The organism is Amycolatopsis sp. NPDC005003 (genome assembly GCF_053600695.1).
The window spans coordinates 113,187-170,857 of the sequence record NZ_JBSGAI010000010.1 but is presented as its reverse complement, the minus strand read 5'-3'; the positions used below and the strand labels follow the sequence as shown (position 1 = coordinate 170,857).

Below are 57,671 nucleotides of genomic sequence, written 5' to 3'. Positions count from 1 at the left end.
GCGCGATCCCGATCGACTGGGCGACCAGCGGGTGCGACTTCGCGGCCACCAGGCGCATCCGCAGCGCGGACCCCTTGGCCAGCACGGCGACCGCCAGGCACACCCCGGCGGCGGCCACGGCCAGGGTCTGCGCTTCCGCGCCGCCACTGGGCAGCACGCCGGCGAGGGTGTCCAGCTGCGACACCGGGACGCCCTGGTCGCCGCCGGTGACGTCGGTCCAGCGGTTGATCACCTCCAGGGACACCAGGCTGAACGCCAACGTGAGCAAGGCGATGTAGAGCGTCGAGAACCGGGCGCCGGCGTAGCCGAGGAAGCCGCCGAGCAGCGCGCTCGCCGCGAGTGTGCCGATGACGACGGTCTCCAGGGACCAGCCGTGGCTGCTGCCGTAGGCGGCGAAGTACGCGCCGAGCGCGAAGAAGGCCGGATGCCCGACCGACCAGACGCCGGACCACCCGGCCAGCAGGCCGACCGAGAGCACGACGATCGTGTAGACGGCGGCCAGTGCGACCGAATACGCCTGGTACGGCGGCACCACGCCGGAGTTCAGCACCGCGATCAGCGCGACCGCGGCGAGGGGCCCGAGCAGGGCTCGCGCCGCCCGGGAGCCGAGGAAGGTCATGGCGTACCTCAAACCCGTTGGAAGGTGCGCGTGCCGAACAGGCCCTGGGGCCGGATCAGCAGCACGAGGACGGTGAACGTGAAGACGAAGGTGTCCCGGAAGCTCGCCGAGACGTAGCTCGCGCCGAGGTTCTCCAGCACCCCGACGACCAGCCCGCCGACGACCGCGCCGTACATGCTGTTCAGCCCGCCGAGGAAGATCCCGGCGAAGGCGCGGAACAGCGGGGCGGACAGCACGGTGGGCGCCAGGCCGACCTTCGGCGCGTACAGGCACGCGGCGAGCGCGCCGAGCCCGAGCCCGAGTGCCCACGCCAGCCGCGCGATCCGCTGCGCGCTGATCCCGACGACCTGCGCGGTGTCGGCGGATTCGGCGACCGCGCGCATCGCCGAGCCGGTGGTGGTCCGGCCGAACAGGAAGGCGACCAGTCCCATCGCCGCCCCGGCGACCGCGATGGTCAGCAGGCTCTGGGCGGGGATGGCGAGGCCGCCCGCGCGGACCGTGCCGTCGACGATGCTGGGGAACGACTTGGGCTGGGTGCCCCAGATCGAGCCGATCACGCTCTCGGCGATGAGCGCGACCCCCATCGTCACCACGAGCGCGGCGAACAGCCGGCCCTGGCCGAGCGGCCGGATCACCACCTCGCGGACCAGCAGGCCGGCGACGACGGTCACCACCACCGCGCCGAGCACGCCGACGAGCACCGCGGCGCCGTTGTCGTGGAACGTGATCGCGGCGTACAGACCGAGCGTGGCGAGGCTGGCCAGCGCGAAGTTCACGACGTCCGTCGCCCGGTAGACGATGACCAGGCCGAGGCCCATCAGGCCGTAGATCGCGCCACTGGCGATCCCGCTGACGAGCACGAGCAGGAATTGATCCACGTCTGCCTCTCCCTTGAGGACGAAGTGAACTCAGTTCAGGTGACGGTAGCCGCCCGGTCGGGCGCTGGCAACCCCGTCAGGCGGTGAAGCGGCCCCCGTTGGCCAGCACCACCGCGCCGGCCAGGTTGGCCGCCCCTTCGCCGGCCAGGAACAGCGCCACCTCGGCGATCTGCTCCGGCGTCGCGTACGCACCTGCGCCGGACTCGGCGAACGCCCGGCGGAGCGTGTCCGGCGTCCGCGCGGCCATGCCGGTCTCGGTCGGCCCCGGCGCCACCACGTTGACCCGGACGCCGAACGGGACCACCTCCTTCGCCACCGCCTGCGCCAGGGCGTGCACCCCGGCCTTCGACGCGGAGTAGTGCGGGTAGCCGGCCGGCGCGTCGAAGGCGGACGACGACCCGACGACGACCACCGAGCCGGCCCGCCGCGGCACCATCACCCGGACCGCGGCCCGCAGGACGTGGAACGTCCCGTCGAGGTTCACGCTCATGACGCGCCGCCACGACCGGACGTCCAGGCCGGCCGTGACCTCCGGCGGCCGCCCGGCCTCCCACGCGTCCGCGATCCACTGCTTCACCTGGGGATCGTCGACGCCGGCCGCGTGCACGACGACGTCGAGCCCGCCGAAGTCGCGTTCGATCCCGGCCACCAGCCAGTCGACCCGGTCCGGATCGGCGACGTCCACCTCGGCCGCCCGCGCGTTCGGCAGCGGCGCGGCGACCCGCTCCACGGCCGCGGCGTCGAGGTCGGCGAGGACCAGGTGCCGCGCACCGGCCAGTTTCCGGGCGACCGCGGCCCCGATGCCCGACCCCGCGCCCGTCACCAGTGCCACTTTGCCGGCCCGGCCCTCTTCCTGAACTGAGTTCATTTTTGTATCGTCGGTGGTGTGAGTGCGTCGCGCAAGACCCCCGCCCTCCGGCTCACCGCGTGGGGCCGGCCGCCGTCACCCGCCGACGTCGACGTGCCCGATCCGGTGGGCACCGAGGTGCTCGTGCGCGTCGAGGCGGCCGGGATCTGCCATTCCGACCTGCACGTCCTCGACGCGGCACCCGGTGCGTTCCCCTACCGGCTGCCGTTCACCCTCGGCCACGAGATCGCCGGCCACGTCGTGACCCCGGGGCCCGAAGCCGCCGGCGTCGCCGCCGGGGACCGGGTCGCCGTGCACGGCCCGTGGGGCTGCGGCGAATGCCGCCGGTGCGCGGCCGGCGAGGACAACTACTGCCACCGGCGCGCCGAGCTTGGCTTCTCCGGCGCGGGTCTCGGCCGCGACGGCGGCATGGCCGGCCACGTGCTCGTCCCGCACCCCCGGCACCTGGTCGCGATCGGCGATCTCGCCGCCACGCAGGCGGCTCCGCTCACCGACGCCGGGCTCACGCCGTACCACGCGGTGGCCGGGTTGACGCTGAACGAAGGCGCGGCGGCCGTGGTGATCGGCGTCGGCGGGCTGGGGCACGTCGCGATCCAGCTCCTGCGGGCCCGCACCGCGGCCCGGGTGTTCGCGGTCGACGTTCGCGAAGAGGCACTGGACCTCGCCCACCGGTCCGGCGCGCACCGGACGCTGCTCGTCAAGGCGGACACCGCGGCCGTCCTCCGGCGCGAGACCGGTGGCGCCGACGCGGTGCTCGACTTCGTCGGCAGCGACCCGACGCTGGCCCTCGGGGCGGCCGTCCTGCAGCCGGGCGGCGACCTGGTGATCGTCGGCAGCGGCGGCGGGCGGCTCACGGTCGCCAAGCCGGGCCCGCTGCCGCAGGGCGCGTCGGTGTCGCTCCCGTTCTGGGGCAGCGCCCGGGAGCTGCGGGAGGTGATCGCCCTGGCGAGGGCGGGTCACCTGCACGTGGAGACCGAGCAGTTCCCCCTGACGGCGGCGGCGGAAGCGTTCCGGCGCCTGCGGGACGGGCGGGTCCGGGGCCGGGCGGTGCTCCTGCCCGGCTGACCGGCGCTCAGCCGCCGTCGGGAGCGGCCCGGTACGCGGCGACCCTGATCCGCAGGCCCCGCAGGTGGACCAGATCGATGGCGAACGTCGAGGCGGACCGGTACCCGGAAGCGGGCGCGTCCGTCCGGCAGGGACCGGTGAGGTAGACGAACTCGTCGGCCGGGTCGTACCGCGGCGACGACCAGACGGCCGCCTCCCCCGCCGCACTGTCCCCGCGCCGGGCGCGGGCCAGCCAGTAGACGGGCAGCTTCAGCACCTCGCCCAGCACCTTGTCCAGGGCCGGTAGATCGGCCTCGGCGATCGCGAGGCCCCGGCCGCTCCACACCCGCGGCGCCCAGCGGCCCCCGCCGGCGGCGTGCGCGAAGGTCGCCGTGTCACCGGACGCGGTGATCGTCCAGTCGGCCACGGTGGTGAGGGTCGGCATGACGGCTCCCTACGGTCACGGCCCCCTGGCCCGGCCCACCGTAGTGGATCATGCCGGGGCAACGGCACCGCCGGTGGCCCGCGGGTACTGGACCGACCGGCCGATGAGCGCGGAAGCGCCTGGTCGCGGCCACTCCGTTCGATCTCGGGTCGGCTGTTGTTCATCCGATATTCACCCGTGGCTCACCGGACGCCGGTAGCCGTGCGAAGCTGGCCTGCGTGCATCGCGAACCGGCTGAAGAACTCGTGCCCCGCTCCGTGGCCGACCTCGCCGCGGACCCGGCGTGGACGGTCACCCGCACCGGCACGACCGGTCGGTGGCTCACCGCCGAGCGCGCCGTCGAGCACAACGGGCACCGCCGGCTCGTCGGCCTGACCCCGATCCGCCCCGGGGCGGTCGCCCTCATGCTGTGGGCCGACGGCGAGGTCGTCGAGCACCTCCGCGGCACCGAGGCCGAGGTCTGCGCGACGGCGCACCGCTGGGTCACCGGGTTCCTGGCCGGCGAGCGGCCGGAGAAGCGGGGACTCTGACGACCGGCGGGCTCGAGGTGCCGAGGCGGTTCGCCGGCTGACGCGCCGTGGCCGTCGGGGGCGGACGTAACATCACGGGGTGAGTCTCGGACGGGGCCGGCTGGTGGTCAGCGGCCGCACGTCGGGCGGGAAAACCTCCGCCTGGCCGCCCGGGGCGGTGCGGCACCCGTGACCGGCTCGTTCTGGTGGGACCTGCTCATCGGCTTCGCCGCCGCGCTGCTGCTGGCCTGGCTGGTGCTCGTCGCGGCGCTGGTCGTCGTCCGGCCGCGCGGCGGGCTCCTGCGGGAAGCACTGCGGCTGTTGCCCGACGTCCTGCGGCTCATCCGCCGCCTGGCCGCCGACAAGACCCTCCCCCGCGGCGTGCGGGTCCGGCTCGGGCTGCTGCTGGCCTACCTCGCCCTGCCGATCGACCTCGTGCCGGACTTCATCCCCGTGCTCGGTTACGCCGACGACGCGATCATCGTCACCGCCGTCCTGCGCGGGGTCGTCCGGCGCGCCGGGATCGACGCCGTCCGCGCGCGCTGGCCCGGCACCGAAGACGGCTTCGCCGCACTGGCCCGGCTGACCGGGATCGGGCCCGCCGCGGACGGTTGAGACCGCGGCCCGGTGGGCAGTTCACCCGGCGACGGGGTCTCCGGATGCGGACCCCGTCGCCGGGTGGGCGGCGGCTCGCCGCGGTGACCGGCCCTGCCGTCGGGGCGGCAGGCGACGACGGTCGCCGCGGCCGGCCGCCGCCGTCGTCTGACCGGCAGCCACGCGGGAGATGCCCCTCCGATCACGCGACATGCCCCTGCGATCACGCGAGATACGCCCCCGATCACACGAGATCCGCCCCCCATCACGCGGGATACGTCGCCGATCACGCGGGATACGGGCTCGATCGGGCCACCCGGTGTCGGCACGCCGAACGCGGACCGCTTGAGCTCCCGTCCTCACCCACGAACACCGCCCGCACCCGGACCTGCGTGACAACGCGCAGCCGCTACCCCCAGTCGGCGGGGTCCAGGTTCGCGAGGACCTCGCAGTCGCAGCCGCCGCCGAGGGACCTCAGCCGGTTTTCCAGGGGCGGCCAGTCCAGCCCCGCGGCGAGGGCCCACGTGCGGGTGCGGGTGAGCGTGTGGTCGCAGCCGGGGCCGAGGCCGGCTTCCAGGCGGTCGAGCAGGCCGGCCAGCTGACCGGCGTCGAGACCGAGCCGGCTCCACATCGCTTCCCGCGAGCTCTGCTTGTACGCCTGCTTCGCCGCCCGGCGTTCTTCGTCACTGAGCACCGGAGGCGGCCTTCGCCCGCTCCGCCCGGATCTTGGACGCGAACTCGGCCGGGGTCCAGGTCACCGCGATCCGGTCGTCGACCGGGAACACCGCCAGGCCGTAGCCGTCCTCCTCCAGCCCGGGCAGCCACACCTCGAGAAAGCGGTCGAGGTCGGCGGGGACGGGTTTCTCGTCCGGCGTGACCGGCCCGAATTCCCGGATCGCGAATTCCGGGTGCGGCCACACCGGCACCACGACGCGGCCCTCGGAATCCTCCATCATCGCGGTGTCCTCGTCGTCGCCCCAGGCGCAGATCAGGCCCGAGGCGACGACGCTGCGAACGAGGTAGAGCGCACGGGATGCGCCCGGCTTCGCCGACCAGAGCCCGGCCTCCTCGGCCGTCAACGGCGGAAACTCGTTCACCATTTCTCCCATCAGCGGCGGATCTTCGTCTTCCCGCGCAACCGCCGGCCGTTGTTATCGTACTTGTGCTGCAACCGGTGCAATTCCCTGGTTTGCAGGTGCCCGCACCGGTAGCTGCAGCCCCGCGCGGCTTCGTGGGTGCGGTAGTGCGCCACCTGGTACCCCGGCGGCACCGCGGGCTTGCCGCGCTGCCGGATCGAGTTCTTGATGTAGCCCCGGAGGTGCTTGGCGACCTTGTCGTCGTTCGCCAGCTGGCGCAGCCGGGGCGCCTTGCCGCTGCGCCCGCCGCCGACCGGGCAGGCCCCGCTGGCGTTGTGGGTGACGAACGCCGTGCCGCCGCTGACGACGGTGAACGTGTGCGTGCCGTCGACGGTCAGGTTGTAGACCAGGGTCCCGGTCCGGTGGCCGAGGTCCCGCACCACCCGGATGGACGCCGTGGCGCCGCCCGGCAGCAGCACCCGGTCGCCGATGCCGATCGCGCCCGCCTCGGTCCAGCCCCGGCCGTCCACCCAGATCGGGTGGTTCGCGGTCGCGGTGACCGGCTCGCCGTCGCCGGTCGACAGCTGCACCAGGTGCTTGTCGCCGAGGCCCACGATCACGTTGACCACCGGCTCGGCGTAGGTCTCGCCGGTCTCCGGGTCGGTCGCCGCGACCAGGTCGCCTTCCTCGATCTCCGAGATCGGGCGGGTCGAGCCGTCGGCCAGCAGCACCCGGGTGTCCGGGGCGAACGAGTTGCAGCCGCGCCGGACGGCGCTGGTCACCCGCCCGGCCAGCCCGCGCCCGGCTCTGGCCACCCCGGACGCCGCCTTGCCGCCGACCTTCGCGGCGGCCTTCACGACTCTCGCGGCGACCTTCACCACCGCCCCGGCGCCGACCAGGTTCGCGGCCGCGGTGATGGCCATCTCCCCCGCCTTGGCCCAGTTGCCCGTGGCGGCGTAGGCGACCGCGGACACCCCGGCGGCGATGGTGCCGATCGGGCCGGGGATGTAGGACGCGACCTCGGCGACCTTGGCCACCACGTTGGCCACGGCCTTGAAGAACGACCCGAAGCCCCACCGCCCGTCCAGGTCCGTGCAGTTGACCGGGTCGGCGTTGCAGTAGTCGTACGCCGTCGCGCCGCCCCCGGGCTCCGGGTCCGGCTGGAGGAACCGGCCGGAGCCGGGGTCATAGCCGCGCACGCCCATCAGCACGACCCCGCCGAGGGCTTCGGACGAGCGCTCCTTGCCGCCGAGCCAGCCGTAGCGCGCGGTCTTCGCCGCCGGCGTGTCCGCCGAAGGCAGGCCGAACTCGTCGGAGTCCAGCACGGTGACCGCGCCGGTGACCGTGCCCGCGGCCGGGTCCACCGGCACCTGCGCCATCACGTCGCCGTGCAGGGACAGCAGCTGCAGCGTGACCCCGCCGGTCTGCCCGGTGACCAGCGCGAGGTCCCCGTCCGGACCCTCGACGTTGCGGCTGACGTTGTTCGCCTGCGTGACGTCCTCGGCGATCCAGCGCGGCTCGTCGTTGTCCGCGCCGTAGTGGTTCACCTTGGTGACGGCGCTGGCCCAGCTGCCGTCCACCAGCTTCTCGCTGGTGAACTTCCGGAACCGCAGCGCCGGGTCGAGCGTCCACGACATCCGCGCGTCCGCCGTCTGCTGCCCGGCGAGCAGGTCGTTGGTGTAGTAGGAGTTCTGCACGCCCGTCGGCGTCTGCGTGATCCGGCCGAAGGCGTCGTAGGTGTAGCCGGCGTCGGTGATCCGGTCGGCGGAGTCGAACGCGTGCGACTCGGTCGCCGCCGCCGGATCCGCCTCGCCCGGGCACTCCCCCGCCGCGGAGCCGGTCTTCGTGGTCTTGCCGGTGCGGTTGGACCGGCGGTCGTAGGTGTAGGCGCGGGTGGTGCAGATCCCGGTCGCCGAAGACACCTGCGCCGTCGAGGTCAGCCGGCCCCAGCGGTCGTAGCCGAAGGTCTTCGACGAGCCCGGCCCGTTCTGGCGCACCACCTGGCCCCGCACGTTGTCCACCGACGAGCTCGCCGCCACCAGGACGTTGTCCGAGATCCGGGTGTAGCTGCGCGCCACCGGGTCGCCAGCCGGGTCGAGGGTGACGTTCAGCCGGATCCCGCCGGGCAGCGTCTGCTCGACGAGCTGACCGTCCGGACCGTACTTCGCGGTGATCGTTCCGCCGACGCTGTCGGTCACCGAGGTCAGCAGGCCGCGCGGCTCGGCGGCGCGGTCGTAGGTGAACGTCTGGGTGCTGCCGAGCGAGTCGGTCACCTTCACCGGCTTGCCGAACCGGTCGAACTCCGAGTTCGTCCACGCGCCGTCGGCGTCGGTGTAGGACCGCAGCCTGCCCAGCCGGTCGAACGCGCGCTGGACCTTCGTGCCGTCGGCGAACTGCGTGCTCGTCGCGTCGCCGGTGGCGGGGTCGTAGGTCGTGCTGACCTTCTGCACCGGCGTGCCGACGTCCCCGCTCAGCTCCACCGCGGCGATCCGGTCCGCGCCGTCGTAGGTGGTGACGGTGGTCCGGGTCCTGCCCGCGACGGTTTCGCTGATCCGGTCGGCCTCGCCGAACCGGGTGTAGGACTCGATCCGCTTGACCGGCAGCTCGGCGGTCATCCGGGCCGCGTCGTGCCCGGTGATCGCCCCGCCGGGCCTGGTGACGCACGGCGACCCCGCCCACTCGGGCCGGTTGCCGCACGCGGCGTCGTCCGGGTTGGCGCCGGCGGTGTAGAAGACCGACAGCGTGGTGCCGGCGTCGGTGCCGGTGGCGTCGATCTTGCGGGACTCGCGGCCCCGGCCGCGGTCGTCGTACCGGACCGCGGTGGTCACCGTGCCGACCGCACCGGACGGTCCTTCGGCGTCGAGCGTGATCTTCGTGGCTTCGCGCACGCCCCAGCCGGAGACACCGCCGATCGCCGGGTCGTACCCGTTCTTGCTGACCTTGACGTCCTGCTCGCCGGTCATCCCCACGACCTCCGCGCCGGTGCGCTCGGTGGTCACGAGGTGGTAGGCGGTGCCGTCCGGCTTGCCCTCGTCGTAGGCCTTCGTGGCGTGCGCCCGCGCGTTGACCACCTGGTCGGGGTCGGCGTCCAGCGCCATCCGGGTCAACGGCGAACGGCTCTCGACCTCGTCGAGCCCGTCGGCGCTGTAGCGGGTCTGCGTGTCGAGCCAGACCGCACGGGTCTTCGAGTCGTACTGCGCCAGGCCGAGTGCCGCGAGCTGGTCGTCCCCGCCGGGCAGCTGCCCCAGCGCGAGCGCGCGGTTCGACGCCTCCAACGTCCGGACCGGGTTGCCGAACCGGTCGAACTCCGTGGTGTCGATGTAGCCGCCCGGCGTCGCGGTGTTGACCTCCTTGGCCGCGGCGTCGAGGTAGTGGACGTTCGCCGCGCGGTAACCGTCCGGCCCCGGTGCGCTCGGTGTCGCGGTGTTGACCGCCACCGGGTCCTCGGGCCCGAAGATTGCCGTCGCGTCGGTGGCGATGTCGGTCTGCGACCACGCCGCCGCCGACGGGCCGTCGAGGTCGTACGGCCCGCCCGCGGCGCGGGTGAGCGGCACGTTGTAGACGACGGTGCTCGCCACTTCGCCGTCGATCTCGGTCGCGCTGCCCTGCTTGAGGGTCGCGCGGCGCACCCGCAGGAGCCGTCCGGCGTTCGGGTCGCCGGTCCCGGCGGCGCCGAAGTCGTACATCCACGGCAGTTCGCCGGTCGCGCCGACCTGGGTGACGCGGCCGGCGTCGTCGTAGGCGTAGGTCGTCTTGAGCGGCGGGGACAGCCGCGGGTCCCAGACCTCCCGCAGGCGGCCGAGGTCGTCGTAGGCGTACTGCGCGATGCCCACCTTCCCGACGGCACCGTTCGCCGGGTCGGTGGTCCAGGCCATGACGCCGCGGACCTGCCCGGCGAAGTCCCCGAACGCCGTGGCGGTCGCGGTGGTCGCCGTCGCGTAGTCGTACTCGATCGCCTCGCAGCCACGCGCCGGCGTGGCGGTGGTGCAGTCGCCGATCCCGGCTTCCACGGGCGCGACGGCCCGCTTGATCCGGACCTGGTCGTCGACGTTCTCGTAGACGTAGCGGGTGGTCGCGGCCTGCGCCGGCGGCGTCGTCGAGGAAACCAGGTACGACCCGCCGTCGGCCGCGCGGCTGAACAGCGTCACGGTGCCGTCGGTTTCGGCGAGCTTGTAGTTCGTGCCGTCGAAGCTCAGCGAGAGGTCTTCGGCGCCGGGTTCGGGGAAGAACGCGCCGTTGCCCGCCTTGGTGAACCAGACCTTCGAGCCGTCGACCTGCTCGACCTGGGCGACGTTGTCCGCGTCGAGGGTCAGCCGGGTGTAGTCGATCTCGGTGGCGTCGGCCGACGTGCCGCCGAGCCACTGCGGGCCGAACGGCGCGGTCAGCTCCCGCACCGACAGATCGTCGAAGTAGACCGGCTTGCCGCTGCCGATGGCGAACCCGTTGTACAGCCGGACGAACGCCTGGGAGGCGTCGGCGGGGACCTTGAAGTCGAGGCTCAGCTGTACCCACGCGTCGGTGACGGCGGGCTGGTTCGACAGCTGGGCGTGGTAGTCGTTGTCGGCGTTCTTCGTGTAGCCGACGATCCGCAGGCCGCGGCCGTCACCGGGGTTCAGCCCGGTCGACGCGGGAACGTAGATCCAGCCGGTGATCCGGTACAGCCGCCCCGGTTTCGTGCCGAGGTGGAACCCGGAGTCCATGTCGCCTTCGATGGCGGCGTAGGTGTCGCTGCCCCACTGCCCCGACGGGACCGGCGTGAGCTGCAGCGACTCGCCGCTCTCGTGGCCGCGGTCGGTCACGCGCGTCGGTGCCGCGGTGAGCGACTGGAACCCGGCGGTGTCCGTGGTGATCTTCTGCTGGTTCGCCGTGAGCCGCTCGCGCTGCGGCTGGTAGCCCGCCCGCGGATCCCGCGAAGAAGCCGTGCGGGACACCGAAAGCCCGAACTCCTGGGCGTCCGTCGTGGACTGGGAGAAGTCGCCGGTGAGCAGGTTGAGCGAGCCGCCGCCGAGCTCCTCGTTCTCCGCGCCGTCCGCGCTCGGATCGACGATCACCGTGCGCCACACCATGGCGTACGCCCCGGTGCCGGCCGCGTCGGTCGCCAGGACCGCCTTGACCTGCACGACGCCGGCGGTCGCGCCGAGCGTGTCGGCCGCCGTCCAGGTCGCCGTCCCGCCGAGCGAGGACAGCGGCACGAATCCCGTGCCCAGCGCCGATCCGTCGGCCTTCTTCAGGTGTGCGGGCGGGATGTCCGACTCGACCGCGGCACCCGGGCCGCGGCGCCAGGCGAACTTCACGTGGGTCAACGCGGGTTCGGCCGTCACCTGCAGCGGTACGCGGCTGACCACCCGGGCGCTCTCCGCGGGGCGCACGAACCCGCCCCGCCCGACGTTGAACCGATGGCTGACGATCGCGGACAGGTTGCCCGCCCGGTCCTTCGTGCGCACGCTCAGCACGTGCTGGCCGTCGGTCGCCGGGGTGATCGACGGCGCCGCCTTGCCGTCCGCCCCGGCCGCGACCTCGGTGGCCGGGGTGACGTCGAGGCCGTAGACGTAGGCGGCGACGTCGGTCGAACCGGGCGCCGGGGCGAAGGCGAAGGTCCCGGCCTGGCCCGCGGCCTTGTGCCAGGCGTCGTCGCTCGGGTAGTCCGCCGAGGACACCGTGGGCGCGCCGGGCGCCTGCGTGTCGACGGTGAACGTCAGCCACGGCACCGCGACGCCGTTGGCGGGCGTGGGCACCATGCGCCAGGTCTGGCAGTCGTTGGCGACGCGCTCCCAGATGACCAGGGCGGTGCCGTTGGTCGTCGAGCAGCTCTGGTCCAGGACCTTGTTCGCGTTCTTCACCGCGAACTTGTAGACGCCGTTGCCCTGGCGCTCGAACGCCCACTTCTGGCAGTCGCCGTAGACCTGGTCGTAGGTGATCACCGGGTTGCCGTTGTCCGTGACGCAGTTGCGGTTGTCGAGCACCTGGCCGGAATGGCGGACCCGGAACTGGTAGTAGCCGTCGCCGGTGCCCCAGGGGAAGAACTTCTGGCAGTCGGCGCCGTTGGCCGGGTACTGCTGGACACGGGTGCCGTTGCCCCAGCCGCAGGCGGCGACGTCCACGTACTGTCCACTGCGGACCGATTGGAGCCCGACCCAGGCGTCGTCGCCGAAGTCCTTGCTCCCGTCGAACGAAGTGGCGCGGAAGCGGTACTGACGGCCTTCCTGCAGCAGCCCGGCCGGGATCTTCCACTGCGCGACGCTGCCGGAGGGCACGCCCCACTGCCAGTAGTCGGCGATCATCGTCTCGCCGTCGTAAACGTAGAACACCGCGGTGAGGTCGTCGCCGTCCGGGTCCGACGGCCGGAAGGTCAGCGTCGGCGTCAGCGAGCGCGTGTAGGTGGCGCCGCCGTTGTCGCCGCGGTCGGAGACGCTCAGGCCGGCGGCCGGGTTCGGCCGGGTGTTGTAGGTGACGTCGAGGTGCGGCACCGCGCCGCCTTCGCTGGAGGAGAACTTCTTCCAGCCGTAGGTGTCCGTTTCGGACTCCGCCTTGAGCACCATCGACCCGGTGGTGACGCCGTTGGCCGCCCACGCCCCGATCAGGTTCGGGATGTCGGTGCCGATCCAGTTGTCGGCGCAGGCCGAGTCGTGCCCCAGCGTGGCGCCGGTGGTCGCCCAGCGCGTGTAGGGGTTCGGCTGGTTCGACCACCGGGTCCCGGTGCCGACCAGCGCGGTGTCCCAGATCTCCCAGTTGCGGGCCGAACACGAGTAGGAGTGCGTGGCGTAGAGCCAGAGCTTCGCCGACTGCACCCGCGTGCCGCGGAAGCGCGAGACGTCGAAGTGCAGGTAGGACCGGGCCTTCGTGGTGCCGCCGTCGAAGGTGCCCAGCCGCAGTTCCGGCTGCCCGGACTGGTCGGTGTTGGCGATGCTGGACTGCGTGAAGGTGTCGAAGCTGGTCCAGATCGTCACGCCGGGGTCGACGGTGACGGGGTACGCGCGGGCCGGGTCGCCGAAGTAGGAGCTGTCGGGCGTGACGGTGACGTCGACGCCCGCGGCCTTCGCCTTCGGGGCGGTGGTCTTGCCGACCCGCACCTTCCCGGCGGGATCGCCGCTGCGCGGGTCGACCTTCGCGTCCCACATCTCGGCCGCGGGCAGCGCGCCGACGACTTCGCCGTGCGGGCCGACGAGCTGGGTGTTGCCGTCGGCGTCGGACTTCGTGGTCAGCCCGCTCGCCCGCACCGGCAACGTGAAGTCGAGGGCGGCGGAGGGCCGCCGCTTGACGACGAAGAACTGCTCGAACCCGGTGCGGGTCGCCTTGACCTGGAGGTCGACGCCCGGCTGGATCTCGGGGTAGGTCGCGGTGTCGCCGGCGAGCACCGGAGCGGGCAGCGGGCCGGTGTACTGCAGGGCGACCTGGCCGCCGGCGGCCTGCACGGACGCGAGGTCGCGGGTCTCCCCCTGCTTGCCGCCGGCACCGGCGAGCACGAGCCCGCGCGGGTGGGCCTTGGACCGGACCGCGCCGTCGGCGCCCTGGGTCAGCGTCAGGTCGACGGGCACCCAGGCTTCGCCGCGGCGCACCCGGATCGGGCCGCCGTTGACCTCCGTGGTGCGGCTGCCGTCCGGGTTGACCCAGGTGGTCTCGGTTTCGGTGCGTTCGGAGAGGGCTTCGATCCGGCGGTTCTGCAGGCGGGCGGTGGCGCGCGCGGACGGCAGGTCGGCGGCCTCGGCCGGCCCGGTGTTCGACGCGGGCGGCGCCGGCTGGGCCGCGGCGCGCGGCGGCTCGAAGGTGACGACCCCGGTGAGCGCGACGAGCAGCGTCAGGACGACGCAGAACCAGAGCAGCAGGGGCGAGCGGCGCTCGGCCGCTCTGTGGGCACGACGGAAGAGCGCGGCGTACGACAGCATCGGAGGTCCCCCACCACCAGGCGCGACCCCCGACGAATCACGCGGCCAGTTCGACGCGCAGATCATGACCTGACGGGAGGAAGCTCCGAAATAAGCTGAACAGGTGAGATCGTCTTTTTTCGGACACACTCACCGTGGCTGCGCTTAGTTGCCGTGGAGCTCGATCCGGTTCCCCGAGGGGTCGGCGAGGAAGGCCTGCCGCGCGGCCCCGATCGGGACGGGGTCGGTGACGTCGATCCTCTCCGCGCGCAGCCGCCGCACCTCGGCGTCGAGGTCGTCGACGAACACGGCGAAGTGCTGCCCCCGCGCCGGCGGCGGGGTGCCCTGGATCAGGTGGAGCTGCTGCCCGCCGACGTCGAGCCAGGCACCGGGCCCCAGATGACCCGGGCGGTCGGTGCGGCGCCGGAACCCGAGCGCGCGTTCGTAGAAGCCGGCCGCCTCCTCCAGGTCGCCGACGACGACGGAAACGTGGTGGATCGCGGGCATCCTGCCTCCTCGACGTGGCCGGAAGCGAGCTCGCCACCGCACCGGAAGCTCTCGCTGCTCAGTGCCGTCCAGGGTAGTCGCCGGACGTGACTCCCGCCCCGGCGAGCAACGTGAGCAGCCGGGCCACTTCGTCACGGACCGCGGCCCGGCCGGGCGCCAGGTAGCGGCGGGGATCGGAGAGCGTCTCGTGCTCCCCGAGTGCCGAGCGCACCGACGCCGTGAGCACCTGGTTCAGCCGGGTTCCGATGTTGACCTTGACGATGCCGCTCGCCACCGCCGCGCGCAGGCCTTCGTCGGGTACGCCCGACGAACCGTGCAGTACCAGCGGCACCGGGACGCGGGCGGCGAGCGTGGCGATCAGGTCCTCGTCGAGGACCGCGCTGCGGTCGGCCATCGCGTGGGACGAGCCGACGGCCACGGCCAGTGAGTCGACGCCGGTCGCCGCGACGAACTCGCGGGCCTCGGCCGGGTCCGTGCGGACGCCCGGGGCGTGCGCGCCGTCCTTGCCGCCGATCTCGCCCAGCTCGGCCTCGACGCGGCAGCCCGCCGCGTGACAGCGTTCGACCACCGCCCTCGTCCGGGCCACGTTCTCGGCGTAGGGCACCGCGGCCGCGTCGAACATGACCGACGTGATGCCCAGGTCGAGGCCCTCGCGGATCAGCTCCTCGTCCTCGACGTGGTCGAGGTGGACCAGGACGGGCACCGTCGCGCTTTCGGCCAGCCGCAGGCAGGCGAGCGCGAACGGCGCCAGCGAACCGTGGTAGCGGACGGCGTTCTGCGAGATCTGCAGGACCACCGGGAGCCCGCTGCGCTCCGCGCCGGCCACGACGGCTTCGGCGTGCTCGATCAGGATCGCGTTGAACGCCCCGATCGCGCGCCGCCGGGCCCGCAGGTCGTCCAGCAAAGCGCCCCAGTTCATCGAATCCTCTCCACTTTCACGTCCCCGATCCACCGGTTCCTCGCCGCGATGTCGATCTCGCCGGCGACCGGCCGCAGCACCGCGGCGGCCGACGTGGCGACGACGTCCGCGAGCGCCACCGGCCAGTCCACTTCGGACACCGCACCGGCGGCGGCCAGCCGGACCGCCAGCGCGGCGGCCGCCGCGTCTCCGGCACCGGCCGGATTCCCGGTGACGACTTCGGCCGGCCGGGCGCGCCAGGTGCCCCGCTCGGTGACGGCCATCGCGCCCTCGGCGCCGAAGGTCGCCACCACCGCGGGCGTTCCCGCGGCCACCAGGTCCGGCCCGGCCCCAGGCCCGCCGAGTTCCGCCAGCTCGTCCTCGTTCGGCATGAGCACCGCTCCGCTCCCGGCGGCCTCGTGGAGGGCGGCGCCGGAGACGTCGGCAATGGCGGGCACGCCGTGCCGGGCACACAGCCGGGCCAGCCTCGCGGGAACGTCGGCGCCCAGCCCGCCGGGCACACTCCCGGAGATCACGACGGCGCCGGCCGGCAGCTCGGCGCGGAGTGCGGCGAAGAGGCCCGCTTCCGCCGTCCCGCCGGCCGGGAGGCCGTTCTCCTGCACCATCGTGGTCCCGCCGGCCGGCGTCACCACCGCCACCGTCCGCCGCACCGCGGGCAACGCCGGCACGAGCCGGTGCGCGAGGCCCAGCTCGTCCAGCCCGATCCGGAACTCGTCGGGTGTCCGGGTGGTGGTCAGCGCCAGCACCAGGCTCTCGCCACCCAGCTCGCGGACCACCGCCGCCACGTTGACGCCCTTGCCGCCGGCACGGGACCGGACGTCCGACACCCGCGTGGTCCCGCCCAGGTGCAGGGCGTCGACCCGGTAGGTGACGTCGATGGCGGGGTTGAGGGTCACCGTGACGATCCGCGGCGTCATGACACCCCGCTGCCGGGAACCAGCTCCGTGGACTTTTCCGCGCGGTACACCATCAGCGTGGAGCCGACGAGGGCCAGCACGATGCCGGCGATCTGGAACCCGGTCGGCGCGGCGCCGAAGAACAGCAGCGACAGGACGATGGTCAGCACCGGGGCGAGGGCGTTGGTCACCGGCGCCACGATCGACGCCTTGCCCCGGCTCATCGCCATCACGAGGAACAGCGCGCCGACCGCGTTGAGCAGCTGGGTCCCGGCGGTGAGCGCGGGCGCCTGCCACGGGAACCCCAGCGGCAGCCCGCCCATCATCAGCACGGCCACCGGGATCAGCACCAGCCCGCTGATCGTCATCCAGCCGAACGTCGAAGCGTCGTCGACGCCGGCGAGCGCGGCCTTGCGCATGAAGAACGCCTGCACGCCCCAGGCGACGCAGACGAGAACCGCCAGCACCAGGTAGAGCCACCCGCTGTCCCCACCGTCCCCTGTGGACACCGAGAACAGGACGACGGCGACGAGCGCGAGCACCACGCCGGCCCACGACCACCCGCCGAGCCGTTCCCGCAACGCGGCGAACGCCAGCAGCACCGTGACCGCGGGCGAAAGCGCGACGATCGGGAAGATCACGTAGGCCGGCCCGATCGTCAGCGCCTTGAACAGCACGAGCTGGCCGCCCGCCCCGGTGAGCCCGATCACCAGCCCGTACCCGGCGGCGGCCCGGCCGCGGTCGAACTTCTTCCCCCGCAAGGAGAACCACGCGGGCACGAGCATGGTCAGCGCCCAGACCACGTACACCATCGGGTCGGGATAGGCGTAGAGCTTGGTGGGCAGGCTGGAAAAGGCCCCCCACACGCCCCAGAACAGCACCAGCAATCCCGCATACGGGATCCAGCCGCGGGTGAGCACCCCTGATCCGGTCATCTCGGCTCCTCGGCGAGGCACGGACTCGGTCTGTGGACTTGTTCGGCCCGCAACGGGTGTCCGTGCAGGCGCGCCGCGTAGAGCGCGGCACCGATGTGCGGTTCCAGCAGCGGCGCACGGAGGTCGTACTCGAGGGAGAGCGCGTCGCGGAACGACGCCAGCACGTGCGCCGAACCGAACATGCCACCGGAGTACGACACCGGAACCCGCTGTGCGATGGCGAACCCGAGCGCCGCGCGGCCGACGTCCACGAGCAGCGCGAGCTCGCGCCCGGCCTCCCGGAGCACCCCGGTCGCGACCGCGTCGCCGGCGTCCGCCGCCCGGGTCACGACCTTGCTCAGGTTCGCGATCCGGCCCCGGTCGCCGTGCCACCGGTTCACGACGACGTCGATGGCGTCGAAGTCGACGGCGAGGCCGAGCGCCGCCCGCATCTCCCCGACCAGCGGCCCGGCCGGCAGCCGTCCGTCGACCATGCGGCTGAACGCGTTCAGGCCCTGGATCGCGACCCAGTAGCCGGAGCCTTCGTCGCCGAACAGCTCGCTCCAGCCGCCGCCGCGCCACTGCTTGCCGTCGTGCTCGCCGTAGGCGATCGAGCCGGTGCCGGCGACGACGTTGATGCCGTCGACCGCGCCGAGCGACCCGGCCCAGCCGCAGATCATGTCGTTGCCGCAGCGGTAGTTCCGCCCGCCGAGTATCCCGGCGGGTACCGCGTCGAGCTCCGGCACGTCGGCGCTGATCTCCCCGTAGGCGGGCAGGCCGAAGAAGCCGTAGGCGATGTCCGAGACCGGCACGCCCGCGGCCCGGCAGACTTCGCCGATCCCCTGGCGCAACAACGGTTCCACGATCTGCAGGCCTTCGCTCAGGTAGTACACGCTGGCGGTCCGGGCTTCCGCGACGACCCGGCCGTCGAGATCGACCAGGCAGAACGCCGTCTTCGTCCCCCCGCCGTCGACACCGAGGAACACGTCAGCTCACCTCCGGAGGAACGAAATCGTGGACGACCACGCCCTGCACGACGCGGTTCACTTCGCCGCCGGGGAAGGGGTTGTCCGGCGTGATGCCCAGCGCGAGCGAGCAGGCGAGCGCCGTGGTCTGCGCCGCGATCACGGCGAGCAGCGCGTACCCGGCCACGGGCAGGCGGGGCGGCGCGGGCACGGGCCAGACCCGGGCGCCCCCGAACTCGGCGGTGTCGTCGCCGCCCACCACGACCACCCGCTCCGCGCCGAGTGACTGCACCAGCTCGCGGGCGATGTCCACGTCGTAACGCCGCGCGTACGCGTCGGTGGCGAGGAAGACCACGGCGATGGTGCGCTCGTCGAGCACCGACTTCGGCCCGTGCCGGAAGCCCAGCGCGGAATCGGCGATGCCGACCACCTCGCCCCGGGTCAGCTCGAGGCACTTGAGCGCGGCTTCCCTGGCCAGCCCGCGCAGCGGCCCGGAGCCCAGGAACACCAGCCGGGCCGGCTTGGCGCCGGAGATCGCCGAGGCGTGTTCCGCCGCGCCGCCGAGCACCGCCGACCCGGCCCGCGCCAGCGCCTCGACGTCGACGTCCACCCCGAACGCGAGCAGGGCCGCCAGCGCCATCCCGGTGAACGACGAAGTCATCGCGAACCCGCGGTCGTTGACCTCGTCCGGCAGGGTGACCACGACCGCGTCCCGGGCACCGGACCACCGCCGCGCCAGCTGCCCGCCGGGGTCGCAGGTGATCACCAGGTGCCGCAGCCCGGGCGTCAGCCGCTGCAGCAGGTCCGCCGCCGCGACGGACTCGGGGCTGTTGCCGCTGCGGGCGAAGGACACCAGCAGGATCGGCCGGTCGTCCACGGCCACGGCGAGCGGATCGGCGACGATCTCCGTGGTCGCGATCGCCTCCACCGGCCGGCCGAGGTGCAGCGCGAGATCGCGGGCCACGACTTCGCCGGCGAACGCCGAGGTGCCGGCCCCGGTGAGCACGATCCGCCGTCCGGGCAGGCCGATCAGCTCGTCGATTTCCGGCCGGGCCCGCCGGACCGCGTCCGCCACCCGGACCCAGGTGGCGGGCTGCTGCTCGATCTCCCGCGCGGTCCGGCTGTCGCCGGGCCACCGCCCGCTGCTGTGCATAGGTGCTGCCTCCGATTGCCGGGACGTACCCCCGGAGAGTCATCCGCGCCGGTCCGCGGAGGCAAGGCCCGGTGTCCAAATGCGCATTCGGAGTGAGCGTTTCGCCGGCTGTCGTAGGCTCGGCCCATGTCCACGCGGAAACGGCGCACCACCCGGGCCGAACGGCTTTCGGAGCTGTTGCGGGTGCTCGCGGACACCGGCTCGCTGCACGTGGGTGAGCTCAGCGCCCGGTTCGGCGTTTCCTCCGCCACCCTGCGGCGCGATCTGGCCAAACTGGAGGAACAGCGGCTGCTGACCCGCACCCACGGCGGCGCGCGGCCACGGGGGCGCACGAACGAGGTGCCGCCGCCCTACCGGGAAAACCGGTCCCCGGAAGCCAAACGCGCGATCGTGCGGGCGGCGATCCGCACGCTGCCGTCCGGGCCGCACGTCATCGCCCTCACCGGCGGCTCGACCACGAGCGAACTCGCCAGGGAACTGCCGGGCCGGGCGGATCTGACGGTGGTCACGAACGCGCTGAACATCGCGATGGACCTGGCCCTGCACCCCCGGCTGAAGCTGGTCGTCGTCGGGGGCGTCGCCCGGCCGCAGTCCTACGAGCTGGTCGGGCCCTGGGCCGAGCACGTGCTGGCCTCGATCAGCGTCGGCACGGCGTTCGTCGGCGTGGACGGCATCGACGCCACGGCGGGCATCACCACGCACGACGAAAACGAGGCCAGGACCAACCGCGCCATGCTCGGCCGCGCCCAGCGGGTGGTCGTGCTGGCCGACGGCAGCAAGCTCGGGCGGTCCACCCTCGCCCGCATGGGTGACATCCAGGACGTGCACGAAGTCATCACCGACTCTTCGGCCGCGCCCGCCGCGGTCGCGGCGATCCGCCGGGCCGGGGTCCGGGTCACCGTGGTGGAAGCCGTCGCCGAACGCTGAAACGCGCATCGCGAATGCGCGTTTCGTTGACCGCGGTGGTCGTCCTGCCTACCTTTCGCCGACAACAGCCCCCGACGATGACGGAGTTCCGGATGAAGCGTTCTCTCCCCGTCCACGGCAAGCGATTCGCTTCTTTCACGGCGGCGGGCGCACTGGCCGTCGGCACGCTGGCGGCGGTGGCCGCACCGGCCTCGGCCGCGGTCACCCTGCCGCCGCAGGCCGCCGGGTTCGACTACCAGATCGGCGGTGCCTACACCCCGCCGTCGGGCGTGCAGATCGTCAGCCGCGACGTCTCGGCGGCCCCGGCGAGCGGGAAGTACAACATCTGCTACCTCAACGCTTTCCAGGCGCAGGAGGGCGCGGACGGCGACTGGCCGAGCGACCTGCTGCTGCGCGACTCGAACGGCAACAAGGTCGTCGACCCCGACTGGAAGGAGACGCTGCTCGACCTGCGCACCGCCGACAAGCGCTCCCGGGTCGCGGCCAAGGTCGGCAGCTGGATCGACGAGTGCGCTTCGAAGGGGTACCAGGCGATCGAGCCGGACAACTACGACAGCTATTCGCGGTCCAAGAACCTGCTCACCACCACGCACGCGCAGGAGTACATCAAGCTCCTGTCCGCCCGCGCGCACGGCAAGAACCTCGCCATCGCCCAGAAGAACACCCCGGAACTGGCCGGCAACCGGGTCGCCAACGGCCTCGACTTCGCCGTGACCGAAGAATGCGGGGAATACGAGGAGTGCGCCGACTACGCCGGCCCGTTCAACAACCGGGTGGTCGACGTCGAGTACACCGCTTCGGGCATGAGCAAGGGCTGCCCGGAGTGGAAGAACAAGATCAGCATCGTCCGGCGTGACCTCTACGTGGTGCCCCAGGGCACGAGCGGGTACCTGCGCAAGACCTGCTGACCACCCGTCTTGACACGTTCGATCGCGCTCGCTTTACTGCTGTCCACGTCGGGAGCACCGACGTCAGAGGTACGCCCAGCCGGTATGTCGGTTCCACCGCGAGCCCGGACCGAGTCGCCAGGACGCGAGAGTCCGAGGCGGGGTCGTGCCCACCATCATCCGGAGTACCGATGATGTCTTTTCCGTTCCCCGGCAAGACCCGCTGATGGACCGCCGCGGATTCCTGCGCGGCGCCGGCGGTCTGGCCCTCGGTGCCGCCCTCGCCGGCTGTGGGCCGGCGCGGGCCACCGGGGGCCCGGTCACGGTCGAGGTCTGGCACGGCCAGACCGACACCGGCAAGAAGGTCCTCGACGAGCTCGTCGCGGACTTCCACCGCACGCACCCCGGAATCCGGGTCGACCTCGGCGGCGGGGTCCTCGCCGACGCGATGCTGCAGAAGATCACCGCGGCGCTCGCGTCGGGGTCGTTCCCGGACATCGCCTACGTCTTCGGTTCGGACCTCGCCAGCGTGGCCCGCAGCCCCAGCGTCGTCGACGTCACCGACCTCGTCGACGCGGGTCCCGGTTTCTGGGCCCCGGCCCGGGAAGCGGTCACCGTCAACGGCCGCGTCCGCGCGGTCCCGGCGCTGCTCGACTCGCTGGCCGTGGTGTGCAACAAAGAGCTGTTCGGCACGGCCGGGATCCCGCTGCCCGCCGCGGGCTGGACGTGGGCCGATTTCGTCGAGACGGCGAAGAAGCTCACGGACCCGGGCAACGGCACCTTCGGCACGGCGTGGCCCGCCACCGGCGACGAGGACACCGTGTGGCGGCTGTGGCCGATGGTGTGGGACCTCGGCGGTGACGTCATCGGCGCCGGCGGGCGCGGCATCGGGTTCGCCGAGCAGGGCGTGCGCGCCCTCGAAGTCGTCCGCGACCTCGCCGCGGCGAAAGCCGTCTACCTCGACCCGAAGACCGGCAGCGAGCAGATGTACCAGGCGTTCCAGGCCGGGCACATCGGCATGGTCGCGACCGGCCCGTGGCAGCTGCCGGACATCACCGACGCCGGGATCGACTACGCGGTCGTCCCGCTGCCGAGCTTCAGCGGCCGTCCGGTGACCATCTCCGGCCCGGACACCTGGACGCTGTTCGACAACGGCGAAGAACGCGTGGCGGCGGCCCGCACCTTCCTGTCCTGGCTCGCCGACCCGGCCCAGGACGTCCGCTGGGACGACGGCGCCGGCAGCCTCCCGCTGAGCCGCCGGACGCAGCAACTGCCCGCGTGGCAGGAGAAAACGGACGGCACCCCGGGACTGCCGGTGTTCGTCGACGCGCTGGACAACGCCCGCGTCCGGCCGGTGCACCCGGCCTACCCCCAGGTGTCGGCGGCGCTCGGCACCGCGATCGTCGCCGTGCTGCTCGGCCAGGCCACCCCGGCCGACGCCCTGCGCGACTGCGCCGCGGCCGCGAACGCCGCCCTGATCATCCCGCGTTAGGAGGCCGCCATGCCCGGACTGCCGAAGCCCATCACCGTGCCGAGCCGACGCTCCGCCTCGGGCCGGGGGCTCCGCCACCCGGAACCCCCGAAAGGCTCAGTTACCCCCGTACAACACAGCCGACGCCGCGAAACCGCGGCCGCCTGGGCCTACATCTCCCCCGCCGTGCTCATCATCCTCGGCCTCGGCGTGGTGCCGGTGGCCTGGTCGCTCGTGCTGTCCTTCCAGGCCGACGACCTGGTGACCCCGAGCCGGTGGGTCGGCGTGGACAACTACGCCGCGCTCGCCCAGGACCCGCACTTCGCCCAGGCCGTCGGGAACACCGTGCTGTACACGGTGTTGTACGTCCCGCTCAGCATCCTGTTCGGGTTCCTGCTGGCGCAGGCGCTGAACCGGCGGATCCGGTTCGCCGGGGTGTACCGCACGCTCGTGTTCGTCCCGTTCGTGCTGTCGGCGACGGCGCAGGGCGTGCTGTTCTCCTTCATCCTCGACCCGCAGTTCGGCGCGGCCAACTCGCTGCTGCACCACCTCGGCGTGTCGCCGCAGGGCTTCCTGACCGACCCGGCGCAGGCGCTGCTGGTGCTGGTCGGCATCACGCTGTGGAGCGGTACCGGCTTCTGCGTCGTGGTGTACCTGGCCGCGCTGCAGGACGTCCCGCCGTCGCTGGTCGAGGCCGCGCGGCTGGACGGCGCCGGGACGTGGCGCGTGCTCCGGCACGTCACGCTGCCCGCGGTCACCCCGGTGACGGCGTTCCTCGTGCTGTGGCAGCTGATCACGTCGCTGCAGGTGTTCGACCTGGTCTACGTGACGACCAAGGGCGGCCCGCTCGGCTCGACCACGGTCATCGTCTACTTCGTCTGGGAGCAGGCGTTCAAGAACTTCACCGCCGGCTACGGCGCGGCGTCGGCCTACGTGCTCGCGCTGGCCCTGCTCGCCGTCGTGGTCGTCCTCCGCGTGCTGCGCCGGCCCGGGAAGGCGCTGCGATGAAGACACAGCCCGTCCGCATCGACGTCCCCGCGACCCGCGCGGTGCTGCCCGTGCTGCGCCGGCCCCGGTTGCCGTTCAGCCCCTGGCACCTGCTGCTCGTGCCGCTGGCGCTGCTGTTCGCGGCGCCGCTGGTCTGGCTGCTGCTCAGCTCGGTGATGAGCAACGCCGAGATCAACCGGTTCCCGCCCGCGCTCTGGCCGTCCCGTGTGGACTTTTCGGGGTACCGCTACGTCCTCGACAACGCGTTGTTCGTGCGCTGGTTCACGAACTCGCTGATCGTCTCGGCGGTGACCGTGGTGTCGAACCTGCTGTTCGGCACGCTGGGCGGGTACGCGTTCGCGCGGATGCGGTTCACCGGCTCGCGGACGCTGCTCGCGCTGATGGTCGCGACGATGGCGATCCCCTTCCAGCTCACCATGATCCCGACGTTCCTGGTGATGAAGAAGCTCGGCCTGATCGACACCCTCGGCGCGCTCATCGTGCCCTCGCTGGTGACGCCGTTCGCGGTGTTCCTGCTGCGCCAGTTCTTCCTGTCGCTGCCCCGGGAGCTCGAAGAGGCGGCCTGGATCGACGGCTGTTCGCGGCTGCGCGTGCTGTTCACCATCGTCGTGCCGCTCTCGCGGCCCGCGCTCAGCACGGTGGCCGTGCTGACGTTCCTCAGCACCTGGAACGACCTGACCTGGCCGCTGATCGCGGTCAACCACGACACGACCTACACCCTGCAGCTGGGGCTCACCACGTTCCAGGGCCAGCACCACACGAACTGGGCCGCGGTGATGGCGGGCAACGTCATCACCGTGCTGCCCGTGCTGCTGGCCTTCCTCGGCGCGCAGAAGACGTTCATCCAGTCGGTCACCTCCAGCGGGCTCAAGGGCTGAGGCGTTTCCCCTTCACAACTCGGATCGGACTTCCATGCCTACCAAGATCACCTTCGTCGGCGCGGGCAGCGTCGTGTTCACCCAGGGCCTCCTGGCCGACCTGTTCGCCTACCCGGAGCTGGACGGCGCGCACGTCGCCCTGCACGACATCGACCCGGACCGGCTGGCCACCGCGCTGGCCGCGGCCCGGCGGATCGCCGCCGCGCGGGGCGTCAAGCCGGTGCTCACCGCACACGCGAACCGCCGGGAAGCCCTCTCCGGCGCCGACTTCGTCGTGAACATGGTCCAGATCGGGATGGCGGCGGCGACCCGCACCGACTTCGAGGTCCCGGAAGGCTACGGCCTGCGCCAGACCATCGGCGACACCCTCGGCATCGGCGGGATCTTCCGCGCGCTGCGGACGTTCCCCTTCCTCAAGGCGCTCGGGGCGGACATCGCCGACGTCTGCCCGCAGGCGTGGCTGCTGAACTACACGAACCCGATGGCGATGAACGTCCAGTACCTGAGCGAAGCCACCGGGCTGACGCGGGTCGTCGGGCTGTGCCACTCGGTGTACTGGACCGTGCACGGGCTCGCCGCCCTCGTCGGGGTGCCGTTCGAGGAGGTCACCTACGTCGCGGCCGGCGTCAACCACCAGGCGTGGGTGCTGCGGTTCGAGCACGCGGGCGCCGACCTCTACCCGCGGCTGCGTGAGCTGGCCGAGGCCGACGGGCAGCTGCGGCGGCGCGTCCGGTTCGACATGCTGCGCCGGCTCGGCTACTACCCGACGGAGACCAGCGAGCACTCCGCCGAGTACGTGCCCTGGTACCTCGGGCACGACAGCGAGATCGAGCGCCTGCGGCTGCCGATCGGGGACTACCTCGGCATCGTCGCGGAGAACGAAGCCGAGTACGAACGCACCCGCCGGGCGATCGCGGCCGACGAGCCGCTGCCGGTCGAAGGCACCGGCGAGTACGCGCCGCAGATCGTCCACAGCCTGGTGACCGGCACCCCGCGGACGGTCTACGGCAACGTCGTCAACCGCGGCCTGATCGAGAACCTGCCCGCCGGCGGCGTGGTCGAGGTGCCGTGCCTGGTCGACGGCACCGGCGTCCGCCCGACCCGGATCGGCACCCTGCCACCCCAGCTCGCGGCGCTCAACCGGACGTACCTGAGCGTCAACGACCTGGTCGTGCGCGCGGCCCTCGAGGACGACCCCCGGCACATCCGCCACGCGGCGATGACCGACCCGGCCACGGCGGCCACGCTGCCGGTCGAGCGGATCTTCGAGCTGTGCGACGACCTCGTGCGCGCCCACGGCGACCGGCTCCAGCCCGGTCTGCGTGCCGTCCTCGGAGGCTGACCTGTGGGAAGATGGACACATGGGGGACGAAGCGGAGTGGCTGCCGGGGGCGGACGGCGACGACAGCGCGGACCTGACCGACGAGACCCGCAGGCTGCGCGTGCTGGGGTGGCGCGCCCTGGCCATCGCCGCCGTGTGGTTCTTGGCCGTGGCCGGGACGTTCACCGGGCTCGTCCTGTACGAGTCGTCGGCCGGCCGGCTCCTGCGGGACGGTATCCAGGTGCCCGGCGAAGTGCTGCTGCTCGAGCAACACCCACCGGCGATCTACGTCGCCTACACCGTGCGGGGCAAGGAGCGCTACGCCGACATCCCGCTCAGCTCGAACCGGCGCTACACCAAAGGCGCGACGGTCACGGTCGTCTACGACCCCGCCGACCCCGCCCACGCGCGCACGACGTTGGAAGACGGCATCGACCCCCGCGGGCCCGCCTACTTCTGGATGCTCGGCGTGGGCCTGCTGGCGGGAGTCGTCTTCAGCCTGATCGGCTGGGGCCGGTGGTCGCTGCGGCACGAGGCGGTGCGGCGCACCGGCTGGCGGCCGGCCACGGTCACCGTCCGGCCCGACCCGTCGCCCCGGTACCGCCACTGGCCGGACCTGCTCGTCGAATACCGCGACGGGAGCCGCGCCGAGCTGCGGGCGACGCTGTCAAGCCACCGCAGCACTTGGCTGCACACCCAGCCGGACCGCCCGGCGTGGGTCGGCGGCACCGCCCGGGAAATGGTCGTCCTCTTCGACCTCGGCCCCGGACGGCGGCGGTTCGCGGTGCCGGCCTTCGGGCGCAAGCCCCGGACGTGGTCCGGGAAACCCACGACGTGAGAGCGCTCCCAGTGGCCCGACCACCGTCCACCGGCTTGCACGCGCAACGCTAGGCCGGATGGTCCTCGAACCGCCGCCGAACCGCCTACCGCGGTCGCCGGTGCTTTACACCCGCCACCCCGCTCCTTACGCTCGCCACTGGAAGCGCTCCCAGTTTCGAGGAGGCGGTGTGCGCTCTTCAACGGCGAAGGCGACAGCCCGGGCGATCGTGGCCCTGCTCGTGCTCGGCCTGACTCTGGTCGTCCCGGGGCCGCCGGCCGGCGCCGCGGGCAAGTTCAACTACGGCGAAGCGCTGCAGAAGGCCGTCTGGTTCTACGACGCCCAGCGCTCCGGGGCCCTGCCCACCGACAACCGGGTTTCCTGGCGCGGCCCGTCCGCCCCCGGCGACGGCAAGGACGTGGGCTTGGACCTCACCGGCGGCTTCTACGACGCCGGCGACCACGTGAAGTTCGGGCTGCCGTTCGAGTTCAGCATGACCATGCTGGCCTGGGGCGCGCTGGAGAACCGCACCGCCTACCAGAACTCCGGCCAGTGGCCGTACCTGCTGTCGAACCTGCGCTGGGGTGCCGACTGGCTGATCAAGGCGCACCCGCAGCCCGACGTGCTCTACGGCCAGGTCGGCAAGGGCGACGACGACCACAAGTGGTGGGGCCCCGCCGAGACGATGACCATGGCGCGGCCCGCGTACCGCGTCGACGACGCCTGCCCCGGCTCGGACCTCGCCGGCGAGGCCGCCGCGCAGCTGGCCGCCGGTTCGATGGTGTTCCAGGCCGGCGACCCCGGCTACGCGGGCACCCTGCTCACCCACGCCAAGCAGCTGTACTCGTTCGCCGACAACCACCGGGGCGTCTACTCCAACTGCATCACCGACTCCCAGAACTTCTACAAGTCCTGGAGCGGCTACCAGGACGAGCTCGTGTGGGGCGCGATCTGGCTCTACAAGGCCACCGGCGACGGCACGTACCTGGCGAAAGCGCGCGCCGAGTACGAAAAGCTCGGCACCGAACCGCAGTCCACCACCCGCTCCTACCGCTGGACGCTGGCCTGGGACGACAAGTCCTACGGCGCCTACGTCCTGCTCGCCCAGCTCACCCGCGACCCCGAGTACGTCGCCGACGCCAACCGCTGGCTGGACTGGTGGACCACCGGTGTCAACGGCCAGCGCGTGCCCTACTCCCCCGGCGGCCAGGCCGTGCTCGACCAGTGGGGCTCGCTGCGCTACGCGGCGAACACCGCGTTCGTCGCGCTGACCTACGCGGACTCGTTGCGCGCCACCGATCCCGCGCGCGCCACGACCTACCACGACTTCGGCGTCCGGCAGATCGACTACGCGCTCGGGGACAACCCGCGCGGCGCGAGCTTCGAAGTCGGGTTCGGCGTCAACCCGCCCCGGAACCCGCACCACCGCACCGCGCACGGCTCCTGGGCCGACAACATCAACGAGCCCGCGCAGAGCAGGCACACCCTCTACGGCGCGCTCGTCGGCGGCCCGAGCTCGGCCAACGACTCCTACACCGACGACCGCACCAACTACACGATGAACGAGGTGGCCCTCGACTACAACGCCGGCTTCACCGGCGCGCTGGCCCGCCTCTACGGCGAGTACGGCGGCGCGCCACTGGCCTCCTTCCCGCCGAAGGAAACCCCGGACGGCCCGGAGCTGCTGGCGCAGGGCGCCCTCAACCAGCCGGACGGCGGCACGTTCACCGAGGTCAAGGCGTACGTGCTCAACAAGTCGGCGTGGCCGGCCCGCACCTTCACCGGCTCGCTGCGCTACTACTTCACGCTCGACGGCGCCACCACGCCCGGGCAGATCTCGGTCACCTCGGCGTACAACCAGTGCGACGCGCCGGCCGTGCGCCCGTTCTCCGGCTCGGTCTACTACGTCGAGGTGACGTGCTCGGGCGGCGTCGCGCCGGGCGGGCAGTCCCGCTACCGCAAGGAAGTGCAGTTCCGGATCAGCAGCACCGGCACCTGGAACCCGGCCGACGACTGGTCGCACACCGGCCTCGCCCCCAGCGGGTCCGCACCCGCGGACGCTGCGCGGCTGGTGCTCGCCCAGGGCTCCACCGTGCTGTGGGGCACGCCGCCGGGACCGTCCACAGCGGACACCACGCCGCCGTCCGCGCCCACCGGCGTCACCGCCACCGCCGGCAGCACCAGCGTCAGCCTGGCGTGGACGGCCGCGACCGACGACGTCGGGGTCGCCGGTTACGACGTGCTCGACGCGACCGGGACGACGATCGGCAGCACGACCGGAACCGCCTACCAGGTCACCGGTTTGACCCCCGGTACGGCGTACACGTTCTCGGTCCGTGCCCGGGACGCGGCGGGCAACCGGTCCGCGGCCAGCAGCCCGGTATCGGTCACCACCACGACCGGCGGCAACCCGGGCACCGGCTCGCTCGCGGTGCAGCAGCGTTCCAGTAGTGGCGCCACGGACAACCAGATCCGCACCAGCCTGCAGATCGTCAACCGGGGCAGCACAGCGGCCGCGTTGAGCGGTGTCACGGCACGCTATTGGTTCACCGGCGACGCCACCAACCCGGGCTACCAGATCTGGTGCGACTACGCGGTGGCCGGCTGCGGCAACGTCACGCTGCGGGTGGTGAAGCTCAGCACGCCCCGGCCAGGCGCGGACGCGTACGTGGAACTCGCCTTCACCGGCGGCACCCTGGCCGCCGGCGCGAACACGGGCGAGGTCCAGATCCGGGTGGCCAAGGCGGACTGGTCCGGGTTCAACCAGGCGGACGACTACAGCTACCGCACGGCGGCGTCGTTCACCGATCTGGCCACCGTCACCGCGTACCGGTCGGGCACCCTCGCCTGGGGCACCGAGCCGTGAGTGCCACGCTCACCCCGGCGTAGGAATTGAAAGTTTCAGCGGGAAAACCTCTTTCACCGCAATTGTGTTAGCGTTCACACTCCACCGTCACCGCCGATGGGGGTTTCCGTTGCCGCACGCGCAAGCACGCCAAGCCAAGCGCCCGATGAGTCCCCTGTGGACGGTGTGTGCGCTGATCGCCGCCTTCTTCTCGCTCGCGACGCCCTCGAGCGCGGCCGCGGCGCCGGCGCCGATCACCAAACCGCCGATGGGCTGGAACTCCTGGAACTCCTTCGCCGGGGCGATCGACCACACCGTCATCGAGCAGCAGGCGGACGCGATCGTCGCCTCCGGGATGAAGGACGCCGGCTACGAGTACGTCAACATCGACGACGGCTGGTGGACCGGCAGCCGTGACGCCGGCGGGAACATCACCGTCGACACCGCGAAGTGGCCCGGCGGGATGGCCGCCATCGCCGCCTACATCCACGGCAAGGGCCTGAAAGCCGGCATCTACACCGACGCCGGCCGCAACGGCTGCGGCTACTACTACCCCACCGGGCACCCCGCGTACCCCGGCACCGGCGCGGAAGGGCACTACGACCAGGACTTCCTCCAGTTCTCGCGGTGGGGCTTCGACTACGTGAAGGTCGACTGGTGCGGCGGCCAGGCCGAAGGGCTCAACGCCCGCACGGCCTACACCCAGATCAGCGACTCCATTTCGCGCGCCACCGCCCAGACCGGCCGCCCGATGACGTTCTCCGTCTGCGAATGGGGCAGCAGCCAGCCGTGGAACTGGGCGCCGTCCATCGCCAACCTGTGGCGGACCAGCGGAGACATCATCTACTGGGGCGAGCGGCCGTCGATGTCGCGGATGCTGGCCAACTTCGACGCCGCGCAGCACGCCGGCGCGCAGAGTCCCGGCCACTACAACGATCCCGACATGCTCATCGCCGGCCTGCCCGGTTTCTCCGACGCGCAGAACCGCACCCACCTGAGCCTGTGGGCGATCTCCGGCGCCCCGCTGATCGCCGGGAACAAGCCCAGCGACATGAGCGCGGCCACCCGCGCCACCCTGACCAACCGCGAAATGCTCGCCATCGACCAGGACTCGCTCGGGCGGCAGGGCACGAAGGTCGCCGAGGACGCTTCCGGGCTGCAGGTCTACCAGAAGGTGCTGTCCGGCACCGGCCGCCGGGCGGTCGTCCTGCTCAACCGCACCGGCTCGGCCGCCACCATCACCGCCCGGTGGTCCGCACTCGGCCTGTCGGGTTCGGCGGCCGTCCGCGACGTCTGGGCGGGCGCCGACCGCGGGACCTTCTCCTCCGCCTACGCCACTTCGGTCCCGGCCGGGGAGGCGGTCCTGCTCACGGTCACCGGCACCGACGGCACGCCCCCGGCCGGCGGTGGGGCGATCACCGGCAAGCAGTCCGGCCGCTGCCTCGACGTGCCGAACGCGACCACCGCGAACGGCACCCAGCTGCAGTTGCTGGACTGCCAGGGCGGCCCGGGCCAGACCTGGACCCGCACGGCGAGCCGCCAGCTCACCGTCTACGGCACCAAGTGCCTCGACGCCTCCGGCCAGGGCACGGCCAACGGGACACCGGTGGTCATCTGGGACTGCAACGGCCAGGCCAACCAGCAGTGGACGGTGAACGCGAACGGCACGATCACCGGCGTCCAGTCGAACCTCTGCCTGGACGCGAGCGGCCAGGGCACCGCGAACGGGACCAAGGTGCTCCTCTGGGCGTGCAACGGCCAGGCCAACCAGCAGTGGACCGCGCCCACGGCGTGAAGTCCCTTCGCACACCGCGCCGGGCATGATTTCGGTCTGCCCGGCCCGCCCGACGGCGGTCCGGCGGCTCAGCGGGGCTCTCGGGGAGAGGAACCCGCGCGCCGCCGGGCCGCCCACCGCGCGGCGGCGGCCGCCGTCTCCGAGCCGCGGGCGCTACACCGGCAAGCCCTGCCCGTCGCGGACGGCGTGGGCGATCGACCTCAGCGTGGCGATCGGGTCCTCGCCCAGCACGTGCAGGCCGACGTGGTCCGCTCCGGCCGCCAGCTCCGCACGGATGCCCGCCGCGATGGCCGGTTCGTCGCCGTGCAGGACGAGGGCGTCGAGCAACCGGTTGCCGAACGGGTCCGTCAGCTCCTCGTCGGTGAACCCGAGCCGGCGGAGGTTGGCGGCGTAGCTGGAGATGCCGAGGATCGGCCGCAGCCCGGCGCGGCCGGTCTCCCGGGCGCGCTCGGTGTCGGTGTCCGGCACGACACCGTGGCCGGGGATCACCAGCTTGCCCGGGCCGAGGGCTTCCCGGGCGCGGCGGGTGTGCTCGGGCGTCACCTGGAGCGTGAGCGTGCCCGCCGCGCGCTCAGCCGCCAGCCGGAGCATCCGGGGGCCGAGGGCCGCCAGCAGCACGCGGTCGGCGGGGACGCCGGCCGCGGCCAGGTGGTCCAGGTAGCTCTCGACCTTCGCCACCGGGGACGTGTAGCCGGCGTCGATTTCGCGGTGGCCGGCGCCGATGCCGACGAGGAGCCGGCCGGCGTGCTTCGCCGCGATCCGGTGGTAGGCGTCCGCGACCGTGCCCGCGTCGGCCTGCCACACGTTGAGCACGCTGGTGCCCACCACGATCCGGCTGGTGGCGTCGAGCAGCCGCTCCGCGGCGAGGAGGTCCGCGGCCGGGGAGGCGGCCAGCCAGATCGCGCCGTACCCGGCTTGCTCCAGCGCGACGGCGTCCGCCGCGGTCGCCTCGGCGGCGGTCAGGTAGGCGCCGACGGGGCCCAGTTCGATGGTCATGATCACCACTTCAGCAGCGGACGGCGTCGCGTGCCAGCACGAACCGCCACGTGCTGCGATAAGCTCGGCTTATCATGGAGTTGCGGGCACTGCGCTATTTCGTCACGGTCGCCGACGAGCTGCACTTCGGCCGGGCCGCCGAGCGGCTGCACATCGCGCAGCCCGCGGTCAGCCAGCAGATCGCCCGGCTGGAGCGGGAACTCGGGGTCCGGCTCCTCGACCGGTCGCCCCGGCGGGTCCGGCTCACCGCCGCCGGGCAGCGGGTGCTCGAAGCCGCCCGCAGCACGCTGGCCGCGGCCGGTCAGGTGGAGCTCGCGGCGAAGCAGGTCATGACGACCGTGCGCATCGGCACCGCGGCCGGCCTGACCGCCCGCCTGGAACGCGGGATCGACGCCCTCCGCGAGCGGGCGCCGGAGTTCGACGTGGTGCTGGTCGACCTGCCTGTCGAGGCCCGGCTCAACGCTCTCCGGCAGGGTGACCTCGACCTGGCGCTGACCAGGGGCGTGCGTTCGGTGCCCGGGCTCGAGGTGCTGCCGGCCTGGACCGAACGGCTGTTCGCGGTGGTGTCCCGGCACCACCCCGCCGCGGCTCGCCCGGCCGCCGGCCTGACCGAGCTGGCGGGCGACACGCTGCGCCTGCCCGCCCGCGAACACGACCCGGCGCTCTACGACGCCGTGGCCCAGGCTCTGCGCGAAACCGGTCTGTGCGCGAAGCCGGGCCGGCCGACCGGCACGCTCCAGGACACGATCGTCGAAGTCGGCTCGGATCCCCGGAGCTGGACGGTGCTGCCCGCCGACCAGGTCGCCGAGATCCGTTCGACCCGGGTCCGCGCGGTCCCGCTCGAACCGCCGATCACCATCGCCGGCAGCGTCGTGGTGGCCCGGCACCAGGCGAACAGCGGCGCCGAATGCGCGGCGGCAGCCTTCCGCGACGACGCGGCGGGCTGACCCGGAACCGTCCGGCCGCTGCCCCACCAGGTGCCCGGCGGCGAACAGCGCGGCTTTCCGCCGGAAACGAGGACCGGGTCAGGTCACCCGAAGCGGGTGACGCAGGCTCCGGTAGAAGGCCCGGTGCGCCTCGGCGGCCGCGGCCCACGTGTACCGCCGGGCCAGCGCCCGCCCGGGCGCCGGGTCCACCCCGCCCAGCGCCGCCCGCAGCTCCCGGGCGAACCCGGGCGGATCGGCGGCGAACCGCGCCGCCCCGCCGAAGACCTCGCGCAGCACCGGCAGGTCGCGGGTCACCACCGGCACCCCGGCGGCGAGCGCTTCCATCGCGGCCAGCCCGAAACCCTCCTTGGTGGACGGAAAAGCGAACACCGCGGCGGATGCCATCAGGGACGGCAGCGAGTCGTGCGCGACCGGGCCGAGCACCACCGGCGAGACGCCCAGCTCCGCGGCGCGCTTCTCCCAGCGCGTGCGGTAGTCGCGGTAGTCGAACAGGGTCTCGCCGCCGGCGATGAGCAGGCGGAGGTCCGGCTCGGCCAGCAGCGCGAAGGCCTCCAGCAGGTCCAGCGAGCCCTTCCGCGGCTCGATCCCGCCGACGGCCAGCACGTACCGGCCCCGCTCCGGGGTGCGCGGGGCGGTCGCGAAGCGGTCGTAGTCGACGCCGTTGGGGATCACCGCCGCCTCGATGCCCCAGCCGGCGCGGACCTCCGCGGCGACCGAGGCGGACACGCAGACGTGCGCGTACGGCCGGACGATCGCGCGTTCGTGGCAGGCCGCCAGTTCCGGGGTGGTGAAGGTGTCGAGGTGGTGGACCGTCCGGACGCACCGGTCGACGGCGTTGGCGCTGATGCAGTCCTGCGCGTGCACGACGTCGTAGGCGTCCGGGGTGAACGCCGCGCGGAGCACCGCGATGGACCGCAGGATCCGCTCCCCCACGGACTCGGCCGGGACGTCGGGGAACGGGACGATCGCCTGCCGGACCCGCGGGTCGACCGGCCGGAAGAAGCCCGCGTCGCCGCCGCGGCCGAGTGTCCACACGGTGACGTCCTCGCCGAGCTCCGCCAGCGCCTCCGCGAGCGCCAGCGTGTGCACGACCCCACCACGGGGTTTGGTCGAGTAGCTCAGCAGGGCGATGCGCATCAGGCCTCCCGGTAGACCTCCGGTTTCCGTTCCCCCAGGTGGTGGAGCACGCGGCGGGCGTTGCCGATCTCCTGCCCGACGTCGAGCTCGGCGACCGCGATCCCGGCCTTGGACCAGGTGCGGGCGAGGATTTCCCCGCCGGGCCCGACGACCTTGGCCTGGCCGAGGAACCGCATCCCGCCCATCGCGCCGGTCTGGTTGGACGAGACGAGCACGACCTGGTTCTCCGCCGCCCGCGCCTGGTCGTACAGATCGAACAACCGCGACTGCCGGTCCTGGGCCATCCGCGGCGCGCGGTTGGTGATGCTGGTCGGCCACGCGCTCAGGCAGGCGACGATGTCGGCGCCGCCGACGGCCAGCGACCGGGCCGACTCGGGGAACGTCTTGTCGTAGTCGATCAGCATGCCCAGCCGCCCGACCGGGGTGTCGAACGCGGCGAAGCGGTCACCCGCCTCGTAGGCGACGCTCTCCCCGGGTGGCTGGTGGACCTTGCGGTGCCGCCCGAGCACGCCGTCGCCGGTGACGCAGACCGCCGAGTTGTAGCGCCGCGGCCCGTCGGCCTCGCAGTAGCCCACGCAGACGACCATCTCCGCGGCCAGCGAGGCGATGGTCTTCAGCTCGGCGCAGTCCGGGTCGAGGGCCGGGGGCAGGGCGTCCGGGTCGGGGTGGCGCAGGTCGGCGAGGTACCCGCCGAGGGCCGCGTCCGGCAGCACCAGCAGCGTGACGCCGGACGCGCGCGCGTGGTCGATCAGCGTCGCGATGCGCTGGAGGTCGAAGTCGAGGTCGCGGCCGAAGTGTGCGGCCACGGCCCCGATGCGGATCTGCCCCATTCACGGGACACTAACCGGGTAGGCGTCGGGCCGTCTGTCGGCCAGGTGTTCCATCGACCGCCGGGCCGTGGCCAGCGCCGCCCCGACGTCGAGTTCGGCGACGGCCATGCCCTCGGCGACGCCGGTGTCGGCGAGGATCTCGCCGCCCGGGTCGACGACCTTGGCGCTCGCGACGAACCGCAGGTCGCCGAAGGTGCCGGACTGGTTGGCCGAGAGCCAGACGATCTGGTTCTCCAGCGCGCGGGCCCGGTCGAACAGGTCGAACCGGCGTTTCCAGCGGTCTTCGGCCAGGTCGGCGGCCGGGTTGGTCCGGCTGCCGGGCCAGGCCGACATGCAGACGACGATCTCGGCGCCGTCGAGCGCCAGTGCCCGTGCGGACTCGGGGAACGCCTTGTCGTAGCAGATGAGCATGCCCAGCCGCCCGACCGGCGTGTCGAACCCGGCGAACTCCCCGCCCGCGCCGTAGCTGGCGTTCTCGGAGAGCGGCTGGTGGACCTTGCGGTGGTGCCCGAGGACGCCGTCGCCGCTGACGCACACCGCGGAGTTGTAGCGGCGGCCGCCGTCGAGTTCGCAGTATCCGGCGGTCACCACCAGATCCCCGGCCAGTGCGGCCAGCCGCCGGATTTCGGGGCCGTCGGCGGCCAGTGCGGGCGGACCTTCGGCCTCGCCGTCGAGGTTGGCGAGGTAGCCGCCGAGGGCGGCCTCGGGCAGGGCCAGCAGCCGCACGCCTTCGGCCTTCGCCTGGCCGATCAGCTTCTCGATGCGGGCGAAGTCGGCTTCGAGGTCGCGGTCGAACGGCGCGGCGACCGCGGCCATCCTCAGTGTCGTCATGAGTTCCCCAATCCGGTGACGCCGCCGTCGATGGCGCGCGTCAGTTCGCCGTCCGGCCAGCGCAGCGTGACGCCGGTGCCCGCGACCAGCTCGCCGCAGGCCGCGGTGACCGCGGGCCCGGCGGGTGCCGGGGCGCCGGCGGTCAGCATCGCGAAGCCCGGGAAGCAGGTCAGCCAGTCGCCGGTGGACGCTCCAGGCGGCCGCGGCACGCGTTCGACGTCGAGCACCGCGCCGCAGCCCGACGCCTCGGCGAGCATGCCGAGCGTGCCCGCGATCCCGGCCATCGAGACGTCCTTGGCCGCGGCCGGTCTCGCCTTGGCCACCGAACCGAGCAGTTCCCGCAGTTCGGGGGTGCGGCGGAAGCTCGTCGAGTCCCATTGCCGCCCGGTGTGGCCGGGCCGCCAGCCACCGCCGAGGTCGGCGGTCAGCCAGACGCGCTGCCCGGGTCGTCCGCCGCCGCCGGGCACCGGATCGGTGGTCCGGCCCAGCGCCGTCACCGAAAGCGAAGCCGGCACGCCGAACTGGGTGTGCCCGCCGAGCACCGGCACGCCGTACGCCTCGCTCGCCTTCCGCAGTCCGCTGAGGACACGGGCGGCGAAGGACGCGTCGCGGGCGCCGAGCGCGTCGAGCAGCCCGGTCGGGGTGGCGCCCATCGCGGCCAGGTCGTTGAGGTTGACCAGCACCGAGCACCAGCCCGCCCACTCCGGGTCGCGCTCGACCATGGCCGGGATGATCGCGTCGCAGGCCGCGACCACGTCGGTGCCGGGCAGTGGGACGCCGTCGTCGCCGACGAAGCCGGGCACGCCGGTCAGGCCGCGCAGCAGCGGGCCGAGCGCGGCCTTCGTCGCGCGCGCCAGCGCGGCGATCCGGCCGATCGGCCAGCGCATCAGCAGGTGCTCGCGACCGCCGACGGTCACCGGCCACAGCCGCTGCCAGCCGAGCCGGGTGAACAGCTTCTCGGTGCGGGTCTGGACGGTGGCCTCGAACCGCAGCGCACCCTCGGTCTCGGCCCGCGCGCAGGCCGCCCGGACCAGCGCCGAGCCGATCCCGGGCGGCGAGCCGGGGGCGACGACCAGCCGGCCGCCCCGCCACCAGCCGAGGTCGGGGCCGTCGGTCGCCGGGCCGAGCCGGACGCCGCCGAGCACGGCTCCGGCGGTGTCCCGCGCGACCAGGACGATCGTGCGCGGGTCGGTGTCGTGGTCGTCGAGGTCGTGCCCGGCGAACAGGCCCTGCCGCGCCACGAACGCCTCGTGGCGCAACGCGCGGTACGCCGTCAGTCCACTGTGGTCGGCTTCTTCGATGTGGAACGCGGGGCGGGCGGCGACGCTGCGGACGTCGCCGAGCAGCGCGAGGATGTCGTGGTCCACGTCAGCCGCCCACCGCGCTGAGCAGCCCGCAGGCCCCGCACGCGGCGCAGCCCGCGCCCTGGTCGGCCCCGGTCATCCCGGCGGCCCGCAGCAGCGCCGCGACCCGGCTGGTGACCTCGGCGACCAGCGACGGCGCAGGCGCGGTGGCGCCGTCGCGGCGGGCCAGGGTGCCGAGCATCGGCCGCATCGGGACGACGAACGGGTAGACGCCCAGGCCGATCAGCCGCCCGGCCCCGGCGACGAGGTCGTCCGGGTCCTCGCCGAGCCCGATCAGCAGGTACGTCGAGACGCGGTTGCGGCCGAACACCCGGACCGCCTCCGCCCACGCGGCTTCGTACTCGGCCAGCGGCACGGTCGACTTGCCCGGCATCCACCGCCGCCGGACGTCGTCGTCGAGCGACTCGACGTGGATGCCGATCGACGTCGCCCCGGCGTCCCGCAGTTCCGCCAGGACGCCGAGGTCGCCCGGTGGCTCGATCTGCACCTGGATCGGCAGGCCCGGCACGGCTTCGAGCACCGCGCGGACGCACCGCACCAGGTGCCGGGCCCCGCGGTCCGGCCCGGCGGTGGTGCCGGTCGTCATCACCATCTGCCGGACGCCGTCGAGCCGCACGGCCGCCTCGGCGACCTCCGCCAGCTGCCGCGGCGTCTTCGCGGCCACGGTGGCCCCGGACCGCAGCGACTCTTCGATGGTGCAGAACCGGCACCGCTGGTCCTCGGCGTACCGGACGCACGTCTGCACCACGGTCGTCGCGAGGACGTCCTTGCCGTGCAGCAGCGCGATCTTCCGGTACGGGGTTCCGTCCGAAGTGGACAGGTCGTAGAACCGCGGCCGGGCCACCGGGGTCGCGCTGAGGCCGAGGTCGACCGTCCCCCGGTGGATCCGGCCGTCGCGGACCTCGTAAGGGCTTTCGGGGTTCAGCGGCAGCGTCGCGTTGGCACCGTCGACGACCAGGTGGCCGTCGTCGCTCGGCCCGGCGCCCTTGCTGCGTTGTACGGGTGCGTCCACTCGCACCCCGCGGACGGCGATGTCGGCGCGGGTGTCCAGGTCTTCTTCGATGCCAACGCGCACGAGCCGCTCCCTAGAACATGTAGGTGGAGTTGATGATCGCGCCCTTGCGCGCGTAGTGGATCAGCGCGTCCTGGACGTCGAGGGGGTGCGTCGGGATGACGCCCTCGATGAGGTCCTCCTCGCGGGCACCGTGCAGCGACAGCCCGAACCGGCAGCAGTAGGCCTTGCCACCTTCGCTGATGAACGTCTTGAGCTGGTCGTTGATGTTCAGCTCGCCCGGGAACGCGGCGTTGCCGGTGGTCGGGAAGCCGCGGGTGGCCAGGCAGTTCAGCGAACCCGGGCCGTAGAAGTAGATCGCGGCCTCGAAGCCCTTCCGCAGCGCGCGGGTCGCCTGCAGGATCGCCACGAAGCTCACCGACGACTCGTGCGCGATGCCGTGCACGAGCGTGAAGTAGCTCTGGCCGGGTTCGGCCTGGTAGTCCGGGAAGACCTTGGTTCCGCCGTACAGGCTGGAACCCTGCGGCAGCGACGGGTGCGGGATCTCGTCGAGGCTGGTCTTCTCGGTCTCGGTCAGCTCTGCCATCGGTCTATTTCCCTTTCTTCGGTCCGTACAGCACGTCGAACGTGCCGCGGAAAACCAGGTCGGCGAGCTCGCCGTCGCCGGCCGCGGCGGCCAGCTTCGCGAGTTCGCCCTCGTGATCGCCCCACGGCTGGTCGGAGGCGAACAGCACGCGGTCGTGGCCGAGGCCGCGGCGCGAAATCTCCTCGACGAGCCAGCGGGGGGTGAAGCCGATCGCCCAGGACAGGTCGGTGTAGACCTGCTTCCCGGCGGCGATCCAGTCGAAGAAGCGGCCGCCGACGAGCTTGATGTGCCCGCTCATGCCGCCGCCGAAGTGGACGAGGTGCAGCTTGACGTCGTCGGCGTAGGTGTCGACGAGCTTGCCGACCTCGTCGATGTCCGAGGCCGCGCCCGGCGAGGTGTGGACGTGCACGACGAGGTCGTATGCCCGTGCGGCGGCGAAGATCCGGTCCAGCTGCGGCCGGCAGGCGGGGTCGGAGGCGCGGCCGCCCAGCAGGAAGCTGAGCTTGAGCGCCCGCACGCCTTCTTCGCCCGCGAGGTTCAGCGCTTCTTCGGTCCGGTCGGCGTCTTCGGGGCGCGGAGAGACCCAGAGCGCGGCGCTGATCCGGTCGTCCTTCGCCGCCGCCTCGACGCAGAGTTCGTTGAAGGAGAACGCGATCGCCGGGTCCGGGACGCCGTAGTTCGGGATCACCAGCGCGCGTTCGGTGCCTTCACGGTCCATGTCGGACAGCAGCTCGCCGATCGTCGCGCGGCTGCCGATCGCCGGCGCGACCGGCGGGCCGCCGTAGAACGGGTAGGCGGGCAGCACGCCCAGGTGCCGGTGGGCGTCGTTGGTCCACGGCATCAGGCCACCGTCCGGGGCGCGACCCAGTCGTCGTCGGCCGGGTACGTGCTCACCGGCGTGCCGGAGATCCACCGGACGTCGGCACCCCGCCCGCCGCTGGTGATCCGCCGGGTCAGGTACGCCGCGTCCGCGGCGACGCCGCAGAACCGCCCCGAACCCCAGGTGTGCTGCCACGGCAGGCCGAGGAAGTACAGCCCGGGGCAGCTGGTGACGCCGCGGTGGTGGGTCGGGTAGCCCTTGCCGTCGAACACCGGGACGTCGATCCAGCGGTGGTCACGGCCGAACCCGGTGCTCCAGACGACCGCCGAAAGCGTTTCCGCGTCGAGGGTGCGCGGGCCGTCCGGCGGCTCCCACACCGGCTTGTACCGGTCCTCGTGGGGTGCCGGGGTCCCGCGTTTCGCGATGAAGGCGTCGATCGAGTCCTTGATGCCTTCCGAAACGGCGTCGGCCGCGTCGAGGTTGCGGCGCAGGTCGGCGGCGAACTCCAGCTGTCCACTTCGGACGCTCTGCAGCCTGCCGTAGAGCTGCATGCCCTGGGTGGCGAACGCGCGCAGGTCGATGTCGTGCCCGCCGTCGCGGCCGGTGACGTAGTGGTTGGCCCGGAACCGGACGGCGTCGGCGTCGGCGAACTCGTCGATCCCGCGGGCGTAGTACCCCATTTCGTCGAGCCACGCGACGACGTCCCGGCCGCGGTAGCGCCGGGCCACCCGCGGCGCCGACCCGACGGCCAGGTGCACCCGGCGCCCGGCCAGGTGCAGGTCCTCGGCGATCTGGCAGCCGGACTGCCCGGTGCCGACGACCAGCACTTCGCCGTCCGGCAGCTGCGCCGGGTTGCGGTACTCGGCCGAGTGCAGCTGGACGACGTGCTCGGGCAGCCGTTCGGCCAGCCGCGGCTTGAGCGGCACCTGGTAGGGGCCGGTGGCCAGCACGACGTGGTCGGCGGTCAGCTCGCCGGCCGACGTCGTGAGCCGGAACCCGCCGCCGGGCAGCGGGCGCAGCCGCGTCGCTTCGACGCCCTCGTACAGCGGGACGTCGAACTCCTTCACGTACGCCTCGAGGTAGGCGACGATCTCGTCCCGGACCATGAACCCGTCCGGATCGTCGCCCGCGTAGGGGAACCCGGGCAGCCGGCATTGCCAGTTCGGCGTGACCAGGCAGAAACTGTCCCAGCGGCGGGTCCGCCATTCGTGCCCCGCGCGCTCGCGTTCGAGCACCACGTGCCCGACCCCGGCAGTGGTCAGGCAGTGGGACATCGAGAGTCCCGCCTGGCCGCCGCCGACCACGATCACCGGCCGGTGCAGGCCGTCGAGCTGGAAGGTCATGCCGCTCAGTGCACCGGCGAACCATTTCCGGACGGTTTCCCCCGGAACACCGGCGTGTTACCAGGCCGCCCCCGTGTGACGACTTTCCCGGCCCCCGCTTAACACCGCACCCGGCCGCTCGTGAGTGGTAATTCGGGTTAGAACCCGAATTACCACTCACGAGCGGTCAGGCGTCGACGAGCTGCCACTGCTGGTTGGCGCCGCCGGTCCAGGTCCACTGGACGACTTTCACGCCGTCGGCCGTTCCGCCGCCGGTGACGTCGAGGACCTTCCCGCTGCGCCGGTTGACCAGCCGCACGGACCCGGCGTCCAGTGCGACGGTGATTTCGACGCGCTGGTCCGCCGTCAGGGAAACGACTCTGGCGTACGAACCCAGCGGCGACGGGGTGACGGGCGCCGATGTGGTCACCGACGTCATGCCCCGGCGGCTGATCAGCGTGACGGCCTGGTCGATCGCCGACGTGACGGAGACCGTGGCCGTGCGCGCGGACAGGTCCCAGCTGAGGCTGTGGACCCGGATCCGGCCGCGCGCCCGGACGCCGGTGATCGACCCCTTGGCCAGTTGCCCGGGCAGGGCCGGGAGGATCTCCAGCACCCCCGGCCGGGAGTAGAGCAGCGCCTCGGCCAGCACCCCGGGGATCGTGTGGGCGGCGTCGGCGTTGTAGGTCTGCAGGTTCGGGTTGTGCGAGGTCATCAGCGACCGGAAGACCATGGTGTTGCCGAGGATCTTGCGGAGGTTGGCGTAGACCCTTCCCGCCGTCCTTCAGCCGGGCGGCGGCCAGCGCGCGGTGCAGGCTCCCGTGGGCCGACAGGTTTTCGTCGCCGCGCAGTTCCAGGGCCCGCAGCGCGGGAGCGATCAGTCCGGGTGCGGTCTCGGGGTTGAGCTCGTGCCGGTCAGGAAACCGTCCGTCCAGGACGTGGCCGGGGCGGTGTCGTGGATACCGCGTTCGGGGAGGGTGCTCCGCGGGGCCGCCGCCGCGCCGGCCGGAAATCCGCCGGGCAGCGCCGCGGCCCCGGCGGCCAGCGCCACGGCGAGAAAGCCTCTGCGGTCCAAGGGCAGCTCCGGCACGCGAACTCCTTTTGCGGCTGCGGTTCGTTCGTCGGCCGGATCTTCCGGCTTCCCCGCACCCGTGTCCACGCACTGAGCGACAATGCGCACGAATTCGGCCGAACAGCCCGGTTTCGGTGTCGGCATCCGGCCGCAGAAGATCTGCCATTACCGCGGTAAATTCCATTCGACGAATTCGTGGGAACGAGCACGGCCCCCCTGCGACGCTGCAGGGAAGCCGTGCTCGCGGCCGGTGGGTGTTTCGTCAGCTCCAGGGCGAGGCGACGAGCCAGCTGGTGTCCTGGGCCCACGACGTCGTCGAGTCCCAGGTGTTGCTGCCGCCGTTGCTCGCGACGTAACCGGTGAAGTTGTAGTGGCGGAGGTACTTCGTCGGGTAGTTGATCGACTGGAACGACTTTCCGACGCCGCTGTTGCCCGTGGTGGGGCAGAACGTGGCGTCCTGGGCGAAGGCGGTGCCGCCGTCGTCGGCGTTCAGGTGGAGCTGGAACGCGTAGTGGCGCAGGAACCGGCCGGGCTGGTCGGCCGACTCGAAGGTCAGGCAGGAGGTGTTGGCCAGGCCCGCCCGGACGATCCAGGTCACGTCGGCCTTGAGGGTGGCCGTACTGCCGGAGTCGACCGCGGAGATGACGACCTTGTCGTCGGCGTCGTTGTGCCGCAGGTAGTCGGACGTGCAGCACGCCGTCGTCGCCTGGAGGGAGACCTTGGCCCCGGGCGTCAGGGTTCCCGCGCCGGTCGGGGCGCTGCTGTAGCCGGCGGCGGTGATGTTGGCCTGGACCGCGTTCTCGGTGGCGTCCGAGGGGTAGCCCGCGGTCATCACGCCTTCGTAGAAGGTGCCGCGTCCGCCGACGCTGTTGTCGCCGCCGATGCCGAGGATGATCGCGCCCTGCTTCTTCATCGGGTTGTAGCCGGCGACGTTGGGACGCACACCGCTGTAGTAGGTGGCCAGGCCGCCCGACTGCGCGTTGGCGCCGCGGATGGCCCACTGGTTCGGGCCGCCCTTGACGATCGCGGTCTGGAACCGGTTGGCGACCGTCGGGTCGCCCGCGTTGAAGTGCTGGTTCACGCCGGAGAACAAGCCGTTCTCCAGGTCGGCCATGACCCACGGGCCGGCGCCGCTGCCGTAACCCCAGCCCTTGTTGTTGCCGAAGTAGATGGCCTCCATGGTGCCGTTGCCGTCGTCGTTGCCGCTCGTCTCGGCGTTGCCGTAGTCGAAGCAGCAGCCGCCGTTGTAGTTCGTGCCGTCGAAGATCGCGTACATGCCCTCCGGCTGGTCACCGGTCGCGATGCCGTTGGTGTTGTTGTTGCGGTAGCCGGAGCCGGGAGCGATGTAGACGCCGTACGCCTTGTGGCCGCCGACCGTGACGGGCGCTTCGAAGGCGTTGGCGAGGTTGTCGTTGCCGCCCGCGGCCGGGCCGGGCCAGTGCCCCCGGAGCGCCTGGGTGAGGTGGTTGCCCTTGCCGGACTCGTCGTAGATGACCGTGATGACGCAACTGGTGTTGGCACAGAAGGAATCCTGCGCGGCGGCGTCGGCGTACCCGCCGGCGCTCAGCACACCGATGTCCCGGGTCGTGTTGTCGGACGCGCGCCGCACCTGGTACAGCGGGCCGTTGTACGCCGCATACAGAGCGCGGGTGGTGCTGTGCGCGGCCACGCACGGGGTGTTGCCCGCGGCGTAGATGTCGCACGGGCCTTGGGCGGCGGCCTGCGAGGTGGTGGCCGTCGCCGTGAGCAGGCCGGCGGCGAGGCTGGTGGTGGTGCCGGCCGCCAGGAGGGCGCGGCGGAGCCACGTTCGTCGGGTCATCTGTTCTCCTTCACACGGTGGGAAATGCGTCACTGGACTTCCGGTGCGTGGTCAGTTCCAGGGGGCTGCGGCGAGCCAGGAGGTGTCCTCGCGCCACAGCGAGGTGGTGTCCCAGGCGTTGGTGCCGCCGTTGCTCGCGATGTAGGCCGTGGCGGCGTAGTGGCGGAGGTACTTGGCCGGGTAGTTGAACGACGGGAACGAATACCCCGCGCCGCTGTTTCCGGGCTTCGGGCAGAAGGTGGCGTCGGCGGCGAACTGGGTCGTCGCGTTGTTCGGCTGGAGGTGGAGCTGGAACGCGTAGTGCCGCAGGTAGCTGCCCGCCGCGTCGGCCGACTCGAAGGAAACGCAGCTGCCGTCGGCCAGGCCGGGCCGGACGATCCAGGTGGCGGCCGCCTTGTCGGCCGGCGCGCTGCCCGCCGTCACCGGCGCGATCACCACCTTGTCGTCGCCCGTGTCGTGCCGCAGGTATTCGCCGGTGCAGCAGGAAGTGGTGGCCTGCAGCGAAACCTTCGCGCCCGGGGCGAAGGGGCCGGCACCGGTGGCGTAGCCCGCCGCCGCGATGTTGGCCTGGACCGCGGCGTCGGTCGTGTCGGAGGGATACCCCTTGACCATGGCGCCTTCGTAGAAGGTGCCCGCGCTGGCGTTCCGGTTGGTCTGGCAGCAGTCGCCGCCGCTGCCGAGGATGATCGCGCCCTGCTTGTCCATCGGGTTGTAGCCGCTGGGCAGCGCACCGCCGTAGAACTTCGTCAAGCTCCCGGACCGGGCGTCGCCACCCTGCAGCGCCAGCTGCGTGGTGCCGTTGTTCTTCAGCATCGCGGTGACGAACCGGCTGGTTTGGGCGACCTGGTTGGGGTTCCACGTTTTGCTGCCACCGGAGAACAGGCCGTTCTCCAGGTCCGCCTGCACCCACGGCCCGGTTCCGCTGCACCCGCCGAACCAGCACTCCGTGCCGAAGTTGATCGCGTCCATCGCGCCGTTGCCGTCGGCGCGGTGGTCGGTCTCGGTGTTGCCGTAGTCGAAGCAGCAGCCGTTGTTGACGTGCGTCCCGCTGGTGACCATGTACTCGCCTTCCGGCGAACTGCCGGTCGGCACACCGGAACCGCCGGCGAAGTAGCTGTTGCCGGGGTTGATGTACAACGCGTAGACCTTGCGCCCGCCCACGGTCAAGGCCTCGGTGGTGGCGACGGCCGCGGTGTCCGCGCCGCCGGTTCCCCCGGGTCCCTGGTAGACCAGCGTGTTGCCGCTGCTGCCGGTCTGGTCGTAGACGCGGGTGATGGTGCACGTGGTGCCCGCGCAGAACGAATCCTGCGCCGCCGCGTCGGCGATCCCGCCGGCGGACAGCAGCCCGATGTCCCGCACCGCGTTGTCCGAGGATCGCTGTACCTGGTAGAGCGCACCGTTGTAGGTGGCGAACAACGCGCGGGTGGTGCTGTGCGCCGCGACGCACGGCGTGCCACCCGCGGCGTAGATGTCACAGGGCCCCTGCGCGGCGGCCTGCGAAGTGCCACCGAAAGCGATCAGAACCGGCAAAACGAGCGCCACCACGGCGAAGGAGGCGGTCACTCCACGGCGCGGTCGGCGGAACACGGGCAGCGCGGGCATCATGAACTCCCTTGTTCATCGATGTCGAATGTTAGCGCTAACAGTTCAACGGGCGGGCGGCTTCCGCTCGAAGTTCGGATTGGAGTCATCACTATCGACGACTGCCGGGAGCACGTCAATACGCCAGTCGAGTCAGCGGGCGTTTCCCCGGCCTTATGTCCCTTATGGACGAATTTGGTGTCCCCTTCGGAGGGACGAATCCGGCACTTGCTCCGCCGGCCCCGATCGTGGAAGCTCCTCTTGGCCTGCCGTGCCCGCCCATCCGCGGCGCCCCCGGCTCCGAATGCCGATGGAGGCGATCAGGAGGACGTGTTCGTGCCGAACCGGACGTGGTCGGGCCGGTTGCTCGACGCCGCGGGCGCGGTGCTGCCCGGCATTCGCCGGGTCCGCGCGCAGAAGGAGCCCTTCGCGCGGGCGTGGGCGGAAACCAACCGCCGGGCGCTCGGCTCGGGCCGGCCCCTCTGGGTCGCGCTCGGCGACTCGATGACGCAGGGCATCGGCGCGAGCACCGTCGGCGGGGGCTGGGTGCCCCGCCTGAACGCCCGGCTCGGCGAGCCGTTCGCGGTGCTCAACCTGTCGGCCTCCGGTGCCCGGGTCGCCGACGTCCTCGACCACCAGCTCCCCCGGCTGCGTGCCCTGCCCACGCCGCCGGTGCTGGTGACCGTCCTCGTCGGCGCCAACGACATGCTCACCCCGGCCCGCCGCCGCGGGCTCGCCGGGCGGTTCGCCCGGCTGCTCGCCGAGCTCCCGCCGGGCCGGTCCGTCGTCGCCACCCTGCCGAGGCGCAACGCCGAAGCACGGGCGGTCAACGCGCTGATCGACGCCGACGACCACGTGCACGTCGCCGACCTGCGCGGCCCGGCGCTGAGCCCGATCCGCGGCAGCCTCGCCGACGACTGGTTCCACCCGAACGACGTCGGCTACGCCCGCCTCGCGGACCTCTTCGAAGCTCCCGTGCGCGCGGCGGCCCCGGACCACGAACCGTACTGACACACGCCGGAGAGCGGACCCGGTCGGCACTCAGCCGCGGCCCCGCACCCGCCTGCGCACCACGATCCCGCCGGCGATCAGCACGACCAGCGCGCCGGCCGCCGAAAACCACCACACCGGCCCGGAACCCGCCACGGTCGCGGCTTGCGCCACCGCGCCGTCCGGCCGGACCGCGGCGGCCTCGCCGGTCAGCGCGACGTCGTTGCCGTCGCCGCCGTGGTAAGTGAGCCGGAGCGCGCCGACGGCCGCGCCCTCGGGGAGTCCGTCGAAGGTGCCCGCGACCGGGCCGGGGCCCTGGTTGTCGAGGAGCACGCCGGGGCCCTGCGCCGGATCCGGCGCGAAGGTGCCCGCGAGCGTCACCGGACCGGTGACGGTCATCCGGGTGCCGGTGAGCCGCGCGCCGGGCCGCTGGGTGTAGGCGCCGCGCACGGTCAGGCCGGTCGCCTCGACCGTCCCGGCGTTGTCCACCGCGCCCGCCACCGTTCCGCCGGCCCGCAACTTCCCGGCGGGCTGCACCGCGAGCTGCCGCACCTGGACGGATCCGGTCAGCGCGAGCGTTCCGTCCCGGACGGCCCAGGTGCTGTCCGGGGTGGTGTGCTTGCCGGTCAGGGTGAGCGTTTCGGGGCCGGTCTTGGTCACCGTGCCGGAGACGGTCAGTGCACCGCCGAACGTCGTCGCGGCCGTGGCCCGGACGGTCAGCGTCCGGCCGGCCGCCACGGTGCTGCCCTCGGCGCCGGAGAGGTTGCCGACCGTCGTGGCGCCGGCCCGGGTCAGGTCCAGCGTCGCCCCGGCCGCCGGCAGGTCGACCGCGGCGCTCGCGGCGAGGGAACCGCCGTCGACCGCGAGCGTGCCGGCCTTCACCGTGGTCCGGCCCGTGTAGGTGAGCTCACCGGTCAGGGTGGTGGTGGCCGGGCCGGCCTGGGTCACCGAGCCCGTGCCGCCGATCCGGGCCAGTGCGGTTCCCTTGGTGGCGTTCTGCACGATCAGCTCGCCGTTGTCGACGACCTTGCCGGTCGGCAGCAGCGAGCTGTCACCGTCCGGGCTGCCGTCACCCAGCCGCAGCGACGCGCCGGCGCCGATCGTGGTGTCGCCGTCGTAGTTCTGCGGCGCGGTGAAGGTGACCGCGTTGCCGCGGGTCGCCGCGACGACGACGTCGCCGCGGCCGACGTCCGCCATCGTGTCGTGGTACTTCCCGCCGGAGATCGGCGCGTCCAGGGTGACCGGGCCGTTGTAGTCGAACGTCAGCACGCTGCGGGCGCCGCCCGGGTCCGCGTGCATGTTGACGTAGACGGTGTTTTCGTTGCCCGGCAGGAAGAAGCGGTGGTGCGTACCGTCGCCCCAGGTCACCGTGGCACCCTCGATGTTGATACCGCGCTTGTTGTCCCGGTGCGGCACGGCGGCGAAGTTCCGGGTCGGGTCACTGAGCGCGGGAGCGGTGTCCGACCCGTTGTCCGACCAGCTGTACACACCCGACATCCGCACCACCCCGGAACCCCAGGTGTGGAAGTTGATGTCGTTGCCGTAGAACTGCGAATAGATGTCGGCGGCGTCGGTGACCACCTCGCCGTCCGGGGCGTTGTGGATGAACGACCCCTGGTTGACCACCTTGCGCACGTTCGGCATGGCGGTGAGGTAGTTCACGCTGCCGTAGTCCGCGACCGTACCGACGTACAGCGTCCCCGAAAACGGGTGCGTACCGGGCAGTTCGATGCCTGGCCACGTGCCCCGCCGCTGCTTGACGAGCCCGGTCCCGCTGAGCACGCCCAGGCTCACCGCCCGGTGCACGGCGAGGTCCAGCGTCCCGTCGACCTGGTGGTTCAGCGTGTTCAGCGAAACCCCGGGCGCCTGGGCGAAATGCCCGATGACGCCGTCGCCGCCCGATCCGCTCCCGTACTGGAGGGTCGCCCCGCGTTGCACGATCACCGCGGGCGGGTCGGGGTTCGCGATCGTGGTCACCGGATGGTTGCCGCCCACGGTGACGATCTTCTGGCGGCGCCGGTCGGCCGGCAGCGTGAAGTCACTGTTCTTCACCAGCACCAGGGTGCCCGTTCCGCCGACGGTGAAGACGCCTTCGCCGCTGAGCACCCCCGTGTACGTGGTGACGCCGCCGGCGAGCCGCACGACCGTGTCCCCGCTCAGCGTCACGTCCCGGTTCGCGAGCACGTCGGCGGTGACGTCCCGGCCCCCGGACTGCGCGAACGCACCCGGCGCACCCAGGACCACGAGGAGGATCGCGGTCACCACCACCGGAAGCCGGCCACCGCAACGCTGTCCGCGCACGACCTACCTCGAATTGTTAGCGATAACATTTCCGGCGCACAGTCTTCGTCCCCGGCACGGTCCTGTCAACCCCGCGGCGGGATCAGGTGGGACCGGGACGATCGGGATCGGGTGGACACAAGCGACAGTCCTCATCGGACGGTCCGGGGCGGCCGGCCCGCCGCCACGACGTCACCACTGCTCGTCGAGCCGTTGCCGTACCTCAGCGGCGTCCTGCATGTGCAGCTCGTCGTAGATCCGGAGGGCCGCCGCCCACAGCCGGCGTGCCTCGGGCACCGCTCCGGAGCGGGCGTGGACGGCCGCCATCCCGTCCAGCGACCGGGCTTCCTGCTCGCGGTCTTCGATCGTCCGGGCGTGGGCCAGGGCCTGTTCGTGGTACCCGAGGGCGTCGGTGCGGTGGCCGGCCGCGCCGGCCACCCGGCCCTGCCCGTTGAGCGCGGCGCATTCGAGCCGGCGGTCGCCGAGCTTCGCGGCCAGGATCTGCGCCTGCTGGTGCGCGTCGCCCGCTTCGGGGTACCGGCCCATGCGCTCGTAGGCGCTGCCGAGGTTGACCAGCACCTCCGCCTCGCCGACCGGGTCGCCGATCTCCGAGAACACCGCGAGCGCCTGGTGGTGGTGCTCGAGCGCCTCGGCGTGCCGCCCCCACCGCGAGCAGATCCGGCCGAGGTCGGTGTGCGCGATCGATTCGGCCGCGCGGTCGCCGATGTCGTGCAGGATCCGCAGCGCGCGCTGGTGGTGGTCGTAGGCCTCGGGCAGCCGACCGTAGCTCTGCAGGGCGTTGCCGAGGTCGTTGAGGATCCGGCCCAGGCCGACGCGCTGGCCCGTCTCGGTGTAGATCGCGGCCGCCTTTTCGTAACACGAAACCGCGTCCTCGTGCCGGCCCAGGCTGTGCTGCACCTGCCCGATGCTGGCCAGCGCGACGGCCTCCTGGGCGTGGTCGCCGATCTCGCGGCTGAGGGTGAGCGCCTGTCCGTAGCCGGCGAGCGCGTCGTGGGACCGGCCGGCCCGGCCTTCGTTGTGGCTCAGCGCGATCAGGGTACGCACCTCCCCGGCGCGGTCGCCGAGCTGCCGGAACAGCTCCAGTGCGCGCCGGTAGTGTTCGCCGGCGTCGCCGTAGGCGCCGGAGCGGGCGTGCGATCGCCCGAGTTCCAGCAGCCCGCGGGCCTGTCCGGCCCGGTCGCCGAGCCGCTCGGCCGCCCAGAGCGCGCGCTGGTGGACCGAGAACGCTTCCGCGTTGTGGTAGCCGACGCTCAGGTACTGGTCGATCGCCCGCGCCACCTTGACGGCGTACCCGGCGAGCTCGCCGTCCGCGGTGCGCGTGATCGCGACGAGGGTGCGCCGTTCGGTGTCCAGCCACGCCTTCGCGGCGACCGCCGACATGGCCGCCGGCCGGACCGGACCGGCGTCGCCGCGGCGCCACCGGACCGCCTCCGGGAACAGGGCGTCCATCGCGTCCAGCGCGCGGGAAAGGTAGAACTCGTAGAGGTTCTTCAGCGCGCTTCGCCGGTCGGATTCGGGGAGCCGCTGCTGCGCGCGTTCGCGGGCGTAGGCCCGCAGCAGGTCGTGCATCGTCCAGCGGTCGGCGCCCGGCGCCTCCACGAGGTGGGCGCCCTCCAGCACGCCGAGCAGCAGGCGGACGTCGTGGGCGCCGGCACCGGCGAGCGCGGCGACGGCGGCGCTGTCGATGTCCTGGCCGGGATGCAGGCCCAGCAGCCGGAACAGGCGGTTCGCCGCGGGCGGCAGGTGCCGTTCCGACCAGGAGAACACGGCCCGCACGGCGGTCTCGGCGTCGGCCCCGGCGTCCAGGAAGTCCAGCCGGTGCCGCTCGTCGGCGAGGTCCTCGAGGGCGATGCGGCCACGCCGGGAGACGAGTTCGGCGGCCACCCGCAGGGCGAGGGGAAGCCGGGCGCACTGCGCGGCCAGGTCGCCGAGCTCCGCCGGGCCCGCGATCCCGTCGCCGACGAGCCGCCGGAGCAGTTCGACCGCTTCGCCGGGCGCCAGCACCTCCAGCCCGATCCGGCGGGCGCCGTCGCGCGCCACCAGGCCGGCGAGGTCGTCGCGGCTGGTGACGACCACCGCGCAGCCCGGCTCGGCAGGCAGGAGGGGGCGGACGTGCGCGGCGTCGCGGGCGTTGTCGAGCACGACCAGGATGCGCTTTCCGGCGGTCAGGCTGCGGTACAGCGCGACCTGGGCCCGCAGGGAGTCCGGCAGCCGGTCGGCGGCGACGCCCAAGGCGGTCAGGAAACCGCTCAGGGCCTCCTCCGCCGCCAGCACGCCGCCGGGGTCGAAGCCCTGCAGGTCGACGTAGAGCTGCCCGTCCGGGAACCCGGCGACGGCGCGGTGCGCCCAGTGCACCGCCAGCGCCGTCTTGCCCACGCCCGCCGTGCCGCAGACGGCGAGGACGACGACCGTGCCCGCCGCTGCCCCGGCCGCGGCGTCGAGGGCGGCGAGTTCGGCCAGCCGCCCGGTGAAGCCCGGCACCGCGGGCGGCAGCTGGGCCGGCCGCGCGGTCACCACCGCGGGCTCGGGCCGGGGTGCGGCCAGCAGCCGCGGATCGTGTTCGAGGATGCGGCGCTGGATGTCGGTCAGCTCGGCGGACGGCTCCACCCCGGCGTGCTCCAGCAGGTCGTGCCGGGCTTGCCGGAAGGCGGCCAGCGCGTCGGCCTGCCGTCCCGCGCGGTACAGGGCCGTCATCAGCTGTCCCCACAGCCGCTCGTGCCCGGCGTGGGCCGCGGTCAGCTCCGTCAGCTCGGCGACGAGTTCGACGCCCGCCCCGGCGGACAGGTCGGCTTCGATGCGGTCCTGGACCGCGTCGAGGCGTTCGCGCTCCAGCCGGGTCCGCTCCATCTCCAGGGCGGCGATCCCGTCGAACTCGTGGTAGGCCGTCCCGCGCCACAGCTCCAGCGCCGCGGTCAGCCGTTCGCGGGCGACCGGGGCCGCACCGTCCGCGAGCGCCGCGCGACCGGCCCGCGCCAGCCGCCGGAACCGCACCGCGTCCACGGTCTCCGGCTCGAGCAGGACGTACCCCGGCGCCCGGGTGTGGATCAGCCCGGCCACCGGCGGCATCGCCCGGCGCAGGCGCGAGACGTAGGTGCGGACGGTCCGCCCGGCATCCGCCGGCGGCTCGGGCCCCCAGAGCTCGGACACCAGCAGCGACACGCTCACGGGCCGGCCGGCGTGGGCCGCGAGCAGCGCCAGCACCGCCCGCAGCCGCGGACCGCCCGGGTCGAACAGCCCGCCGTCGGCCTCGACTTCGAACGGCCCGAGCACCCGGACGTCGACGCCCGGTGCCTGCCGACCCGTCATCCGCCCTCCGCACCCCCCACGTTCCGCGTGCCGGGGAAGCACCGGCTCGGGTCACGTCCCTGGTCCGAACAGAGCAGCCGGCCGCGCGAATCCCGCCCCGCGCGTGGTCCGGCGGCCCGGTGATCGTAGCGACAAACCGGATCGCTGTGCCACGCACCGCGGACCGGGCGCCGCAGCACGACTGGAGAGTCCACAAAGGACTGATTGTGGCGCTGCCCGCACCCGGCGGAACGCGCCCCGAACGGACGTGCCGCGGCCACTACCGCAGCCGCGCGGACACCGGCGACCCGACCCGAACTCCCCGCCGATCGGCACGACCCGGACCTTCGGGCGCCGGGTGGTGGACCAAGACCGCGCCCGGCGAGAGTGGGTGCACGGTCGGGGTGGCGGCGGCATCGGAACCCGCCGTCGACAGCGGGTTCCGGCTGCGCCTGCCCCTCACCGGCCGCCGCGGCGCACCGCCGCTTCGAGCCGGGCGGCGGGTTCCCGCGCGGCCGTGAGATCCGGGGTGCAGAACTCCGTCACCATCGCCAGGACCCGCCCGGACGCCGCTTCGGGCGAAGCCGACAGGTCCGGGCTGGACGCGACCGTGATCCGGCGGGTGGTGCCGTCGCTCATGCTCCACGTGTTGTACCCGGGGACGTCCCCGGCGTGGCCCCAGACGTCGGGGGCGCCGGGGCCGCAGATCCCGGACAGGGAGAGGCGCATCAGGCCCAGCCCGTAGGCGAGCAGCCCGCCCTGGCCCGGCCACGGGACCGTGGTCTTCATCTGCGCGAGCAGGCCGGGCGGCAGCAGCTCGCCGCCCAGCAACGCCTCGAAGAAGCGGTTCAGGTCGGCCGCGCTCGAGATGACGTTGCCGGCACCGAAGTAGCGGCTGAGGTTGTACGCGGTGACGTCGGTCAGCCCGTGCGGCGCGGGGTAGAGCTGCTCGTAGCCGCGGATGGCCGGGCGCGGCACCAGCGGGAAGTCTCGCGGCAGGAAGGTGTCGGCCAGGTGCAGCGGGCCGGTGATCCAGTCGGCGAGCACCTGCTCGAACCGGCGGCCGGTGAGCTTCTCCACCAGCAGGGCCAGCACGTTGTAGCCGGTGTTGGAGTACGACCAGCCCGTGCCCGGCGGGAACAGCAGCGGCTGCACGGTGCTGTCGTGGATCGCCTCCACCTCGCCGAAGTGCACGAACCGCTCGGTGTCCACCTCTTCCGCGGTCGTCCAGGTGTACTGCGGCGCCAGGTCACGCGGCAGGCCGCTGGTGTGCTGCAGCAGCTGGCGGACGGTGATCGGCTCCGGGTAGGGCAGCAGGCCGGGCAGGTACTTCGCGATCGGCTCGTCCAGCCCCAGCCTGCCCTTCGCCGCGAGCTTCAGCACGAGGGTCGCCGTGAACGTCTTGGACACGCTGCCGACGCGGAACCGCCCGCCGGTGTCGGGTTTCGCCCCGGTGACGACGTCGGCGACCCCGGCGCGCCCGCGCCACCGGCCGGCCGGATCCGCCGCGATCGCGACCATTCCCACGTTCCCGGCCTGCACGGCGGCTTCGAGGGCGGCCTGCCGCGGGTCCGGTCCGGCGGCGGCAGCGGTACCGGTCGCCGTTCCGGCGAACAGCAGAACGACGCAAGCAGCGGAGCCGGCCAGCCGACGCATGATTTCCCCCCGGAGTATGCGGTTTCCCCCGACAGTAGCGCAGCCCGGCGATCCTGCGAAGGGCCGGACCGGGCGGGCGCCTTCCGTCCTTTTCGGACTGAGGACGGCGCGGAGTGCCGCCGTTCGGAGCAATCGTCGTGATCCGGCTCGCCGAGGTGAAACATCTTGATCAAGGGCGGCGATGTGCGCGTCGTGCGCATGGTGTGGCGGTTCGGTGGTCCGGTTCTGGCAGGCGTCGTCGTGGCTTCGCTGCTCGTGGGACGGCACGACGGGGCGGGTGGACCCGACCCGCACGGTGGGCACGTGGTGGCCAACGCCCAGGCCATGGTCCCGACGGCCACCAAGCTCCCCAGGACCGGCTGGACGGCCTCGGCGACGAGCGGCTCCCCCGCGTCCCTGCTCGACGGCGGCACCGCGACCGTCTGGGAGTCCACCGGCGCGCTGCCGCAGTCGGTCACCGTGGACATGCGGGCCACCCGCGTGGTTTCCGGCCTGGTCGCCACGCCGCGGCCCGGTGGCGGGCGGGGCGCGATCGGCCGCTACGAGGTCCGCTTGAGCCTCGACGGCACGACCTGGGGCACCCCGGTGGCCGCCGGCACCCTGGCCGACGACGCCGCGCCCAAGACGATGTCCTTCGCCGTCACCGGGACGCGGTTCGTCCGGCTGACCGCGCTCACCGAAGCCGGCAACCGCGGCCCCTACGCCGCGGTCGCCGAACTCGACGTGCTCGGCGCCCCGGGCGCGCCGGTGCCGATGACGGTGCTGGACCGGGCCGGCTGGACCGCGGCCGCCAGTGACGAGGAGACGACGCGCGGGCACGACGTGGCGTCGAACGCCGTGGACGGCGATCCGGGCACGATCTGGCATTCCCGCTACAGCACGGCGACCCCGCTCCCCCACCACCTCACCCTCGACCTCGGCCGGCCCACCGCGGTCGGCGGCCTGCTCTACCGGCCCCGCCCGACGGGGGCCAACGGCCGGGTCGGCGAGTACCGGATCGCCGTCTCCGCCGACGGCGCGGCCTTCACCGACGTTTCCTCGGGTGCCTGGCCCGACGCGAACGCCGTCCAGGACGCCGTGTTCGACCACGTGGTCACCGCCCGCTACGTCCGGCTGACGGCGCTCACCGAGGCCGGCGGCCGCGGCCCGTTCAGCTCGGCGGCGGAGATCTCGCTGCTCGGCCCGCTCCCCGGCGCCCCGGCACCGCTCTCGCGCGTGGGCTGGACGTCGAGTGCCCCCGCGGTGCTGGACAACGACCTCGCCACCGCCTGGCGTGGCACGTCGTTCACCGTCGACGTCCGGCAGGAGCAGCGGATCACCGCGATCGTCCTCACCCCGGCGGCCCTCGAGCGCGCCGGCGGCTTCACCGTGGCCACGAGCACCGACGGGACGACCTTCGCCACCGCCGCCACCGGCACCTGGGCCGACGACGGCACGCCCAAGGCCGTCCGGCTCGACACCTTCGCCCGCCACATCCGCGTCACCACGGCGAAGACCGCCTCGGCGGTGGAGTTCCACGCCTACGGCCCGGCACCGGGACCGGCCGGTGCCGGCCCGCTGCCGCGCACCGGCTGGACCGCGACCGCTTCGGACCAGGATCTGTCCGGCCCGGCCGCGAACGTGCTGGACGGCGACCCCGGCACGGCCTGGCGCTCGAAGCCGGCCGCCCCGCTGCCGCACTCGATCACCCTGGACCTGCGGGCCGCCGAGGTGGTCACCGGCGTCCAGGTGCGGCCGCCCGGTGACCGGCCCGACGGCGCCATCGGCCGGTACCGGGTCGAGACGAGCGCCGACGGCACCACGTTCGCCCCCGCGGCCGCGGGGGCCTGGCCCGACGACACCGCGGTGAAGACCGCGCGGTTCCCCGAAGCCGTGGCCCGCTACGTCCGCCTGACCGCGCTCACCGAAGCCGGCGGCCGCGGCCCGGCGACGGCCGCGGCCGAGATCGACGTCCTCTCCGCCACCACCGCCCCCGACCCGGGCAAGACCGGGCAGTGGGGCCCGACCGTCGGGTTCCCCCTCGTCCCGGTGGCCTCCGCCCTGCTGCCCGGGAACAAGCTGCTGACCTGGTCGGCCTACGCCGCGGACAACTACGGCGGAGCGCACGGCTACACCCAGACCGCGATCATGGACCTGACCACCGGCGAGGTCACCCAGCGGCGCGTGGACGACACCGGGCACGACATGTTCTGCCCCGGCCTCTCGGTCCTCGCCGACGGGCGGGTGCTGGTCACCGGCGGCAGCGACGCCAGGCAGGCCAGCATCTACGACCCCGCGACGAACGCCTGGACCGCGGCGGCGCCGATGAACACCGCCCGCGGCTACCAGTCGCAGGTGACGCTCTCCACCGGCGAAGTGTTCACCGTCGGCGGGTCGTGGAGCGGCGGCCGGGGCGGCAAGGCCGGTGAGGTCTACTCCCCCGCCGCCGACACCTGGCGGAAGCTGCCGGGCGTGGCACCGGAACCGTTCTTCACCGCCGATCCGCGGGGCGTCTTCCGCGCCGACAACCACGCCTGGCTGTTCGCCGCCGACGGTGGCCGGGTCTTCCACGCCGGGCCCAGCACGCGGATGCACTGGGTGTCCACGACCGGGGCGGGCTCGGTGACCGACGCCGGGGCACGCGGCGACAGCGCGGACGCCATGAACGGCAACGCCGTCATGTACGACGTCGGCAAGATCCTCACCGTCGGGGGCGCGCCCGCCTACGACAACTCCGACGCCACCAACCGCGCCCACACCATCGACCTCACCGGCGGCACCGCCGAAGTGGCGCGCGTGGGCGACATGGCGTTCGCGCGGGCGTTCGCCACCAGCGTCGTGCTCCCCGACGGCACCGTCCTCGTCATCGGCGGCCAGGCCCGCGCGGTGCCCTTCAGCGACCAGACCGCCGTGCTGACCCCGGAACTGTGGAGCCCGGCCACCGGCCGGTTCACCCGGCTCGCGCCGATGGCGGTGCCCCGCACCTACCACTCGGTGGCCAACCTCCTGCCCGACGGCCGCGTGTTCTCCGGCGGCGGCGGGCTCTGCGGGAACTGCGCGACCAACCACTTCGACGGCCAGGTGTTCACCCCGCCGTACCTGCTCAACCCGGACGGCACCCCGAAACCCCGCCCGGCCATCACCTCCGCACCGGCAACGGCGGCCGGCGGCGCGACCCTGACCCTCGGCACCGACCGCGCGGTCACCGCCTTCGCGCTCATGCGGGTCGGCTCGGCGACCCACACCGTCGACACCGACCAGCGCCGGATCCCGCTGACCCCGACGACGCTGAGCCCGACCGCTCACCGGATCACCGTCCCCGCGGCTTCGGGTGTCGCACCGCCGGGCCGCTACCTGCTGTACGCCCTCGACGCGCACGGCGTCCCGAGCACCGGCAAGGAGATCACCATCGGCTGAAGCGGCCCCGGCCACGGAGGGGCGGCATCCGGCACGCTCGAGTCAAGCAATTGATTTAATCGGTCTCGGCCCCTCGCCGCCCCGCCCCGGAAGGGACGGCATGTCCGCCCAGCCGGATCTCCTCGCCGGGCGCGTACCGCCACTTCGGGACGTAGCCGACTTCTTCCAGCAGCGGCAGGTATTCGTAGCACTCGATGTCGCAGTGGATGCCGGGGTAGCGGTTCCAGTACCAGGTGCCGCCGAAGTCGCCGGCCCCATCGACCAAGCGGATGTCTTGGACACCGGCCTGGCGCAGGCGCGCCGCGGTGAGCAGGCCCCCGAAACCCCCCGCCGACCACTACCGCCTCGACCCGGTCCTGCCTCGCCGCCCGGTCGACGCGGCCGGTGTAGGGATCGGTGGCGTAGTAGCCGAACTCGCCGTCCGTCCGGCGGTACTGGGCGGCCCCGTCCGGGCGCAGCCGCCGGTCGCGTTCGGCTCGGTACCTCCGGCGCAGGTCATCGGGGTCGAAGCCGAGGCTCCTCACGCGG

General features: G+C 72.9%; 45 protein-coding genes (1 of these 45 only partly in view). 15 read left to right on the top strand and 30 right to left on the bottom strand.

Annotation, left to right across the window (positions count from 1 at the left end; genetic code table 11):
* From ACWED2_RS14620 to ACWED2_RS14610, 3 genes are all read right to left on the bottom strand, one after another.
* On the bottom strand, positions 1 to 619 hold the 5' end (the start) of the coding sequence (locus tag ACWED2_RS14620; protein ID WP_449690961.1) for a branched-chain amino acid ABC transporter ATP-binding protein/permease. Its footprint begins 1,883 nt before the window's first position; only the first 619 of its 2,502 coding nucleotides appear in the window; it begins with the start codon at positions 617 to 619; the stop codon falls past the left edge of the window.
* 8 nt (positions 620 to 627) lie between these two features.
* Positions 628 to 1,497 (bottom strand): branched-chain amino acid ABC transporter permease, encoded by an 870-nt coding sequence (locus tag ACWED2_RS14615; RefSeq protein WP_449690960.1) that lies wholly within the window; start codon positions 1,495 to 1,497, stop codon positions 628 to 630.
* 76 nt (positions 1,498 to 1,573) lie between these two features.
* Positions 1,574 to 2,365 carry an SDR family NAD(P)-dependent oxidoreductase gene (locus ACWED2_RS14610; RefSeq protein WP_449690959.1) on the bottom strand — a complete coding sequence of 264 codons (792 nt, stop codon included), beginning with the start codon at positions 2,363 to 2,365 and terminating at the stop codon, positions 1,574 to 1,576.
* A 6-nt stretch (positions 2,366 to 2,371) separates the two neighbouring features.
* Between ACWED2_RS14610 and ACWED2_RS14605 the strand changes: the two genes are divergently transcribed.
* On the top strand, positions 2,372 to 3,430 hold the full coding sequence (locus ACWED2_RS14605; protein WP_449691019.1) for an NAD(P)-dependent alcohol dehydrogenase: 1,059 nt from the start codon (positions 2,372 to 2,374) through the stop codon (positions 3,428 to 3,430).
* A gap of 7 nt (positions 3,431 to 3,437) precedes the next feature.
* On the opposite strand, the gene ACWED2_RS14600 is transcribed toward ACWED2_RS14605, so the two are convergent.
* Complete coding sequence (locus ACWED2_RS14600; protein WP_449690958.1) at positions 3,438 to 3,854, bottom strand: hypothetical protein; 417 nt, start codon at positions 3,852 to 3,854, stop codon at positions 3,438 to 3,440.
* A gap of 245 nt (positions 3,855 to 4,099) precedes the next feature.
* On the opposite strand from ACWED2_RS14600, the gene ACWED2_RS14595 reads away from it, so the two are divergent.
* Together ACWED2_RS14595 and ACWED2_RS14590 are read left to right on the top strand one after the other, a co-directional pair.
* Complete coding sequence (locus ACWED2_RS14595) at positions 4,100 to 4,384, top strand: hypothetical protein (RefSeq protein WP_449690957.1); 285 nt, start codon at positions 4,100 to 4,102, stop codon at positions 4,382 to 4,384.
* A gap of 168 nt (positions 4,385 to 4,552) precedes the next feature.
* Entirely contained in the window at positions 4,553 to 4,978 is a 426-nt protein-coding gene (locus tag ACWED2_RS14590; RefSeq protein WP_449690956.1) for a YkvA family protein, read from the top strand.
* A gap of 388 nt (positions 4,979 to 5,366) precedes the next feature.
* On the opposite strand, the gene ACWED2_RS14585 is transcribed toward ACWED2_RS14590, so the two are convergent.
* The 9 genes from ACWED2_RS14585 to ACWED2_RS14545 form a co-directional block, all read right to left on the bottom strand.
* On the bottom strand, positions 5,367 to 5,651 hold the full coding sequence (locus tag ACWED2_RS14585; RefSeq protein ID WP_449690955.1) for a DUF2695 domain-containing protein: 285 nt from the start codon (positions 5,649 to 5,651) through the stop codon (positions 5,367 to 5,369).
* On the bottom strand, positions 5,641 to 6,054 hold the full coding sequence (locus ACWED2_RS14580; RefSeq protein WP_449690954.1) for a DUF2750 domain-containing protein: 414 nt from the start codon (positions 6,052 to 6,054) through the stop codon (positions 5,641 to 5,643). Before ACWED2_RS14580 ends, ACWED2_RS14585 begins: the two co-directional genes overlap by 11 nt.
* An 11-nt stretch (positions 6,055 to 6,065) precedes the next feature.
* Complete coding sequence (locus ACWED2_RS14575) at positions 6,066 to 13,916, bottom strand: RICIN domain-containing protein (RefSeq protein WP_449690953.1); 7,851 nt, start codon at positions 13,914 to 13,916, stop codon at positions 6,066 to 6,068.
* A gap of 144 nt (positions 13,917 to 14,060) precedes the next feature.
* Positions 14,061 to 14,402, bottom strand: a complete 342-nt coding sequence (locus ACWED2_RS14570) for a VOC family protein (RefSeq protein WP_449690952.1) — start codon at positions 14,400 to 14,402, stop codon at positions 14,061 to 14,063.
* Between the two features lie 58 nt (positions 14,403 to 14,460).
* Positions 14,461 to 15,321 (bottom strand): class II fructose-bisphosphate aldolase, encoded by an 861-nt coding sequence (locus tag ACWED2_RS14565; protein ID WP_449690951.1) that lies wholly within the window; start codon positions 15,319 to 15,321, stop codon positions 14,461 to 14,463.
* Positions 15,318 to 16,238 (bottom strand): 1-phosphofructokinase family hexose kinase, encoded by a 921-nt coding sequence (locus ACWED2_RS14560; protein WP_449690950.1) that lies wholly within the window; start codon positions 16,236 to 16,238, stop codon positions 15,318 to 15,320. Before ACWED2_RS14560 ends, ACWED2_RS14565 begins: the two co-directional genes overlap by 4 nt.
* Positions 16,235 to 17,152, bottom strand: a complete 918-nt coding sequence (locus ACWED2_RS14555; protein WP_449690949.1) for a DMT family transporter — start codon at positions 17,150 to 17,152, stop codon at positions 16,235 to 16,237. The genes ACWED2_RS14560 and ACWED2_RS14555 overlap by 4 nt, the downstream gene beginning before the upstream one ends.
* Positions 17,149 to 18,117: an N-acetylglucosamine kinase gene (locus tag ACWED2_RS14550; RefSeq protein WP_449690948.1), complete on the bottom strand. Its 969-nt coding sequence runs from the start codon at positions 18,115 to 18,117 to the stop codon at positions 17,149 to 17,151. Before ACWED2_RS14550 ends, ACWED2_RS14555 begins: the two co-directional genes overlap by 4 nt.
* 1 nt (position 18,118) lies before the next feature.
* Positions 18,119 to 19,249, bottom strand: a complete 1,131-nt coding sequence (locus ACWED2_RS14545; RefSeq protein ID WP_449690947.1) for an SIS domain-containing protein — start codon at positions 19,247 to 19,249, stop codon at positions 18,119 to 18,121.
* A 126-nt stretch (positions 19,250 to 19,375) separates the two neighbouring features.
* On the opposite strand from ACWED2_RS14545, the gene ACWED2_RS14540 reads away from it, so the two are divergent.
* The 9 genes from ACWED2_RS14540 to ACWED2_RS14500 all read left to right on the top strand — a co-directional run bounded on the left by ACWED2_RS14540 (position 19,376) and on the right by ACWED2_RS14500 (position 31,198).
* Complete coding sequence (locus tag ACWED2_RS14540; protein WP_449690946.1) at positions 19,376 to 20,176, top strand: DeoR/GlpR family DNA-binding transcription regulator; 801 nt, start codon at positions 19,376 to 19,378, stop codon at positions 20,174 to 20,176.
* 92 nt (positions 20,177 to 20,268) lie between these two features.
* Positions 20,269 to 21,084 carry an endo alpha-1,4 polygalactosaminidase gene (locus ACWED2_RS14535; RefSeq protein WP_449690945.1) on the top strand — a complete coding sequence of 272 codons (816 nt, stop codon included), beginning with the start codon at positions 20,269 to 20,271 and terminating at the stop codon, positions 21,082 to 21,084.
* Between the two features lie 205 nt (positions 21,085 to 21,289).
* A complete protein-coding gene (locus ACWED2_RS14530) occupies positions 21,290 to 22,555 on the top strand; it encodes an ABC transporter substrate-binding protein (protein WP_449690944.1) in 1,266 nt (421 codons plus the stop codon).
* 165 nt (positions 22,556 to 22,720) lie between these two features.
* Positions 22,721 to 23,542 (top strand): carbohydrate ABC transporter permease, encoded by an 822-nt coding sequence (locus ACWED2_RS14525; RefSeq protein ID WP_449690943.1) that lies wholly within the window; start codon positions 22,721 to 22,723, stop codon positions 23,540 to 23,542.
* Positions 23,539 to 24,420 (top strand): carbohydrate ABC transporter permease, encoded by an 882-nt coding sequence (locus ACWED2_RS14520; protein WP_449690942.1) that lies wholly within the window; start codon positions 23,539 to 23,541, stop codon positions 24,418 to 24,420. The genes ACWED2_RS14525 and ACWED2_RS14520 overlap by 4 nt, the downstream gene beginning before the upstream one ends.
* Positions 24,421 to 24,454: 34 nt before the next feature.
* Positions 24,455 to 25,762 carry an alpha-galactosidase gene (gene melA / locus ACWED2_RS14515; protein WP_449690941.1) on the top strand — a complete coding sequence of 436 codons (1,308 nt, stop codon included), beginning with the start codon at positions 24,455 to 24,457 and terminating at the stop codon, positions 25,760 to 25,762.
* A gap of 19 nt (positions 25,763 to 25,781) precedes the next feature.
* Positions 25,782 to 26,579, top strand: coding sequence for a DUF3592 domain-containing protein (locus tag ACWED2_RS14510; RefSeq protein WP_449690940.1), 798 nt, complete (start codon positions 25,782 to 25,784; stop codon positions 26,577 to 26,579).
* A gap of 169 nt (positions 26,580 to 26,748) precedes the next feature.
* Positions 26,749 to 29,424 (top strand): glycoside hydrolase family 9 protein, encoded by a 2,676-nt coding sequence (locus tag ACWED2_RS14505; RefSeq protein ID WP_449690939.1) that lies wholly within the window; start codon positions 26,749 to 26,751, stop codon positions 29,422 to 29,424.
* 145 nt (positions 29,425 to 29,569) lie between these two features.
* Positions 29,570 to 31,198: a glycoside hydrolase family 27 protein gene (locus ACWED2_RS14500; RefSeq protein WP_449690938.1), complete on the top strand. Its 1,629-nt coding sequence runs from the start codon at positions 29,570 to 29,572 to the stop codon at positions 31,196 to 31,198.
* 153 nt (positions 31,199 to 31,351) lie between these two features.
* On the opposite strand, the gene ACWED2_RS14495 is transcribed toward ACWED2_RS14500, so the two are convergent.
* Positions 31,352 to 32,194 carry a TIGR03620 family F420-dependent LLM class oxidoreductase gene (locus ACWED2_RS14495; protein WP_449690937.1) on the bottom strand — a complete coding sequence of 281 codons (843 nt, stop codon included), beginning with the start codon at positions 32,192 to 32,194 and terminating at the stop codon, positions 31,352 to 31,354.
* Positions 32,195 to 32,268: 74 nt separating this feature from the next.
* Here ACWED2_RS14495 and ACWED2_RS14490 point away from each other — a divergent pair, with 74 nt between their 5' ends.
* Entirely contained in the window at positions 32,269 to 33,141 is an 873-nt protein-coding gene (locus ACWED2_RS14490) for a LysR family transcriptional regulator (RefSeq protein ID WP_449690936.1), read from the top strand.
* A 78-nt stretch (positions 33,142 to 33,219) separates the two neighbouring features.
* On the opposite strand, the gene ACWED2_RS14485 is transcribed toward ACWED2_RS14490, so the two are convergent.
* The 12 genes from ACWED2_RS14485 to ACWED2_RS14430 form a co-directional block, all read right to left on the bottom strand.
* Positions 33,220 to 34,278 (bottom strand): MSMEG_0565 family glycosyltransferase, encoded by a 1,059-nt coding sequence (locus tag ACWED2_RS14485; protein ID WP_449690935.1) that lies wholly within the window; start codon positions 34,276 to 34,278, stop codon positions 33,220 to 33,222.
* Positions 34,278 to 35,108, bottom strand: a complete 831-nt coding sequence (locus ACWED2_RS14480; protein WP_449690934.1) for a carbon-nitrogen hydrolase family protein — start codon at positions 35,106 to 35,108, stop codon at positions 34,278 to 34,280. The genes ACWED2_RS14485 and ACWED2_RS14480 overlap by 1 nt, the downstream gene beginning before the upstream one ends.
* A complete protein-coding gene (locus ACWED2_RS14475; protein ID WP_449690933.1) occupies positions 35,109 to 35,939 on the bottom strand; it encodes a carbon-nitrogen hydrolase family protein in 831 nt (276 codons plus the stop codon).
* Positions 35,936 to 37,306 (bottom strand): MSMEG_0567/sll0787 family protein, encoded by a 1,371-nt coding sequence (locus ACWED2_RS14470; RefSeq protein ID WP_449690932.1) that lies wholly within the window; start codon positions 37,304 to 37,306, stop codon positions 35,936 to 35,938. The genes ACWED2_RS14475 and ACWED2_RS14470 overlap by 4 nt, the downstream gene beginning before the upstream one ends.
* A 1-nt stretch (position 37,307) precedes the next feature.
* Positions 37,308 to 38,378, bottom strand: a complete 1,071-nt coding sequence (locus tag ACWED2_RS14465; RefSeq protein WP_449690931.1) for an MSMEG_0568 family radical SAM protein — start codon at positions 38,376 to 38,378, stop codon at positions 37,308 to 37,310.
* Between the two features lie 10 nt (positions 38,379 to 38,388).
* Positions 38,389 to 38,901, bottom strand: coding sequence for an MSMEG_0572/Sll0783 family nitrogen starvation response protein (locus ACWED2_RS14460; RefSeq protein WP_086864132.1), 513 nt, complete (start codon positions 38,899 to 38,901; stop codon positions 38,389 to 38,391).
* A gap of 4 nt (positions 38,902 to 38,905) precedes the next feature.
* Positions 38,906 to 39,742 carry an amidohydrolase family protein gene (locus ACWED2_RS14455; RefSeq protein WP_449690930.1) on the bottom strand — a complete coding sequence of 279 codons (837 nt, stop codon included), beginning with the start codon at positions 39,740 to 39,742 and terminating at the stop codon, positions 38,906 to 38,908.
* Positions 39,742 to 41,064, bottom strand: a complete 1,323-nt coding sequence (locus ACWED2_RS14450) for an MSMEG_0569 family flavin-dependent oxidoreductase (protein ID WP_449690929.1) — start codon at positions 41,062 to 41,064, stop codon at positions 39,742 to 39,744. The genes ACWED2_RS14455 and ACWED2_RS14450 overlap by 1 nt, the downstream gene beginning before the upstream one ends.
* A 166-nt stretch (positions 41,065 to 41,230) precedes the next feature.
* Positions 41,231 to 41,776: an RICIN domain-containing protein gene (locus ACWED2_RS14445; RefSeq protein WP_449690928.1), complete on the bottom strand. Its 546-nt coding sequence runs from the start codon at positions 41,774 to 41,776 to the stop codon at positions 41,231 to 41,233.
* Between the two features lie 144 nt (positions 41,777 to 41,920).
* Positions 41,921 to 42,133, bottom strand: a complete 213-nt coding sequence (locus ACWED2_RS14440; protein WP_449690927.1) for a hypothetical protein — start codon at positions 42,131 to 42,133, stop codon at positions 41,921 to 41,923.
* A 244-nt stretch (positions 42,134 to 42,377) separates the two neighbouring features.
* Positions 42,378 to 43,934 (bottom strand): alpha-L-arabinofuranosidase B, encoded by a 1,557-nt coding sequence (locus tag ACWED2_RS14435; protein WP_449690926.1) that lies wholly within the window; start codon positions 43,932 to 43,934, stop codon positions 42,378 to 42,380.
* Between the two features lie 51 nt (positions 43,935 to 43,985).
* The gene (locus ACWED2_RS14430) at positions 43,986 to 45,539 is read right to left on the bottom strand and encodes an alpha-L-arabinofuranosidase B (protein ID WP_449690925.1); all 1,554 of its coding nucleotides are present in this window, start codon (positions 45,537 to 45,539) and stop codon (positions 43,986 to 43,988) included.
* Positions 45,540 to 45,851: 312 nt separating this feature from the next.
* Between ACWED2_RS14430 and ACWED2_RS14425 the strand changes: the two genes are divergently transcribed.
* Positions 45,852 to 46,526: an SGNH/GDSL hydrolase family protein gene (locus tag ACWED2_RS14425; protein ID WP_449690924.1), complete on the top strand. Its 675-nt coding sequence runs from the start codon at positions 45,852 to 45,854 to the stop codon at positions 46,524 to 46,526.
* 30 nt (positions 46,527 to 46,556) lie between these two features.
* On the opposite strand, the gene ACWED2_RS14420 is transcribed toward ACWED2_RS14425, so the two are convergent.
* The 3 genes from ACWED2_RS14420 to ACWED2_RS14410 all read right to left on the bottom strand — a co-directional run bounded on the left by ACWED2_RS14420 (position 46,557) and on the right by ACWED2_RS14410 (position 53,747).
* Positions 46,557 to 48,806 (bottom strand): autotransporter-associated beta strand repeat-containing protein, encoded by a 2,250-nt coding sequence (locus tag ACWED2_RS14420; protein ID WP_449690923.1) that lies wholly within the window; start codon positions 48,804 to 48,806, stop codon positions 46,557 to 46,559.
* A gap of 171 nt (positions 48,807 to 48,977) precedes the next feature.
* Positions 48,978 to 52,112 (bottom strand): tetratricopeptide repeat protein, encoded by a 3,135-nt coding sequence (locus tag ACWED2_RS14415; RefSeq protein WP_449690922.1) that lies wholly within the window; start codon positions 52,110 to 52,112, stop codon positions 48,978 to 48,980.
* A 438-nt stretch (positions 52,113 to 52,550) separates the two neighbouring features.
* Entirely contained in the window at positions 52,551 to 53,747 is a 1,197-nt protein-coding gene (locus ACWED2_RS14410) for a serine hydrolase domain-containing protein (protein ID WP_449690921.1), read from the bottom strand.
* A gap of 165 nt (positions 53,748 to 53,912) precedes the next feature.
* On the opposite strand from ACWED2_RS14410, the gene ACWED2_RS14405 reads away from it, so the two are divergent.
* Positions 53,913 to 57,143 carry a discoidin domain-containing protein gene (locus ACWED2_RS14405; protein ID WP_449690920.1) on the top strand — a complete coding sequence of 1,077 codons (3,231 nt, stop codon included), beginning with the start codon at positions 53,913 to 53,915 and terminating at the stop codon, positions 57,141 to 57,143.
* A gap of 55 nt (positions 57,144 to 57,198) precedes the next feature.
* Here the strand turns inward: ACWED2_RS14405 and ACWED2_RS14400 are convergent, their stop codons facing one another.
* Positions 57,199 to 57,414 (bottom strand): hypothetical protein, encoded by a 216-nt coding sequence (locus ACWED2_RS14400; RefSeq protein WP_449691018.1) that lies wholly within the window; start codon positions 57,412 to 57,414, stop codon positions 57,199 to 57,201.
* Between the last annotated feature and the right edge of the window lie 257 nt (positions 57,415 to 57,671).

Bases quoted from the DNA above. Each gene is read 5' to 3' on its own strand.
- ACWED2_RS14460 (WP_086864132.1), bottom strand. From the start codon at position 38,901: ATGGCAGAGCTGACCGAGACCGAGAAGACCAGCCTCGACGAGATCCCG.
- ACWED2_RS14445 (WP_449690928.1), bottom strand. From the start codon at position 41,776: ATGGTCTTCCGGTCGCTGATGACCTCGCACAACCCGAACCTGCAGACC.
- ACWED2_RS14475 (WP_449690933.1), bottom strand. From the start codon at position 35,939: ATGACGACACTGAGGATGGCCGCGGTCGCCGCGCCGTTCGACCGCGAC.
- ACWED2_RS14435 (WP_449690926.1), bottom strand. From the start codon at position 43,934: ATGACCCGACGAACGTGGCTCCGCCGCGCCCTCCTGGCGGCCGGCACC.
- ACWED2_RS14545 (WP_449690947.1), bottom strand. From the start codon at position 19,249: ATGCACAGCAGCGGGCGGTGGCCCGGCGACAGCCGGACCGCGCGGGAG.
- melA (WP_449690941.1), top strand. From the start codon at position 24,455: ATGCCTACCAAGATCACCTTCGTCGGCGCGGGCAGCGTCGTGTTCACC.
- ACWED2_RS14540 (WP_449690946.1), top strand. From the start codon at position 19,376: ATGTCCACGCGGAAACGGCGCACCACCCGGGCCGAACGGCTTTCGGAG.
- ACWED2_RS14410 (WP_449690921.1), bottom strand. From the start codon at position 53,747: ATGCGTCGGCTGGCCGGCTCCGCTGCTTGCGTCGTTCTGCTGTTCGCC.
- ACWED2_RS14570 (WP_449690952.1), bottom strand. From the start codon at position 14,402: ATGCCCGCGATCCACCACGTTTCCGTCGTCGTCGGCGACCTGGAGGAG.
- ACWED2_RS14535 (WP_449690945.1), top strand. From the start codon at position 20,269: ATGAAGCGTTCTCTCCCCGTCCACGGCAAGCGATTCGCTTCTTTCACG.
- ACWED2_RS14565 (WP_449690951.1), bottom strand. From the start codon at position 15,321: ATGAACTGGGGCGCTTTGCTGGACGACCTGCGGGCCCGGCGGCGCGCG.
- ACWED2_RS14480 (WP_449690934.1), bottom strand. From the start codon at position 35,108: ATGGGGCAGATCCGCATCGGGGCCGTGGCCGCACACTTCGGCCGCGAC.
- ACWED2_RS14495 (WP_449690937.1), bottom strand. From the start codon at position 32,194: ATGACCATCGAACTGGGCCCCGTCGGCGCCTACCTGACCGCCGCCGAG.
- ACWED2_RS14510 (WP_449690940.1), top strand. From the start codon at position 25,782: ATGGGGGACGAAGCGGAGTGGCTGCCGGGGGCGGACGGCGACGACAGC.
- ACWED2_RS14450 (WP_449690929.1), bottom strand. From the start codon at position 41,064: ATGACCTTCCAGCTCGACGGCCTGCACCGGCCGGTGATCGTGGTCGGC.
- ACWED2_RS14555 (WP_449690949.1), bottom strand. From the start codon at position 17,152: ATGACCGGATCAGGGGTGCTCACCCGCGGCTGGATCCCGTATGCGGGA.
- ACWED2_RS14600 (WP_449690958.1), bottom strand. From the start codon at position 3,854: ATGCCGACCCTCACCACCGTGGCCGACTGGACGATCACCGCGTCCGGT.
- ACWED2_RS14430 (WP_449690925.1), bottom strand. From the start codon at position 45,539: ATGATGCCCGCGCTGCCCGTGTTCCGCCGACCGCGCCGTGGAGTGACC.
- ACWED2_RS14455 (WP_449690930.1), bottom strand. From the start codon at position 39,742: ATGCCGTGGACCAACGACGCCCACCGGCACCTGGGCGTGCTGCCCGCC.
- ACWED2_RS14485 (WP_449690935.1), bottom strand. From the start codon at position 34,278: ATGCGCATCGCCCTGCTGAGCTACTCGACCAAACCCCGTGGTGGGGTC.
- ACWED2_RS14560 (WP_449690950.1), bottom strand. From the start codon at position 16,238: ATGACGCCGCGGATCGTCACGGTGACCCTCAACCCCGCCATCGACGTC.
- ACWED2_RS14530 (WP_449690944.1), top strand. From the start codon at position 21,290: ATGGACCGCCGCGGATTCCTGCGCGGCGCCGGCGGTCTGGCCCTCGGT.
- ACWED2_RS14610 (WP_449690959.1), bottom strand. From the start codon at position 2,365: ATGAACTCAGTTCAGGAAGAGGGCCGGGCCGGCAAAGTGGCACTGGTG.
- ACWED2_RS14490 (WP_449690936.1), top strand. From the start codon at position 32,269: ATGGAGTTGCGGGCACTGCGCTATTTCGTCACGGTCGCCGACGAGCTG.
- ACWED2_RS14415 (WP_449690922.1), bottom strand. From the start codon at position 52,112: ATGACGGGTCGGCAGGCACCGGGCGTCGACGTCCGGGTGCTCGGGCCG.
- ACWED2_RS14500 (WP_449690938.1), top strand. From the start codon at position 29,570: ATGAGTCCCCTGTGGACGGTGTGTGCGCTGATCGCCGCCTTCTTCTCG.
- ACWED2_RS14520 (WP_449690942.1), top strand. From the start codon at position 23,539: ATGAAGACACAGCCCGTCCGCATCGACGTCCCCGCGACCCGCGCGGTG.
- ACWED2_RS14575 (WP_449690953.1), bottom strand. From the start codon at position 13,916: ATGCTGTCGTACGCCGCGCTCTTCCGTCGTGCCCACAGAGCGGCCGAG.